Here is a 57,671-nt window from a genome sequence, read left to right on the forward strand (position 1 = left end):
TTTTTACTCCTATATAATCCCACCCACTTTTCTAACATTAGTAATTAACTTCAAAATAATAAACGTTTTCCTCTAACGCCCATTCATTTTTTACTATACTAAAATTTATATAGCAAGATTAATGCCAACTTTCTGGTCTCTATATAAATAAACTTTCACATAGATAAATCAAAGCTTTTTCAGTTCAATATTTTATTATTTCGTGTTCATTATGTTTCCTTTTATAAACAATGTTTGATTTTTCGAAATAAATGTTTTAAAATACATATATATCTATAGAAATCGGAGTGGTATATTCATGGCAAAAATATTATTCATTGTTCCAACACAAAAAATCAAAGCTATTATTTATAATTACATAGAAGAATATTCAAATTACTATACTTCAATGTTTAATGAGAAACAACTTTCAGAAATAGAAATAATTGTATCCCCATCTTTAGAAAAAATCGATCTTCTTATTTATAATGCTGACATTTTTGTTGCTCGTGGAGCTACAGCTATACAAATAAAAAAGCTTTATCCTAATACTCCTGTTGTAGAAATACCTGTTACAACTATGGATGTTGTATCATCTGTTATATCGCTACAAAAAGAAAACACTAACAATTCCCCAATTGCATTGGTAGGCTTTGGTAATATTTCATATCAATCACATTTTGCAAGTCAACTTTGCAATACACCTGTAGTTCCTTTTCATTTTCCATACCATGACATTAGCACTAACAATATTTCAAAATTATTAGACAAAATAGATTCTGATGGATTTAGATATATTATAGGCGGCATAAGAATAATAAATATAGCTCAACAAAAAAATATAATTTCAACTTGTCTGCACTGGGAAAGAGAAGCCATTTGGATTGCAATAAGAGAAGCACAGCATACAGCGGGTATACGTCACCAGGAACGTAAACGTGCTGTGTATTTCGAAAATATTCTAAATCATTCTCACGAGGGCATAATTTCAACAGATGCAAGCAATAAAATTATACATATAAATTCATCTGCCGGGAAAATCTTAGATATTAATCCGCCTTCATGTACTGGCGAAAATTTGGAGGCTATTATTCCAGATTCTAAACTCAAATCAATACTTAATAATAATGAAGATTACTCAGATGAGTTAATAAAAACAAGAAATATTAATATTATATTAAACAAAGTAAACACTTCCCTAGGAAATGAAATGCTTGGTAATGTTATAACCTTTCAAAATATTAACAATATATATAATACAGAATTAAAAATACGAAAAAAACTCTATAACAAAGGTCTTGTAGCTAAATACAATTTTGACAATATCATTGGTGACAGTGCCTCATTACAAGAAGCAATAAAAAAAGCTAAAGTATTTGCAAAAACACCTTCAAATATATTAATCACAGGAAGCTCTGGAACTGGTAAAGAACTTTTTTCACAAAGTATACACAATTATAGTACAAGAAAAAGCGGATCATTTGTAGCAGTAAACTGTGCTGCAATTCCAGAGAATCTTATGGAAAGCGAATTTTTTGGTTATTCAGGAGGTGCATTTACTGGCGCTTCTAAAGACGGAAAAATGGGATACTTTGAACTTGCTCAAGAGGGAACTATTTTTTTAGATGAAATTTCTGAAATTCCATTAAACTTACAAGGTAAATTACTTAGAGTAATTCAAGAAAATGAAATTATGCGTATTGGCGATGACAAAGTAGTTCCTATAAATATCAGAATTATTTGTGCAACAAATAAAGATTTGAAAGTGCTTGTAAATCAAGGAAAATTCAGAGAAGATTTATATTACAGACTATGTGTCTTACAATTACGCCTCCCTCCTCTTCGTGAACGTGGAGAAGATATTTTAAAAATTGCTAATCATTATATATACCAATATGCTTATACAATTGCACAAAAACCTCCTCTTTTATCTTCAGAAGCTGGCAAGCTATTTTTAAAATACTCTTGGGATGGTAACATTAGAGAACTTCGCAATATTTGCGAACAATTAGTAGTTTTAAATGAAACAGGAATAATATCTGATAAAGAAGTATCAGCTATACTTCCAATTGATACAAGTAAAGATATTGAAGAACCACTCATATTTAAAACACCTATATCAGATGATCTTTCGGCTAATAGAAAAAATTTTGAAAAAGATCTGATTATAAAAACTCTTGAGGAATGTAATTCAAACAAAACTAAAGCAGCTTCAATTCTTGGCATAAGCCGATCTACTTTATGGAAAAAATTAAAGTATTACAATATAAAATCTAACACAACTTTTAATAAATAGCTTGATTCTCACAAATAAAATCAACTTAAACTCCTTTATTTTAAGTAAATGAAACTAGCAGACTTTTACTTTAACATAGAAATATTTTATCATAAATCTCAAATTCATAAAATTTGAGATTTATTTTTTGGCTCAAAACTAAAAACTATGCTTGACAGAAAATAATTTTAAAATTTAATAAAAAATGCATTCAAATTCCTGTATTCTATAAGTTACTAAACTAAAAGAATTTAAGGAGTTTGAATGCAATTACAATTGCAGATATACAAATGCAGCCGTGGAAGGTAGAAACGGTAAACTTAAAGCGATTCAACGCAGACACTATTTTGCACGAAATAAATACTACTACAAATGAAGAATTTTATTAGACTGCAATAACCATTTCTTGACAGCTTAAGCTGTCAAGAACACATTTTGGTGTTGAGCGTGAATTATAGTTTGAAATTTCTAGTATATTTCCTTAATTCATCTGCCATTAAACTTAATTTTTGAATTTCATTTGCAGTATTCTCACTATAACTTGATTGCTCCTCTGTAGAAGCAGTTACTTCCTCTGTACTTGCAGCAGTTTCTTCAGATACAGCCAAAATTTTTTCCATATCTTGTTGTATACTTTCTCCTGCACCTTCTACTTCTTCTGAAAATTTTGAAATATCTTTAACTTCACCATTAATTAGGTTTACAATTTCCAAAATATCATTAAATATTTTAGAGGTATCCTTTACAGATTCATTGTTTTCACTTATAGCACTTGTTGCATGTTTTGCACTTTCTACAGCTAAGTTTGTAGTATCTTTAATATCTTTTATAATCGTATGAATTTTTTCAGTTGAACTTTGAGATTCTTCAGCAAGCTTTCTAACTTCATCAGCAACAATAGCAAAGCCTCGGCCTTGTTCTCCAGCCCTCGCTGCCTCAATAGCTGCATTCAGTGCTAATAAATTAGTCTGTTCTGCTATTTCTCCAATTACATTTATAATTTGTCCAATTTGGATTGTTTTATCATTTAGTTCAAAAATAACTTCAGATACATGTTCAACTGCATTAGTGCTTTCTTCCATTTTCATATTTTGAGTATTTACAATTTCCACTCCACTTTTAACTAACTTTCCAGCCTTTGAGGAAGATTCATAGGAATGATTACTGCGGTCTGCAATTTCAGAGATGGACTTAACAATTTTATTAACCGATTCAAATGTTCTTTCAACACTTTTAGTTTGTTCATCACTTCCCAAAGCTAATTGATTGGTTGCTTCAGCAATTTGCCCCGCTACAATTTTAGCCTGCTCAGATGAGTTTAATACTTCCTTTGAGGATACCGTCACATCGTCTGCTGCCACAGAAATTTGTTTAACCAAATTCCTGAAATTATCTCTCATCTCACTAAATGATTCTAATACTTCTCCTATTTCTCCGCCCGCATCAATTTTAAAATCATAATTCAAATTGCCTTGAGCTAATTGCTTTGCTGCCTCTCTTAAGATCATTAGTGGTTTCACCATGCTTTTAGCTAGAATAATTCCTATTAAAGCCGCAACAAATAAGATACATACAGCTATTGTCACCATTTCTATTATAGTTTTACTAACTGAAGCAAACGCTTCAGTATAAGTCTGCCTAACTACAATCGCCCAACCTACATCAGGAACACTTGTATAACTACTAATTGCTCTGTCACCATTATAATCATATTCTGTAGTCCCCACATCTCCTGATAATGCTTTTTTCACAGGTGCTATATCTGATATATTTCTTCTTTCTTCAACCATACTTTTATCCGGATGAGCCAAAACTTGTCCTTGAATATCCGTTACAAATGCATACCCAGTCTCTCCAATAGCAATTTGTTTTCTCATTTCCTCCAGTCCATTCAAACTCACTTTCCCACCTAAAATCCCTTGGAATTCATGATTTAAGTTAAAAATAGGAACAGCTATAATCACGCTAGGCTTCCCGTTAGTTTTTGAAATTACTACGTCACTAATCACTGTCTTTTTCTTAGAAGCTGCATCCTTAAAATAATCACGATCTGAATTACTAACTAGTTCTGCATCATCAGATTTTGATACCTGCTGGCCTGTAGCATCTGTTATAAAAATAGCTTCAAAATCTGGATACTTCTTATTAATTTCTTGTAAAAGAGTCTTTTGATTTTGAATATTATATAATTTTATATCATTAGTAGATGCTATACTTTCTAATATTGAAACGTTTTGATATAAATATGCATGAATTTTTAGACTCAAACTTTCAGCTAATTCTTTTGTAGTATATGTTAGATTATCATTAATAGTCGTAACTTGAGAATCTGTGGATATTACTCCTATTACTAGCACCGATATTGTAATCAATGCGATAATCAAAGAAATTATTTTAGTACCTAATCTTAACTTCTTAATCATCTGTTACTCCTTCCATTACTTTTAAAATTCATAAATAAATGAGCAAAAATTAGCGAATGGCTAATGATTAATGACTTAGATTAAAACTGCTATGCAATTTCCTTAGTAAAATTATCCCTAATATTTAAAAAGAGGGCACAACTTAATGTACCTTCTTTTAAACAAGTCATATATTAATTAGTAAAACCCTTCATTAATTAATAGAATCATTAATTATATGATTAACTTCACTTATTAACTCCTCCATTGAATGTCCTCTGCTTCTTGCACATGCTTTCGCGCTATTACTGCAAAGTAAGCATCTTCTGGCATGCAGTCCAATCCCAGCTCTACTAGTCAGTTCTCCATTTTCATTAAATACATCAATATCAAATAATCTTCCCAATCTATGATTTTCTTCAATAGATGTAGTTATCCTTTTTGTGCACCATGAACCTGCATCAACAACTAGGAATGCTTCATCACCACCTGCGGCAACTCTAACTGTTTTATGAAGCACCTTTATGTTTTTCTTTTCTAATTCTTCTTCTAATAATTTAATGCCCTTTTCATGAACTTTAGTAAAAGTCGAATTACACTTTTCTGTTCCTGGAATATTTAATGTAAAAGAAATCAAAGTATTTTTATAAGTTTCAATTAAATTCCGCTGCATTTCTGCTCGTTTTTCTCTTGCGTTAAGTATTTCTATAAGTACTTGGTTTTCTTCTTTCATATTAATTCCTCATTTTAATTTATTTTACTTGCTTTATAACGTCGATGATTGTTCCATCTCTGTATTCTACTAAACCAACTATCTTATCAGCAAATTCAATAGCCTTAGGCTTTCCAACAACACTTTCTGCCTTTTCTTTTAATTCTTCTATAGTGCATAAAGGTAATTTAGCTTTTGTGAATTTTTCTATTAAATCTGTTCTTAATGGATTTACTGCTATTCCTCTGTCAGTTACTACTACATCAATAGTTTCTCCTGGAGTTATTACAGTAGTTACCTTTTCAACAATAGTAGGTATTCTTCCTCTGATTAATGGGCAAACTATCATTGCAAGTTTTGCTCCTGCTGCAGTATCACAGTGTCCACCTGAAGCACCTCTAATCACTCCATCAGAACCAGTAATTACATTAACATTGAAATCTGTATCTACTTCTAAGGCACTTAAGATAACTATGTCTAATTTATTAACAACACATCCTCTATTATGTGGATTAGCATATAAAGATGCACTGATTTCATAGTGATCTGGATTTTCCCCAATTGATTTTGCCGCTGTTAAATCAAAACCTTGAACATCACAAATCTTAGAAATCAATCCTTCTTGCTGCATTTCTACGAATTGTCCTGTTATTCCACCTAGTGCAAAGCTAGCCTTAATATCTTTTTCAATCATTGTCTTCTTTAAGAATCTTGCTACTGCAAGTGATGCTCCACCAGTACCACTTTGAATAGAAAATCCTGGTTTGAAATATCCCGAAGCTTCAATAGCTGATGCTGCGTTTTTAGCAATCAAAAGTTCTCTTGGATTCTTTGTATATCTTGTTGCTCCAGATACTATTCCATTTGGATCTCCAATTGCATCTACTGTTACTACATAATCTACATTAGTTTGTTCAATACTTGCAGGTACGTTTGGATATGGTACTAAGTTATCTGTAATAAGTACTACCTTATCTGCATATTCTGCATCTTGCTTAGCATATCCTAAAGAACCACAGAAAGATTTTCCGCTGTATCCATTAGCATTTCCGTATTCATCAGTACTAGGTGCACCTAAGAATGCTACGTCTATTTTTAATTCTCCTGATTCTATTGCTCTTGCTCTACCACCATGAGAACGGATTATAATTGGTGTATCTAAAATCCCACCTGATATAGCTTCTGCTAAAGCTCCTCTAACACCACTAGTTGTAATTTTGCTTATTACTCCGTTTTTAATATGCTCTACTACTGGTGCATGTACTCCACTTAAAGAACTCGGAGCTAATGTTAAGTTCTTGATTCCAAGTTTAGCTATAACATCTAGTACCATATTTAAAATATAGTCCCCTTCTCTTAGGTGGTGATGGAATGATATTGTCATGCCATCCTTAAGTCCAGTTGCAATTACAGCCTTTTCAATACTATCTAATAATTTACTATCTCCTGGTTTTGTTTGTGCTATTTGTCTTCCAAATTTACGAGTTTCAGGTTCATAGCTAAATGGTCCATTATAAGGTTTTAACTCCCCAATTCCTTCTACAACTTCTGGTACTTCTCTTAAAGCTTTATTCTTAAGCATTTTCGTCCCCTCCTTCATTTACATATACGCCTGCAGCTTCTGCTAACATCAGTGCTCTTTGAGCTCTTTCTATTATTGGCTTATCTACCATTTTTCCGTCTAGAGACACAACCCCAGATCCTCTTTTCTTAGCTTCTTCAGCTGCTTTTATTACTCTTATTGATTTATTTATTTCTTTTTCTGATGGTGTATATATTTCATGAACTGGTCCAATTTGTCTTGGATTGATTACTGATTTTCCATCAAAACCTAATTGCTTAATTAATCTAACTTCATTTTCGAAGCCTTCTTCATTGTTTACATCTGAGTAAACTGTGTCAAAAGCATATATTCCTGCCGCTCTTGCTGCAAGTATTATTTGGCTTCTTCCAAATAATAATTCTATTCCTTCTGGTGAACGTGTTGTCTTTAAATCAGTTACATAATCTTCTGCTCCAATTGCTATACCCATAAGTCTTTTGCTAGCTGTTGCTATTTCTCTTGCATTCATTACTCCTAATGCACCTTCAACTGCTGCCATCATCTTTGTCTTTCCTACTGGGATTCCAGCTTCTTTCTCTATTCTTGCTATTTCATTTTCTACATCTATAATATCTTGTGCACTTTCTGTCTTTGGAAGTCTTATAACATCTGGCTGTGCTCTAACTATAGCTTCTAAATCTTCCATTCCACATGTGTCTAATCCATTTATTCTTACTACTGTTTCAACACCTTCATAATCTATAGTCTTTAATGCATTATATACTAAAAATCTAGCAGCATCTTTTTCATTTATTGATACAGAATCTTCTAAGTCAAACATTATTGAATCTGCTCCATAAATGTGTCCATCCTTTATCATTCCTGGGTTATTTCCTGGTATATACATCATTGTTCTTCTTAACTTGTACATTATTTTTCTCCTCCCCAGTTAAAGTTAGTTTCTTCTGCTGCTCTTAAAACTGCTGTTTGTACTCTTGCTTTTATAACGCAATCTAAAGCACCTTTGTCATCTGCTTTAACAGTAGCACTTTCAACATTCAGCTCTTTCAAAGTATCTGAAATGACCTTCTTTATTTGGTCACCATATTGCTTTTCTACAGAACTCTTTAATTGTATCATTATGTTTTTTTCTTGATTTGGCTCTATTACTACTGCAATATCGCTAGATTCTAATGTTCCAGCCATAGCCACTTTTTTAATTTCCATAATTGACCTCCTATGTTTTATTTCTAATTATTTATATATTAATTTTAGATTTTGCTGATTATATCTTTGCCCTCTGCAGACATCAAAAATTTATATGTTGTTTCTGGAACCATTTTTTTAACACCTAAAAATTTTTCTTCCATAATAAGCTGCCTAACTTTTGATGCACTTGTTATATATCCACCATAAGCAACCCTTGGAACCTCAATAACTTCTACATTATAATAAGGCATCATTTCTTTCATAGTCTCATTATAAGTTCTGGTTACCTCACAGGTTGGTTCCTCACCTACATACCTTCTATTAATCCCCAATGCAGGCACTATGTATTTTGCGAAAATTTCAATATCTAATAATGTATGACTTTTTACTACTTCATCAGGCTTTTTTATAAAATATGATGGAAATGTCGCATTTGAAATAATATAATCTCCACATTTATGTAATACTACATTGTTTAAATGGCTTGTTCCTTCCTGAACTAATCTATATCTTACTTCTGCTGGGAAAATAGATCTGTCCTCAGAAACTACGAACACATGAACCACATCACTTTCTCTTGAAGCTTTTTCTATTAATGCTTTATGCCCCAAGGTAAAAGGATTACAATTCATGACCACACTAGATATTATATTTCCATCCACTTTCTTAGACTTTATCCCATCTACAAAATCACTTATACCAAAAGGATTGTTTTCAAGCAAAACTACTTTATTAGGCACTTCTGCTATTTTATAAAAGCCTAAATTTTTAAATATCTCTTGATTCTTTGGCTTTGTATAAACAAATAAGTGCATGTTTCCTCTTCTATATTGTTCACTTACTAAAGTAGATACTATTTTATTTGAAATTCCCATTCCTTTATAGCAACTATCAACAGCTATACACTTTAATATTTTTCCATCAAAAGAACCAGTGCCTATGACTTTATCATCGTCATATAAGGCAACTGTATACTGTATACTCTCATCAAATTTTAAATCCTGATCCTCAAGGAAATCCTTAACTTCATCTATTTCTTTAGAACCCATATCTTCAATAATTATTTCTTCTAAGTTAAGACATTCCATAAATATCACTTCCTTGTTTGTAACATAATAAATTTCTCTTATCTAATTTATGTTAGGTATAATAACAAAACTTTTTCGCTATCTTACCATTAAATATTCTCTAGTAAATCCTTGTTCGTTAGCTATATCAACAACCGCCTTTGAAACAGCTTCACAAACTTCTTTATTGAAAACACTAGGTATTATATAATCTTCTTTTAATTCATCTTTTGATACTAAATTAGCAATTCCTTTAGCTGCTGCAATTTTCATATCATCACATATTTCTTTTGCTCTGACCTTCAAAACTCCATTAAATATTCCCGGAAAAACTAGTACATTATTAATTTGATTTGGAAAATCTGATCTTCCTGTAGCTACAACCTTAGCTCCTCCAGCCTTTGCCTCCGCTGGCATTATCTCTGGAACAGGATTTGCTAATGCAAATACAATGCTATCTTTATTCATTGTTTCAACCATTTCCTTTGTTAATACATTTCCATCTGAAACTCCAACAAACACGTCTTTATCCTTTATAACATCTGATAAAGAGCCTTTTTCAAAGCCTCTATTAGTTACTTTTGCTATTTTTGCTTGAGCTTCATTTAAAGTGTCATCACCTTCAACTACTGCTCCATTTAAATCGCATAAAACTATATTTTGAACTCCAGCTGACATTAAAAGTTTCGCTACAGCAATTCCAGATGCTCCAGCACCATTTATGACAACTTTAATATCTTTTATATCCTTCTTAACTAATTTTAAAGCATTATATAAACCTGCTAACACTGCAATCGCAGTTCCATGCTGATCATCATGATAGACTGGTATATCTAATAACTCTTTTAATTTATCTTCAATATAAAAACATTCTGGTGCTTTTATATCTTCTAAATGAATTCCTCCAAAGCCAGGCGAAATGTTTTTTATAGTATTTACTATATCGTCAGGATCAATTGAATCTAAGCTTATCGGAATAGCATCAACATTACCAAACCTCTTTAATAACAGTGCCTTACCTTCTACTACAGGAAGTCCTGCTTCTGGCCCAATGTTTCCAAGTCCAAGAACCGCTGTCCCATTTGTTATTACTGCCACAGTTTTTCCTTTAATTGTGTACTGATAAGCATTATCTTTGTTTTTAGCTATCTCTAAACAAGGTTCTGCTACACCTGGAGTATAAGCTAGTGCTAAATCTTCGCCATTCGTTATTGGCATTGTACCTATAATTTCTAATTTACCTCTTTTTTCTCTATGCAATCTTAAAGATTCTTCCCTTACATTCATAGCTTTCTGCCTCCACTTTCCTTCCTTATTATAATAATATACTATCAGTTTTTTTGTTTTTTGTCAAAACATTTGTTATATTTTTAAACATATGTTTAAAGCACTCATTAGATTTTAACTTATTCATCGCAATATAGCTATTAATTATCGCATTAATATAAAAGCAGTCCATAAACATATGTTATTAAATTTTACATATGTTTATGGACTGCTTTGTTTTCATTTATGTATTTCAACAAATCCTACTATTATAAATTCTTTATTAACAAAAAATTTTATAAAGTTCTTACTTAATCATCTTAAGTAAAGCTATAGCTAATGTTACAGTTACTGCTCCTCCAATTCTTGTAGCAAGTTGACCAAAAGGCATAAGTTCTAATCTGTCACCAGATGTAAGTATAGATACAACTCCTGTTCCTCCTTGACCACTATTACATGCTGTAACCATAGCTGCTTCAACAGGATTCATTCCAACTAACTTACCAACAAACCATCCAACAACAACAATAGTAATAACTGTACATGTTATCACTATTAAATATCTAGGATTAGTAAAAACAACTACAAGGTTTTTCCATGGCGTCATAGCTACACCAACTCCAAACAACAAAGGTGTTGTTACACCTGTTACAATAAACCTAAAAAGTGAATATCCACCTTTTTCAATACTACTTGGAATAACTCCCACTACTTTAGCCATAACAACAGCAATAAGCATAACAATTGGTGCAGGCAATCCAACTAAAGAATTCACATATACACCAGCCATATAAAGGGCAAAAGATAAAATACCAGCAACTGTTAGTTGTGCCAAATCATGATGTGTATTAGCTTTATCTTTTTCGCCTTGTTGTGCAAGTTCTAGTATTTCATCATCTCCTCCAACTTTCAGTAATGTACCATTACCTGAATATTGAGGATATTTTTCTCCGATTCGCTTCAATAAACCCGCAAGAAGTATAGCCACCAAGCTTCCCAACATTACACACGGAAGAACCTGAGCAAACAAACCATCTTGGCTCTGTTGTAATACTGCTGAATATCCCATAGATAAAGGCAATGCTCCTTCACCTACTCCACCCGCCATAACTGGTGCAATTATGAAAAAGTACGCTTCATAAGGACTAATCCCACACACAAAAGCTACAGCTATACCAACAAAAGATCCAATTACTAAAGACGAAACCATAGGTATGAATATTTTTACAAAAGCCTTCATTAAAACCTTTCTATTCATACTAAGAATGCTTCCAACTATTATACATGCAATAAAAACATATAAAAAATTAGTCTGTTTCATAAATGTTGTTACTGAATCCGAAGCCATTTTAGGTATAAGATTAGCATACACCATATAAGATGGCAAAAATGTCGCCATAATAACCTTACCACCAATATGTTTGATTATAGGTATTCTTTTGCCTATTTCTTCACAAGTGAAACCATACAATATCATAATACATGCTGCCCCCAACATATCATTGGGTAATATATTCCTCGACAGCAACGCAATTACAACCACCAAAAGTGACAAATACACTCCAAGTGGCATAACTCCAATTTTCACACTAAAGATTCTTTTAAAAATCCTATGTTTTTCTACATTTCCTTCACTAACAAAACTAGCCATATCAAAGCCTCCAAACTCATTATTAATTAACTGATAAGTTATAATATTTAGTTTTAAAATCAATGTTAACATTAAATTTATTTATACCTTCATACTGTAAATCTTCAATACCATTATATATGATATCAATTTTTTTCAGATAAGTCAAAACATTTGTTAAATTATAATACAAATGTTAAAGGCATTTCTAGAATCAATTTACACTTTAAAGCCTTTTCAAAGGAAATGTCAGCTATTTTTCATAATAATCATAATTTCTTCATTCAAATGTCTTTTCAAACACTTAACAAATGTATATATATTAAACATTTGTTGATAACTCTGGTTCTACTTACTCTAAATAAACAATAACTGTTATAATTCTATAGCTTCATCATTGACTTTATTTTTTTACTTTTGATCAATTATTTTTTATATATTATTAATTTTTTTGAATTTTGCATAAAAACCTTTATTATTTTTTTCATTTTTCAGAATATTGCAATGTAATGCATTTTATTATACATTGCAAACAATCCTGCTCTTTAAGCAGTCTTACCCGAATTTAATCCTTTTTATTTCATCATAAAAAAATACATATATATAAGAAAAAGATTTTACGCCAATCTCTGATCATCATTTTATTGAAATACAACTTGAAAATACAATAATTTTACTCTATAATTAATATTATTTTACATTTGAAGAACTATTCACACAATATTTGGAGGTACACTATGTACGAATACGAAAAAATGAATGAGACAGAAAAATTAAACTTTCTAGCACAACTCTCCAATCTGTACTACGAATTAAACATGACACAGTCAGAAATAGCAAATAAATTTTCAACTTCACGTTTCAAGATTTCAAAACTCTTGCAAGAAGCTCGTGATAGAAATGTAGTTGAAATAACTATAAACAATCCACACACTAGAGTAAACGAATTAGAGAATCTATTAAAAAGCAACTTTAATCTAAAGCACGTTATTGTCTTAGACAACAAGTCCCTTCCTTTAGAAGAAACTTTATCTTCTCTTGCCAAGTTGGGAGCAGAATATCTAGATTCAATAATTACTGAAAACTCAATAGTAGGAGTTTTATGGGGAAAAACAATTTCTAATGTAGTAAAACGGCTAAAACCCAAGAAAAAGTTACCTATAACTGTTGTTCAGGTTATGGGTGCAGCAGCTAAAGACGACCCATTAATTGATGCTCCAGAACTTATTCGTAAATTTGCAAATTCTTATGGAGGCAAGTATAAATACCTTTATGCCCCTTTATATATAGATAATGATTATGCAAGAAAAGCAATACTGCAGGAACCTGTTATTAATGATACTCTTTTTTTTGCTAACAAAGCAGACATAATACTAACCGGAATAGGAACTGTAGATGCTGTATTCGCTTCTACTTTGTGGTCAAAATATGTACTAGCAAATCAGCACAGTAGCAATTTAGCTTCATCAAAAGCTGTTGGTTGTGCCTTCGCACGTCTATACGACAACTCCGGTCAGGAGGCTGTTATTGATGTGAATTCAAAGATAGTAGGTATAGATTTAGAAGCAATTCATGCTGCAAATTATGTAATAGGTGTTGCAGCAGGAAAATTTAAAGCTGAAGCTATTTTAGGTGCACTTAGAGGCAAGTACATAAATGTACTTATCACAGATGATGACACAGCATTAAAAGTACTTTCCTTGGCTCAAATTGAAGTTAAATAAGTTTCCACACAAATATCTTTTTGCAGCTGCTTCACTCCAAGTCAAAGCAGCTGCGTTATACCTTTCAGACTCACCTTTCAATTAATAAAATTCTATCAACCTTCCTCAGTCCCCCTTTTTCCAACATAGTAGATTTCCTCAAACCATCAATTTACTAAAAACAATGCCTTTTTGTACAAAAAGAAGATCTAACAAAGTCCTATTTCTAACTTCATTAAATCTTCTCTATTTTTTATAATATCTATTCTTCTTTTAGCTTGCCAATCTAGTACAACCGCTACTTTGTTTATACTAGAATCTTATTCAATCCTGCTTCTAAGATATTTTCTGGCACATTATTGAATTTGCTAAAGTTTTCTTCAAATTTATCTGCCAACTCAAATGCTTTTCTATCATAAGCATCTTTATCTTCCCATAATTCTCTAGGATTTAATACTTCATTTGGAACACCAGGACACTGCTTTGGCATTAATAAATTGAATACTGGATGCTCATAATATTCAACTTTACCAAGTTCACCAGAAATTATGCCTGTAACCATAGCTCTAGTATATGACAAGTTAATTCTCTTTCCTATGCCATATACTCCACCTATCCAACCTGTATTTACAAGGTATACTTCAGTGTCATGTTTATCTATTTTTTCCCCTAACAATTTAGCATAAACTGCTGGATTCAAAAGCATGAAAGGTTCTCCAAAGCAAGCTGAAAATGTAGTCATAGGTTCTGTTATTCCTCTTTCTGTTCCAGCTACTTTACTTGTATATCCAGACATAAAGTGATACATTGCTGCTTCTTTAGTCAACTTACTTACAGGAGGCATTATTCCAAATGCATCTGCAGTTAAGAAAATAATTTTACTTGGGTTATTTCCAGTACCACTAACTTTAATATTATCTATAAATTCTATAGGATAAGCAGTTCTAGTATTTTCAGTCAGACTTCCATCTTTGTAATCTGGGACACCATTTTCATCCACTACAACATTTTCAAGGACAGCTCCAAATTTAATAGCATTATATATTTCTTTTTCTTTTTCTTTATCCAATCCTATAGTCTTAGCATAACAGCCACCTTCAAAGTTAAACACTCCATCATCACACCAACCGTGCTCATCATCACCTATAAGTTTTCTTTCAGGATCTGTAGATAAAGTTGTTTTTCCCGTTCCAGACAACCCAAAGAATACAACCGTCTGTCCATCATCACCTATATTAGCTGAACAATGCATTGGTAATACTCCTTTTTGCGGAAGTAAGAAATTCATTACCGAAAATATAGACTTCTTAATTTCACCCGAGTATGCAGTTCCACCTATAAGTATTATTTTCTTAGAAAAATTCATTAATACAAACGCTTCAGAATTCACTCCATCCTCTACGCCATCAGCTTTAAAACCTGGTGCAGAAATAACATTAAATTCCGGTATATGTTTTGCAAGTTGTTCCTCAGTAGGTCTTCTAAACATTTGTGTCGAAAACATAGCTTGATAAGCACATTCACACACAACTCGTATAGGCATTGAATATTCTTCCATAGCTCCTACATAACCATCAAATACAAACAATTCTTTTTCTTCAATATATTTTACAACTTTATTATAAAGTTTACCAAATACATCTTCTCCTATAGGAAGACATACTTCTCCCCAATTAACTGTATTTTCTGTAGTCTCATCTCTTACAATAAATCTATCTTTAGGAGATCTTCCTGTATACTTCCCTGTATTAACCACTAGAGCCCCCTTATCAGAAAGAGAAGCTTCTCCTCTAGCTAAAGCAAATTTCACTAATTCAGGTATTCCAGCATTTCTATATAATCCATTATGCTTCTTAATATTCAAGTAATCTAAACTTATATTCATAACGTATTTTTTCCTCCTCAGTCACATTTCTTATTTTTAATCGCACTTATACAATTGTTAGTATAAGAATATCAAATAGCGTCTAATTTGTCAAACATTTGTTGTTTTTTTTAACATTTGTGTGAGATGTTTTTCTTTTAAGCAGAAAGCACTTCCCTTATATACAAATCAGTTTAATTATGACTTATAGATTATTAGAAATTTACATCTAGCATGTTTTTAATTACATTTGTCTTTTATTTTAACATATGCTGATAAAAATTCGCTTTCCATAAAAGAACACAATCTATTTCATTGTATTTTGTGAAAGTCCTTCTTCATTGCGATTATTATACACACAGAAAAACAAATCCTAAAAGTTTGCTTAATACTTTTAGAATTTGTTATAACTTTAGCTTAACAATTGTTTAATATATCATCGTATCTGATGGTCATTATTAGTTTAACATTCTCAACAACGAAATAGCTAAAGTAACTGTAGCTGCTCCTCCAAGTCTTGTAGCAACTTGAGCAAACGGAAGAAGTTCTAATCTATTTCCTGATGTAAGTATAGCTATATCTCCTGTCCCACCTTGTCCACTGTTACAAGATGTTACCATAGCAGCTTCAACCGGATACATTTTCATCGCTTTACCAACAAACCATCCTGTTACTACTACTGTTGTAACTGTACATACAATTACTATTAAATATTTTGGATTAGTAATAACCGCAACAAGATTTTCCCATGGCGTATTAGCAATACCAACTCCAAGTAATAATGGTACTGTAACAGCTGTTGTTATAAATTTAAATAATGCATATCCACCTTGTTCTATATTGCTTGGAATAACTCCTGCTGCTTTAGCTATTACAACTGATAATAACATAACTATAGGTGCTGGTAATCCAATTAGAGAATTTACGTATACTCCCAGTAAATAAAGCGCAAAAGCTAGTACACCTGTTGCTGCCATTTTAGCTATATCAATTTTTATTTCTTCTTTAGCTTTATTTCCTGCTTTCGCCGCTTCTAATACATCATCATCTCCAGATTTCAATAAAGCTCCATTACCTGAATACTCAGGATATTTTTCACCTATACGTTTTAACACACCAGCATAAATTATAGCAGTTAGGCTTCCTAACATTACACATGGAAGAACTGATGCAAACAAAGCATCTTGCTCTTGTCCCAAAACAGCCGCATATCCCATTGATAAAGGAAGTGCACCTTCTCCAACACCACCTGCCATAATTGGTGCTACAATAAAGAAATATGTTTTATATGCTCCAATTCCAAGTAACATTCCTACTCCAACACCCACTACAGAAGCTGCAACCGCACTTATAATAAGCGGTACAAACATTTTAAAGAAAGCTTTAATAAGAACCTGTCTGTTCATACTGCAAATACTTCCTACTATTATACATGCAATAAAAACATATAAGAAATTAGTGCTCTTCATAAAAGTAACAACTGCATCACTTGCTTGCTTTGGTATAAGATGCGCATATAGCAAGTATGAAGGCAAAAATGTCGCCATGATAACCTTACCACCAATATTCTTAAAAATAGGTATTCTTTGTCCTATTTCTGCACAGCCATAACCATAAAGTACCATGATAGCCGCTGCTCCAATCATATCCTTAGGAAATATTTGTTTTTGAAGCAATCCTGTAACAATAAGTAATAAAATTCCATACACTCCTAAAGGCATAAATGCAATTTTGTACCCTAATACCTTTTTTAACATAGACGTTTGACTTGTGTTTTTTTCAACGTTTGAAATATCCATTTTGGATCCTCCCCTTGTTATTTTTAAATTTTATCTTCTTTTCGCAATGTTTAATATCATCATTTAATCTAAACGTTTTCCCTATATTTGTTATAAGCTGTAAATATTAAAGCACCATATTTACTATTTATGAAAATATTTATAATTCCAAATTTAAGCAATAGTGTTAATGTTTACATGAGGTGTATAAAAGCTTTACATCATTTATATTAAATCAACGATAATTTCATCACTACTCCTTTAATATATTTTGTAATATCATGTTATCATCTTTTTTTCACTTTGTCAAACAAATGTTAAAATAAATAACAATTGTTTTGTTTGTTGTTATATTTTTTTACTCTCATTAAGCTAAAACAACATATTAATTATCTATCATGTTACTTTCTATAATATATCTCTTTACATATGTTGTTTCTCCAAACATTTGATTAATTTCCTTGATATTTATTCTACTAATTATTATTATTTGATTAATCTATTCCTTACCCTATCTTTATTTAATAGATATACTGTATCTTCTTTCGACTTCTAAAATTTAAATATTTAAAACATGTATTTTCCATAACTTTCACTTAACTTTAACCTTCTAAAAAAACAATAAAGTGAATAATACTTTTTATAAAAAAAAAAAAAATGAAGCGCTTTATTTCTAAAGCACTTCATTTTTTAAAACTATATATTAAACATTAAATAACATATCACTATAAGTTGGTAATGGCCAGAAATCTTCATCAACTATAGTTTCAAGCTTATCAGCATCTTCTCTTAAAACATTCATTTGTTCAAATACTTCGTATCTGTACATCATTCCTAAGTCGAATATATCGCCTTTGAAGTTATCTGCTTTTTCAACTAATTCTTCAAGAAGTTTTACATTTTTACTTAATGAAGCTGTTAACTTAGAAACTTCAGTTAATAATTCAGTTTGAACAGATACATCAGCGCCTACGCCAGTAGCTTTAATAGTATTTATTGATTCAGCAAGACTTGTAGTAAATTGAATTACTGCAGGTATAATTTGACGTTTTGCCATTTCAAGTGTTGTTAAAGCTTCTATATTTATAATCTTGTTATAGTTTTCTAGAGTTATTTCATAACGAGATTCTGCTTCAACTTTTGTTAATACTCCATGTTTCTCAAGAACTGCTTGGTTCTTTTCAGAAATCATAGCTTTAGCAGCTTCTACAGTAGACTTAATGTTTGGAAGTCCTCTCTTTTCTGCTTCAACAACCCATTCATCAGAATATCCATTACCATTAAAGATAATTCTCTTATGTTTTTTAACGATATCTGTTAAGATTGCTTGAATTTCAGCATCTAAATTAGTAGCTTTTTCTAATTTTTCTGCAATTTCAGATAAAGTTTCAGCAACGATTGTATTTAATACAAAGTTACATCCAGCAATTGAAGCTGATGATGGAACCATTCTGAATTCAAATTTATTTCCAGTGAATGCAAATGGAGATGTTCTGTTTCTATCAGTTGCATCTTTTGGAAGCGCTGGTAAAGTATTAACACCAATTGTTAATTCACTTGCAGATTTAGAGCTTGTAGCTGGTCCCTTTTCAATTTGTTCTAATACGTCTTCTAATTGATCTCCTAAGAATATTGATATTATAGCTGGAGGAGCTTCATTCGCACCTAATCTATGATCATTTCCAGCATTAGCAGCCGATACTCTTAATAAATCTGGATATTCATCAACAGCTTTTATTACAGCACATAAGAATAAAAGGAATTGTTGATTATCGTGTGGGTTCTTACCTGGTTCAAGAAGGTTCATTCCATCATCTGTACCCATTGACCAGTTATTGTGCTTACCAGATCCATTTACGCCAGCGAATGGTTTTTCATGAAGTAAACAATACAAGTCATGCTTTGCAGCAATTTTCTTCATTAATTCCATTGTAAGTTGATTGTGATCTGTAGATATATTTGTTGTACTGAATATAGGAGCTAATTCATGTTGAGCAGGGGCAACTTCGTTATGCTTAGTTTTAGCTAAAATACCAAGCTTCCAAAGTTCTTCATCTAACTCTTTCATGAAATCAGAAATTCTTTGCTTTATTGTTCCGAAATAATGATCTTCAAGTTCTTGACCTTTTGAAGGTTTTGCACCAAATAAAGTTCTTCCTGTTAAGATAAGATCTTTACGAGTATCATACATTTTCTTATCAATTAAGAAATATTCTTGTTCAGGACCTACTGTTGTAATAACTCTTTTAGTAGTTGTATTACCTAACGCTCTTAAAACACGTAAAGCTTGAGTATTTAAAGCTTCCATTGAACGTAATAATGGAGTTTTCTTATCTAAAGCTTCACCATTATAAGAACAGAAAGCTGTTGGTATGCATAAAGAACCATCTTTAATAAATGCTGGCGAAGTACAATCCCATGCAGTATATCCTCTAGCTTCAAAAGTTGCTCTAAGTCCTCCTGAAGGGAATGAAGATGCATCAGGTTCACCTTTAATTAATTCTTTACCTGAAAATTCTAATATAACTTTTCCATCTGAAGTTGGACTGATAAAAGAATCATGCTTTTCTGCAGTAATTCCAGTCATTGGTTGGAACCAGTGAGTAAAGTGAGTTGCACCTTTTTCAACAGCCCAATCTTTCATTGCTGAAGCAACTACATCAGCAACATCTGCTTCAAGAGCAGTTCCTTTTTCAATTGTCTTTTTTAAAGCTTTATAAGTAGCCTTTGGAAGACGTTCTTTCATTACAGCATCACTAAATACATTTGAAGCGAAAACTTCGTTGATTTTGTTCATTAATAAAATCTCCTTTCAGATACACAACATTATTTGAATTGATATTAACTACTTGAAATAATTAATAATTTTATAAAAATTTTAGAATATAAATATTAAATTGTCAACAATAAAAACATAAAATAATAGTAAAATCCCTACTTATAAATACATATTTGCCACAAAATGTATTTATAAAAAAATATGGAATCAAAGAAACAAATAATATTCTTTAACTCCATTGTTAAAATCATAATTAAATTATAATATACTTTTTATTACTACTATATACCATAAAAACTGCCATAGTCTTATCTTTGGTACTGCTTAATTATACTATATTTTTACCAATTATTCAACACTGAATTAATTTTTACAAATAAAATTTTATAATTGATTATTTTTTACTATCTACATCTTCATATTCAACATCGATAACTTCACCATTAGTATAATCATCACTTTGAATGTCATAATCATATTTTTCATCTTGGGGATTGCTAATCTTGTCTGAATTTCTCGCTTCATTTTTCCCTTTGATAAATCGAACAACTTTTGTAATAATATAAATAATCCCACCTGCTAATAAGAGCCATGGAAAAATTTTTACAAATATTTTAAATACAAAAAATAATAATAAGACTGTCCCTATAATATAAATGTACTTTTTTAATTCTCCGTTCATTTCACTCAACCTCTACTCACTAAGTTTTTAATATATTCATCCAAATTTTTAATATGTTACGATTCTTAAATAACTATTTTCCAATCAAATTAGAAGCCTTTAAATCACTTATGAACTAATTCATTCAGTTCAAATTATACATCAAGAATATAATATTTACAATGTACTGATAGCAACTAAAATCTTGCATCTATAGGTAGAAATTTATATATTAAGAAAATAGTTATTAATAATAAAAGTGTAACTATAATTCCACCTTCTGGTCCAAAACTCCCACCATTAATTATACTAGGTACTAATGTCTTTACAGAATATATTGAATCAGTAATATTTCCACTTACTAAAAATCCAAAGACATCTCCTTGAAAGTAATTCCAAGTTATGTGATAACCTATGCATATCCAAATACTTTTGGTTTTCATAAAAATATACCCCATTGTAATTCCAAACAAAAATAAATTAATATATGCTACTACACTTATTCCACTATTCATAGAATGCATTAATGAAAAAATTACCGAAGATACTAATATCGGAATCCACGTTATTTTAGTTTGCTTTAATACAGTCATACAATATCCTCTGCAGAAAAGCTCTTCATTTATTCCAACAAAAATAAAAATTATTAATTGAATGATTAAAGACTTTGAAAAATGTGGATTAATAAAACCATTTATAAGAACCACAGATTTACTTAAAATCAATATTAAAGCAACTATTGTAAACGAAACAGCCCCTATGAGCAATCCAAAACATAATTGTTTCCAACTCTTTCTTAAATTTGTCAGCCCAATATCTTCAAGTTTACCATTGTCACCCTTCTTCCAAAATAGAACTACAAGAATAATTAAAGTTATACACTGAATTAAATATAAACATATGCCCGGAAAATAGTTCATACTAGAAAATTGTTTATCTATTAAACCAACATCAAGATATGCTTGAGGATTTTTACTAAATAATAGTATAGAATATATCAAACAAAAAATTCCTGATATTATGATTGTTGAAATAAAATATATTAGATAGAGAGATGCTATTTTCCATCCAGATCTAACTACATTATCACTGTTTTTAATTATTTTCATTCTTTTATTTTAACCCTTCCTTAATAATATTTAAAGTAGTTATCAAAACCATTTAGCTTTACTAATTATTATAACTTTTTACTTAATAAAATTATATTAAAATAACCTTAATTTTATCCTAATGAAATGAAAATCTTTTATAAAAAAATACCTCCAGAAAGTTTCCGGAGGTATTCTTTATATTATTCTGTTCTTAAAAATCTGTCAACTGCTATAGCAGATTGCATTCCTTCACTTATTGCAGTAACAACTAGTGATTGACCACGTCTAGCATCACCTGTTGAAAACACTTTAGGTACATTTGTCTTGAAGTCTATATCATTTGCTTTAACATTGGTTCTTGCATCTGATTCAACTCCAAAAGCTTCTTTAATATAACTTTGTGAGCCTGTGAAGCCCATTGCTAACAATACAAGTTCAGCCTTCCAATTCTTTTCTGAACCTTTAACTGGTATTGGTCCAAATCTTCCATTTTCATCTTTTTTCCATTCAACCTTTACCGTATCAACACTTTCAAGATTTCCATCCTTATCAGCATGAACAGCTGTAACTGTTGTTAAATATTCTCTTGGATCTTTACCATATAAAGCCATAAATTCTTCTTGGCCATAATCAACCTTAAGAACCTTTGGCCATTCTGGCCATGGATTATTTTCAGCTCTTTCTTTGACTGGTTCACCCATTATTTCAAATTGAACTAACGACTTACATCCATGTCTAAGGGAAGTTCCAACACAGTCTGTCCCTGTATCTCCACCACCAATAACTATTACATTTTTACCTTCTGCTGAAATATATTCCTTATCCTCATGTTTAGAATCCAAAAGACTCTTAGTGTTAGCCTTTAAGAAATCAACTGCAAAATGAATGCCTTTAATCTCATTTCTTCCTTCTACATTAATATCTCTAGGTTCAGACGCTCCTGTAGCAAGGACTACTGCATCAAATTCATCTAAAATTTGTTTTGCATCATAGTTGTCTCCAACATTTGCATTAGTAACAAACTTTACACCTTCTTCAGCCATTATGCTAACTCTTCTCAAGATAACTTCTTTATCAAGCTTCATATTCGGAATTCCATACATTAATAATCCGCCTGGTCTATCGCTTCTTTCAAAAACAGTAACTTTATGTCCACATTTATTTAAGGTATCAGCAGCAGCAAGCCCTGCTGGCCCCGACCCAATTACAGCAACGGTTTTACCAGTTCTTTTTGCAGGAGGGTTTGCTTTAACATAACCATTTTGAAAAGCAACATCAATTATGCTTCTTTCATTTTCTTTTATAGTAACTGCTGGGCCATTTAATCCAGCAGTACATGCAGATTCACATGGAGCTGGACATACCCTGCCTGTAAACTCTGGGAATGGATTAGTCTTATTTAATCTTTCATAAGCCAAGTCCCATTTATCTCTGTACACTAAATCGTTCCATTCAGGAATTAAATTATGAAGCGGACATCCTGACACCATACCTGAAAATAATACTCCAGATTGACAAAATGGAATTCCACAATCCATACATCTAGCACCTTGGATACATTGCTTTTCCAAAGGAAGTCTTGAATGAAATTCATTATAATCTTTTAATCTTTCTTTAGGTTCTCTATTTGTTCCTACTTCTCTATCATACTCTAAAAATCCAGTTGGTTTACCCATTTGCCTAACCCTCCTATATTCCTTTGATTTCTTGGAAAGTTTTTATTAATGCATCGTCCTCATTACATCCAAGATTTTTATACTTTTCAACAGTTTCTAATACCTTCTTATAATCTTTAGGTATTATTTTGTGGAATTTAACTTTTTCTGTTTCAAAGTTGTATAATATTTTATTTCCTTTAGGAGAGCCTGTAACTTTTACATGTTCTTCAATTAAGTTCTTTAATTCTTCTTCATCTTCTAAGCTTAACTCTTCTAATAAAATCATTTCTTCATTTAAATTTATTCTGAAGTTCGGATCTTCTTCGTAAAGATAAGCAATTCCTCCACTCATACCAGCCGCAAAGTTTATACCTACTTTTCCTAAAACAACTACTTTACCACCAGTCATGTACTCCAATCCATGCGCTCCTACTCCTTCAACAACAGCAGTTGCACCAGAGTTTCTAACGCAGAATCTTTCACCAGCAATACCATTAATAAATACTTTTCCCGAAGTGGCACCATATAAAGCAACATTACCTATTAAGATATTCTCTTCTGCGACAAAGGTTGATTTCTTTGGAGGATATACTACAAGCTTACCACCTGATAATCCTTTTCCAAAATAATCATTTGCATCTCCTTCTATTTCAAAAGTTAAGCCTTTTGGAATAAAAGAACCAAAACTTTGCCCGGCTGCTCCATTACATTTAATTGTAATTGTATCTTCTGGTAATCCTTCTCCTCCATGCACTTTTGTCACTTCTGAACCTAAGATAGTACCAAGAGTTCTATCAGTATTAGTGATATCAACCTCTAGACTTACCTTTTCACCATTAGTTATAGCATTTTTGCATTTATCTAAGAATATTTTCTCATCCATTACTTTATGTAACTTAAAGTCATATTTCTTAGTAGCATCGAATTTAACTACTTTACCTCTGTATTTATCTGGAGTATGAAGTATTGAACTTAAGTCAATGCTCTTTGCCTTCCAGCCATGAGCATTTTCTCTTTGTTTAAGTCTATCTACTCTACCAATCATCTCATCAAGTTTTCTATAGCCAAGCTTAGCCATGATTTCTCTAAGTTCTTCTGCTATGAAGTACATAAAGTTAACAACATATTCTGGCTTTCCTTTAAATCTCTTTCTAAGTTCTTCATTTTGAGTTGCAACTCCTACTGGACAAGTATCTAAGTTACAAACTCTCATCATAACACATCCTAATGCTACAAGCGGTGCAGTTGCAAATCCAAATTCTTCTGCTCCAAGTAATGCTGCAATAGCAACATCACGTCCACTCATAAGCTTACCATCAACTTCTACTCTAACTCTTTCTCTTAAATCATTAAGCAATAAAGTTTGATGAGCTTCAGCTAATCCAAGCTCCCATGGAAGTCCTGCATTTTTAATAGAGTTCTTTGGTGATGCACCAGTTCCTCCATCATATCCTGAAATTAATATTACTTCTGCTCCGCCTTTTGCAACACCAGCAGCAACAGTACCAACTCCACATTCAGAAACTAATTTTACTGATACTCTAGATCCTGTATTAGCATTCTTTAAGTCATAAATTAATTGAGCTAAATCTTCTATTGAATAAATATCATGATGCGGCGGTGGTGATATAAGACCAACACCTGTAGTTGAATGTCTAGTCTTTGCAACCCATGGATAAACCTTAGTTCCTGGAAGTTGTCCTCCTTCACCAGGCTTTGCTCCTTGCGCTAGTTTTATTTGAAGTTCATCTGCATTAACTAAATATTCAGAAGTTACTCCAAATCTACCAGATGCAATTTGCTTGATTGAAGACCTCTTTGAATCTCCATTTTCATCTACAGTCCATCTTTCACTGTCTTCTCCACCTTCACCAGTGTTAGATCTTCCACCAATTCTATTCATTGCAATTGCAAGTGCTTCATGAGCTTCCTTAGAAATCGATCCATAAGACATAGCACCTGTCTTAAATCTCTTAACTATTTCAGCAACTGGCTCAACTTCATCTAAAGGAATTTCTTTAGAGTTATAATTAAAATCTAATAAGCCTCTTAATGTTATTTCTGCTTTTTCATCATCAATTAATGAAGTACATTCTTTAAATAACTCATAATTACCAGTTCTTGTTGCTTCTTGAAGTTTATGAATAGTTAATGGATTATATAAGTGCTTTTCTTGACCATCTTCACCAGATCTTAATTTTTCATATCCTGGTGAATCTAATGCAAAGTCAGCAGCATAAGTTTTGTCTTTAAAGCCTTTTTCATGATTTATTTCAGCTTCTTTTTGAATTTCCTTTAAGCTTATTCCTTCAATTCTACTGATAGTATTAGTAAAGTACTTGTCTATAACTTCTTTTCCAATACCTATAGCTTCAAATATCTGAGCTCCTTGATAAGATTGTATTGTTGAAATACCCATCTTAGAAAGAATCTTTATGATTCCTTTAAGTACCGCTTTATTATAGTTATAAACTGCTTTATGATATTCTAGACTTAATAATCCTTCTTCAATTAAGCCCTTTAATGATTCATAAGCCATATATGGATTTATAGCTGATGCACCAAAACCAATCAGGGTAGCAAAATGATGGATTTCTCTTGGTTCTCCACTTTCTAATACTATTCCAACTGATGTTCTAGTTCCTTTTTTAACCATATATTGATGAAGGGCTGATACTGCAAGTAATGATGGAATTGGAATTTTTGCTTCAGATACATTTCTATCAGATAAGATTAATATTGTATAACCTTTTTCATATGCATCTTGTGCTTTTTCAAAAATATCATTTAATGCAGTTTCTAAAGAACTACCTTTGTCAAATACTATATCAATAACTTTTGATTTTAAATTTGCATCATTAAGTGCTTTAATTTTAGCAAATTCTTCATCATTGATTATTGGCGAATCAAGTTTAAGTAATTCACAATTAGAAGGCTTGTCTTCTAATATATTTCCTTCTGGCCCTATGTAAACATTAGAAGCTGTAATTATCTCTTCTCTAATAGCATCTATAGGCGGATTAGTTACTTGAGCAAATAATTGCTTAAAGTAATTAAATAATGGTTGTGCTTCTTTAGATAATACAGCAAGCGGAACATCTACACCCATTGCTGCAAGAGGTTCTGCCCCTGTTTCAGCCATTGGAAGCATAGTTGTTTTTACTTCTTCATATGTATATCCAAAAGTTTTTTGTAATCTTCTTCTTGTTGCTCCATCATATTCAATTTTGAATTTTTTACTTTCTTTTAGCTTGTCTAATGTAACTAAATTTTCGCTTAACCATTCTTCATATGGATTTTCAGTTGCATAAGCTTCTTTTAATTCTTCATCATCTATTACTTCTTTTTTAACTGTATCAACAAGTAACATTCTACCCGGTCTTAATCTATCTTTCTTTTCAACAATTTCAGCTGGAATATCCAACGCACCAACTTCTGATGAAAGAATTAATCTTCTATCTTTAGTTATATAATATCTTGATGGTCTTAGACCATTTCTATCTAGAACTGCACCAACTTTTTCACCATCAGTAAATACGATAGCAGCTGGACCATCCCATGGTTCCATTAATGTGGCATTATATTCATAAAATGCCCTTTTTTCTTTACTCATAGTTTTACTCTTATACCATGGTTCTGGAATTGCCATCATAACCGCTCTAGTTAAGTCCATACCATTCATATATAAGAATTCTAAATTATTATCAAAGATTGCAGAATCTGAACCTTCTTTATTTATAATAGGTAATACTCTATTTAAATCTTTTCCTAATGCTCTAGATTTAACATTTGTCTCTCTAGAGTAAACTCTATTTACATTTCCACGAAGTGTATTAATTTCACCATTGTGAATCATAAATCTATTTGGATGAGCTCTTTCCCAGCTTGGGAAAGTGTTTGTACTATATCTTGAGTGAACTAACGCTAATGATGTTTCTACTCTTTCATCTTCTAAATCTTTATAGAATTCTCTTAATTGTGTAGATAAAAGCATTCCTTTATATACGATTGTCTTTGAAGAGAAAGATGCTATGTAGAAAGTTTCATTCAAGAATTTACTTATCCATCCAGCTCTTTTTTCTATATTTCTTCTAACTATATATAATTTTCTTTCGAAATCTTTTCCTCTTTTTATCCCATTAGGTTTCTTAACAAAAGCCTGAGCAATAAAAGGCATTGCTTCTAAAGCAGCTTTTCCAAGAATTGAAGAATTTGTTTGAACTTCTCTCCACCCAATCAGTTCAAGTTCTTCTTCTTTAGATATATCATCAAAAAGGCTCATAGCTTCTTTTCTTGCCTTTTCTTCCTGTGGTAAAAATACCATAGCAACAGCATAATCACCTTCATTACCAAGAGTCATCCCCTTAGCTTTCAATTCTTCTTCAAAGAATTTATGAGGTATATTAAATAATATTCCTGCTCCATCTCCTGTATGTTCGTCAGCACCAGTTCCACCTCTATGCTCTAACTTTTCAAGTATAGTCAAACAGTCTGATAATATTTCATGAGATTTCTCGCCATCAATGTTTACTATAGTCCCAATTCCACAAGCATCATGTTCAAAACATGGATTATATAGCCCTTGCGCATTCGGATTATTGTTTTCCATGAAAATTCCCCCTTGAGATAATAATATATTTCTTCTTACTTTTTACTTATTACATAAATCTATAAATTAAATCTTAATAATCTTAAGATATAATTATCGCATTAACTAGTGTCAAAATACGAGTAAGAATATCCTTTAAGAGATATAATTACTCGCATATTTTACTTTAATTTTGAAAACTATTGTGTTTCACTTAGTATTAAACTAGCAATATCTCTCATTCTTCTCCCAGAATCCATGCTTATCTTTTGCATATATCTGAACGCTTCATTTTCTGTCAGTCCAGAAGTAGCCATGAGTTGACCTTTAGCCTTTTCAATTAGCTTTCTATCTTCAATAGTATGTTCCAACTTTTCAACTTTTTCTCTAAGCTTCTTAATTCTCTTTTTACTTTGAAATATCAAATCAATAGCATTAGTTAAAAGCACATTAGAAATTTTAGTACCAATACAATATATATCCGTATCTTCTTCAATAAAGGACTTATACGGTTCATTTACGATAGCTAAAAAGCTAGTTACATCTACTAAAGTTTCGTAGACATCTAGTAAACTCATATCTTTAAACTTATATCCAACCAAGACAAGGTCTGGGGAATATTGCATAACTAATCTAATCAATTCATTTCCTGAAGTACATAGGGCTATTATTTCGTAACCTTCTTGTATCAGTAAACTCTTTAATTTTTGTGCTGTCTCAATATTGCTTAAAGCTATTATAAGTTTTCCACCTTGAGCCATTGCAATCCCCACCTTAATTATTAGCAATTAGTATTACTAGATTAATATCTACTAAGATAGTGTTCTAATTCCCAATCGTGTACTTTCGTTCTGTAATCATCCCACTCAGCAGCTTTTCCTGCAAGGTAGTTTTCATATACATGGTCTCCTAAAGCTTTTTTTGCTAACTCACTTTCTTTCATAAAGTTAACAGCTTCATATAAATTATTTGGTAAATTATCTATTCCATTGTCTTTTCTTTCTTGTTCAGTCATTGCAAAAATATTTGCTTCAACTTCATCAGGTGCTGTTAAATTATTCTTAATTCCATCTAACCCTGCTTGTAAAAGTACTGCTAATACCAAATATGGATTAGAACTTGGGTCTGGACATCTTAATTCAACTCTAGTACCTGCTCCTCTTGCTGCTGGTACTCTTATTAATGCGGTTCTGTTTTTACAAGACCAAGCCAAGTAAACTGGTGCTTCATATCCTGGAACTAATCTCTTATAAGAGTTAACCAATGGATTTGTTACTGCTGCAACACCTTTTACATTCTTTAATAATCCTGCTATAAATTGATATGCAACTTTACTTAATCCGTTCTTGTCATTTTCATCAACAAAAGCATTTTTTCCATCCTTAAATAATGACATATTTACGTGCATTCCTGATCCATTGATTCCAAAGATTGGCTTTGGCATAAAAGATGCATGTAATCCATGTCTTTGAGCAATTGATTTAACAACTAGTTTAAAAGTCATAATATTGTCAGCTGTTGTTAATGCATCACCATACTTAAAATCAATTTCATTTTGGCCTTCAGCAACTTCATGATGAGATGCTTCAATTTCAAAGCCCATCTCCTCTAGAGCCAAAGTCATATCTCTTCTAGCATTTTCGCCTAAATCTGTAGGTGCTAAATCAAAATATCCACCTTTGTCTTGAGTGTTAGTTGTTGGATTTCCGTTTTCATCAGTTTCAAATAAGAAAAATTCACATTCTGGTCCAACATTCATTGTATATCCAAGTTCAGCTGCTTCTGCAATAGCTTTCTTTAATACGTACCTTGGATCTCCTTCAAAAGGTGTTCCGTCAGGTCTATAAACGTCACAAATTAATCTTGCAACCTTACCTTGTTGCGGTCTCCATGGAAAAATTACAAAACTGTCTAAATTAGGTCTTAGATTCATATCTGATTCTTCAATTCTTACGAACCCATCAATTGATGATCCATCGAACATGCACTCATTGTTTAGTGCCTTTTCTAATTGTTTGTCTGTGATTGCTACATTTTTTAAAGTTCCAAAGATATCTGTAAATTGAAGTCTAATAAATTTAACTCCATTTTCCTTTACTAAGTTAATGATATCTTCTTTTGTATACTTTGCCATTTTGTACTCCCCCCTTTTTTTGTTTAAAAAAAGGCGAACAATAGTAACATATGCTATCTATTGAACGCCTTTGCTCAATCCACTTAATGATAAAATTATATATCACTAATCACAATAAATCAATAGATTTTTTTAATATAATAAATATTTTCGTGGTAAAAACTTTAAATTTTAAAGTTTTTGTTTTATTTTTCTTTATTATGTTAACCAAACATCTTTAACTACATTTTTTATTGTTAATAAAATAAGCTCTGCAGAAAACTACTTTATATAAAACAAAAAACGAACTCATAAAGAATAATTCATCTCATGACTCCGTTGCCAAAATGTATTTGATTTATGCTTTCATTATACAAATGAAACCTTGTTATGTCAACGGAAACCCATGTTTAATTGTCAATCGTTACTGAACAACATTCAATTACCACTAAGAGATATTAATTAATAATCGAAAATTGAAAACTTACAATTTCGAAAAAATTTCTTCCTTTATTTATACTATTCCCTTTTAAATTATAAATTATTCTCTTGAACATTTTTAGATAAATTGCTACAATCTTAGTTGTAAATTTATTAAAATAGATTATAATATGGGGGCTATTATTATGAACACAATTGTAACAAAATTTGGTGGAAGCTCATTAGCAGATGCTAATCAATTTAAAAAAGTTAAAGAAATTATATCATCTAATCCTGAAAGACAATACGTTATTCCTTCAGCACCTGGTAAAAGAAATTCTAAAGATTCCAAAATAACTGATTTATTATATCTTTGCCATGCTCACGTATCAACAGGAATAGCTTTTGATGATGTCTTCAACCTTATAAAGGACAGATATTGTAATATCATTAAAGATTTGGAGTTAAATTATGATATCACTGAACATTTGAATACTATAAAGAAAGATCTTGAAGAAGGGGCTTCAAGTGATTATGCTGCTAGTAGAGGAGAGTATTTAAATGGATTAATCCTTGCAAATTATTTAGGATTTCAATTTGTTGATGCTAAAGATGTTATTATTTTTAATATCGATGGTTCACTAGATTCTGAAGCAACAAATTATGCACTTAATTCAAAATTATCTAAAATTAAAAATGCAGTAATTCCTGGATTTTATGGAGCAGATAAGGAAGGAAATATAATCACCTTCTCAAGAGGTGGTTCTGATGTAACTGGAGCTTTAGTTGCAGCTAGCATCAATGCTACACTTTATGAAAACTGGACAGATGTATCAGGTTTCTTGATGGCTGATCCAAGAATAGTTCAAAATCCGAAGCCAATAAGTAAAATAACTTACTCTGAGCTTAGGGAACTTTCTTATATGGGTGCATCAGTACTTCATGAAGATGCAATTTTCCCAGTGAGAGAAATTGGAATTCCTATAAACATTAAAAATACAAACAAACCACAAGATGAAGGTACTTTTATAGTAAAGGACACAGATGGTTCTATGAAACCAACAACTGTGACTGGTATAGCTGGAAAAAAAGATTTTACTGTAATTTCAATTGCAAAAGCATCAATGAATTCAGAACTTGGTTTCTGTAGAAAACTATTATCAATTCTTGAGCAGCATAATATTTCATTTGAAAATATGCCTTCTGGAATAGATACAGTATGTCTTGTAATTTCAGATTCTCAATTAAAGCATAAGAAAAATGTAATAATAGAAGAAATCAAAAGAGCTTGTAACCCAGATACAATAGAAGTTCACCCAAATTTAGCTATGATTGCAACTGTTGGTCGTGGAATGGCTAAACAAAGAGGTACAGCAGCTAAAATTTTCACAGCTCTTTCAAATGCTGAAATTAATATTAGAATGATTGACCAAGGTTCAAGTGAAATGAATATTTTAGTAGGTATTGAAAGTGATGATTTTGAAAAAGGTATATCAGCAATTTATAATGCTTTTAATTAATATAATTGTGATTAAACTATTCGATCTGTTAATAAATTAAATTGATAGAATTAAAAATTTGAATTTATAAAGTTAAAGTAGGGTTTGATATACAAACCCTACTTTAATTTAAGTCACAGTACTGTTCTTTACAATATTTTATTTTTAAAACTCTATTTTTTCAAAAATGTTAAATATAACATTTGCATTTTTATCAATGTTCTCATCATTAAGCATATCTTCATGTCTTCCAACACCTTTGTACGTAATCACATCTTTTGAAATTTGCTTCCATCCAGCATGTATTTCTTCATTATTAAGATCCCCCTCTTCTCTACATTCGTCTGGTATTAAAATCAAATGTAATTTTGAAGTAACGTCTTTTACATTACTAGGTGAATTATAATATTCTAAATACTTTGTCATTTTCTCTTCTGCCTCATTATCATTCTCTATAAATTCCAAATATTTAGGCATATCTTGCGAAACACGTTCCAATACTTCTGCCATATTTTCAGCTGCAAATTGTGCTTCTCTTTCTTTTGATATTTTATGACTATTGTTATCATCTGCTGATGCCTTATTAAAATTTAAAGGCATAGTATCTAATAATACTACATCTGTAACATCATAACCCATCTTATTCATTTTATCTGCAATTTCAACTGCTAACTTACCTCCGGCAGACCATCCAAAAAACACAAATTTTTTTGCATCACTTAATCTTAAAATTCTATTAATATAATCTTCAATCAAATTCTCACTGTAAATAAAATTATAACTATACATTTTATAATCTTTAACTCTTTCGGCAATTCCATTATAGAAGAAACCATATGCCATATATGGTGGAAAACAAATAACTGTCTTTTTAGCCTGCTCATTAAAGACAATATAATCTTCACAAGCATATTCACCCTTATCAATACACTCACTTAATTCCCTAATAGTAAGTTTAGCAAACAGCACATTAAGTGGTATTTCTATATTTAAGTTTTCTTTTATCTTACTCTTTAATAATGCACCTTTTAACGAATGACCACCAAGTTCATAGAAATTATCATCAATTCCCACCTTTTTTACATTTAGTAAGTCTTCCCAAATAGCTACTAATTGTTCTTCTATTTCATTTCTAGGTGGCTCATATTCCCTTTCAGACATTTGAGTAACAGCTAATTCTTCAAGAGCTTTTCTATTTACTTTTCCATTTTGTGTTATTGGTAATTTATCCATTTGTATTATATTATTTGGTATCATATAAACTGGCAATTCTTTTAAAAGTTGATCTTTTATCGAGGTAACTTCCAATTCTTTCTCTACAGCTACATATGCCAAAAGCTGCTTATCTAAATTATCATTTCCATTAGCTATTACAACAGCCCCATTTATTCCTTCAATCTTTAAAAGCTGATTTTCTATTTCTCCTATTTCAATTCTAAAACCTCTTATTTTAACTTGATTGTCTATTCTTCCTAAATATTCTATATTTCCATTTGGAAGCCATCTAGCTAAATCGCCTGTCCTATACATCTTTGTACCTTCCTCAAAGGGATTATCTACAAATTTTTCTCTTGTTAGCTCAACTCTATTTAAATATGCTCTTGCTAATCCATCTCCTGAGACACATAATTCCCCTGTAGCACCTATAGGCATTAAACTATTATTTCTTCCTAATATATATATTTTCGAATTGCTTATAGGCTTTCCTATTGGTATATTCTTATAGTTTTTATCCACTTTAAAGCTTGTTGTAACTACAGCATTTTCTGTTGGACCATAATTATTAATTAATTCATAAGTTTGTTCTTTATAGTAATTTAGTTTATCAGCTCCAGTTAATAATTTTCTTAAGTATTTATTCTTTAAATTAATAAATTCTTCACACATTTGAGTAGGTAAAAAACCTATAGTTATTTGATTTTTTTCATAATATTTATTTAATTCATCTTTATCCAGCATTATAGCTTTCTCTACTATATATAATGCTGCTCCTGATATAATGTAAGGGAATATTTCCCACACTGATGCATCAAAACCAAAGCCAGCATATTTTGCTGCTCTATCTATTTCTGTTACTTGATAATATTCATTATGCCATAAACATAAATTCACAAGCGCTTTTTGCTCTACCATTACCCCTTTAGGTTTTCCTGTTGTCCCTGATGTATATATAACATATGCCAAATCATTAACTTTTCTTACAATTCTTATATTACTTTTTTCTTTTTCATATAAGTTAGAAGCTTCTAAATCTATTGTTTCTCCTTCATAATTTATATTTTTTAATAATTTATTTTGTGTTAAAAGAATTCTTGCTTTACTATCTTCTAACATATATTTTATTCTATCTTCAGGATATTCAGAATCTATTGGCAAATATGCTCCTCCAGCTTTTAATACTCCCATTATTCCAATAAGCATTTCTAAAGATCTATCTACCATTATTCCAACTATTGTTTCTGCCTTAACACCTTTTTTTATTAATATACTTGCTAAAGAATTAGATTTTTCATTAAGTTCTCTATATGTTAACTTCTTTTCCTTATATACTGCAACTATATTATTAGGAGTTTTCTCCACTTGCTTTTCAAATAAATCTATTATTGTGGCATCGTTAGGAATATCCATTCTTGTGTTATTATAGTCTTTTAATAATTTATTTTTTTCATCCAAACTTAATATATCTATGTCTCTTAACTTAATATTAGGATTTCCAATCACACAATTTAATTCAGTATATAAATTATTAATTATCTGTTTTATAGTTTCTTTACTATAAACATTTCCATTATATTTTATTTTAAAAGTAAGATTATCACCAGGTATTACAAGTAATGCAAAGTCATAATTTATTTGTTCGAACATTTCTACATCATTAATTATTTTAATTCCTGATTCATCAGATATATAAGAATTCAACATATCTCTATCAATAGGATAATTCTCAAATGCAACAATATTATTAATAAGATTAGTTTTCATGCTTGTTAAAGCTTGTATTTCTGCCAAGGAACAATAACTATGTGAATTAACTTCAATAAAATCTTCATTCACTTTCTTTGCAATGTCAATAAACTCGGCGTTATCTTCTGCTTTTACTCTAACAGGAACAGTATTTATAAATAGTCCAACTATATTTTCTATACTATTAATTTCACTTGGCCTTCCAGAAACAACAGAACCAAATACTACATCATTTGCATCATTATATTTCTGTAATAATATTCCCCAAGCTGTTTGTATAACAGAATTTAAAGTTATTGAATTCATTTCTGCCATTTTCTTTAATTTACAGGTTAAATCTTCACTAATTATAATTTCTTCCTCTTCATTAATAAAGTTCTTAACTTCAGTATTGAATTTAGGAATACTAACTTCTTGCTCATATTCTGAAAGGTAATTGCTCCAATAGTTTAACTGGTATTCTTTATCTTGTTTATCTAACCATTCTAAATAACCACTATACTCTTCTGTTTCATCAAACATTACTTCTTTATTTTTAGATATTAACCGATACATATCTATTACATCTTTTATTATTATTCCTAGACACCAACCATCCATAATTATATGATGAAAACTATAAATAATTTTAAAAATATCTTTACCCGTCTTTATTACAGATACCCTAATTAAGCAATCATTTTTTAAGTCAAACCCTCTGTCTTTATCCTTATTTTTAAATTCTTCTAAATACTCTTCCTTATCAACTGCAAAATCACTTATGTCATCATAATATATCTTTAATTCTCTCTTACTTAAAACCACTTGCTTAGGTTCACTTATATTTTCATTTAAAAAGGTTGTCCTTAATATTTCGTATTTTTCAATAAGCTTATTAAAAGCTTTGTTTAATATTTCTATATCAAGTTGTCCTGTCACTGTAAATACACTTTGTTCAAAATATGCGTGAGAGTCACTATCAATTGTTGAATTATATAATATACCTTCCTGCATTGGTGTTAGAGAGTGTATTTTGGTTATTTCCTTTTTGTAGGATATTATTTTATCCAAATCCTCTATCTTTAATTCTTTATCTCCGTAATCCCAAGGTGTTCTTTCTACTTCTTTTATAAGTTCACAATGTTCTATAATTTCAAGCAATTTTTTTCTATACAATTCAGTTAATTTTTCTATAGTCTCTTGTTTATATTCTTCTATACTATAGTTAATTATGAATTTTAGTTCACCATCTATTACAAATCCATTTATCTCAATACTATTTATTTTTTCATTTTGTTCTGAAATAGCTTTTCCACTTGATAAATCTGAAAATTTAAATAAAGTCTCATCACTATTTTTACCAAATTCCCCTAAATAATTAAAACCTATTTCAGGATTTAACTTCAAGGAAATATCCTTCTTATTCTCAAAATTAGTTAGATATTTCAATATTCCATATCCTACACCTTTATTTGGTATATGTCTTAAGGTTTCTTTTGTATATTTTATCGAATACCCAATATCGTCACTGTTTTTCATATCCAATATAACTGGACAAGTAGATGTAAACCATCCTATCGTCCTATTTATTGAAACCTCCTCTATTATTTCTTCCCTTCCATGACCTTCGAGTCCTATAAGAATTTCATCATTTTTACTCCACTGCTTAACAGCTAATCCTAAGGAACATAGAAGTATATCATTTATATCTGTATTATAAGCTTTATTGGTCTTCCTAAGTAATCTTTCAGTTTCACCTCTCGATAGACTTATAGTGATATTCTTACTATTACCTACAATACTTTTAGACTTATTAAAATCCTTTGGAAGTTCTTTAATGTCTATACTTTCTAAATTACTCCAATATTCCTTTTCTCTAAGAAGTTCTTTACTATTAGAATATTCATAAATGTTTTTCACCCAAGCTTTATATGAAGTGGTCTTTTGAGGAAGTACTACTTGTTTCCCACATTTAATACTCTTATAAGCCTTTTCCAAATCTTCAAGTAATATTCTCCATGAAACACCATCAATAATCATATGATGTATTGCTATAAGCAAATGGTCGCCTTTATTTGTTTTGAACACCCCAAGTTTTACCAAAATACCTTTTTCTAAAGAAAGACCTTCCTGTATTTTATTTGATAAAGCTTCTACTTCTTTTTCACAATTTTCCTCATTTTCAATATTATATATATTTAACGTGAACATATTTTGTATATCTTCTATATTTCTATTTATTTGATTTATTTTATTATCTTTCTTTACATAGCTCATTCTCAAAGCATCATGATGCTTCATTATTTCTATAAAAGCTTGCTTTAATATTTGTTCATCAATACCATTTTTTATATCAAAAATAAAGGCCTGATTGAAATGATTTTGGTTAGCAAAGTTATTATCTAAAAACCACTTTTGTATTGGTGAAAAGTATACTTCTCCTTCTATTATACCTTGTTCTACTTTAACCTTATTATACTTAACCCTCTTACTTAATTCCTCTATTGTTTGATACTTCATTAAATCTTTTATTTCTAATTTAATACCACTGTTATGTAACGCTGATACTATCTGTATTGATTTTATTGAATCTCCACCCAATTCGTAGTAATTATCATTAATTCCTATTTTATCTATTCCTAAAACTTCTTTCCATGCTTCTACTAAAGCATTTTCTATTTCGTTTCTAGGTGACTTATATTCTGTATTTACTATTTCAGATATATCAATTTCCGGAAGAGCCTTCTTATCAACTTTTCCATTCGGTGTCAATGGAAGCCGATCTATCTTTATTATATATTTTGGCAACATATAATCTGGAAGTTCTTTGGCCAATTCCTCTTTCAGCTTTGCTACCTCTAATTCCTTTTCCATTGATACATACGCACACAAATATGTATTTTCGTTTTTATCTTTTTTGCCTATTACTACAACTTCATTTATTCCTTCTATTTTCAAAAACTGATTTTCAATTTCTCCAATTTCAATTCTAAAGCCTCTTATTTTTATCTGATTATCTATTCTTCCTAAATATTCGATATTTCCATCTGGAAGCCATCTCGCTAAATCTCCTGTTCTATACATCTTTAATCCTTTTTCAAATGGATTATCTACAAATTTTTCTTTTGTTAAATCATCTCTATTTATATATCCTCTTGCTATACCATCTCCTGAAACACACAATTCTCCCACTACTCCAATTGGCATTAAACCATTATCGATTCCTAATATATAAATTTTGCTATTATTTATCGGTTTCCCAATTGGTATGTTATTATAGTTTTTATTTACCTTAAAACTTGTTGTAACTACTGCATTTTCTGTTGGACCATAGTTGTTAACTAATTCATACGTTTGTTTCTTAAAAACTTTTAATTTATCTGCTCCAGTTAGCAGTTTTCTAAGGTATTTATTTTCTAAATTCATAAATTCTTCACACATCTGAGTAGGTAAAAAACTTATTGTTATTTGGTTTTGCTCATAATATTTATTTAGTGAAAATTTGTCAAGCATTATAGTTTTATCTATTATATATAAAGCTGCCCCAGCTATTATGTAAGGGAATATTTCCCACACTGATGCATCAAATCCAAACCCTGCATATTTTGTTGCTCTATCTTTTTCTGTTACTTCATAATATTCATTATGCCATATGCATAAATTCACAAGTGACTTTTGCTCCACCATTACGCCTTTAGGCTTTCCAGTTGTACCCGAAGTGTATATAACATATGCTAAATCATTTGATTTTCCTTTAATATTAACATTACTATTTTCCATTTCATATACACTACTGTCATCCAAGCTTATTACTTCTCCAAAGTAATTTATTGTTTTTAATAATTTATCTTGTGTTAAAAGAATTTTAGTTTTGCTGTCTTTTAAAATATACTTAATTCTATCATCTGGATATTCAGGATCTATTGGCAAATATGCTCCTCCTGCCTTTAATATTCCTATTATTCCTATAAGCATTTCTAAAGATCTATCTACCATTACTCCAACTACAGTTTCCGCTTTAACACCTTTTCTAATTAAAAACCTTGCTAAAGAATTTGCTCTTTCATTAAGCTCTTTATATGTTAACTTTTTATTCTTATATACTACAGCTATATTATTAGGGGTTTTCTCAACTTGTTCCTCAAATAGTTCCTTTATAGTTGTAGCTTTATTATACGGAAAATCAGTAACATTAAAATCTTTTAGTAAAACTTTCTCTTCTGTCCTATCTACCAGCTTAAGGTCTTTAACACATATATAGATATTATCAACTAATTGTTCCAACATATTATTAATGCACTTGCACATAATTTTGATTTCATTTTCACTAAATTCACTGATTCTATATTGAAACTCTAACTCTAAATTTGACTCACTAAAATCTTTTAGAATTAAATTTAAAGGAACGCCTACTTGTTTAGACGTTATTTCTTCTACCTGTATTTCACTATTATTCATAGGATATCTAAAAGAATCATTATAATAATTAAAAACAATTTTAAATAATCCATCATACCCTTTTGCAGGTAACTTCAAATCATTAACTAATACATTATATGGATAACTTTGATGCTTGTAACAGCTTCTTAATTTACCATTTAACTCTTTAATAAAATCTTTAAAATTAAGTTCATTATTAATTTTAAAATTTACTGGCACTGTACTTACAAACATACCTATAGCTTCTCTCATTCGTTTACTAATCCTATTGTAAACAGGCATTCCAATTACTATATCTTTTTCTCCTGTCTGCTTATAAATATATAAATATAGTAAAGACATAAAAAATGTGCTTCTTGATATATTATTTTCACTTAATAACTTATGTAATTTATCAATTAGTTCTTTTGAAATTTTATATTTATAGCTATTTCCTCTGGAATCATAAGTTTCTTTAAATAAAAATTCTTCATTTAGATTAGAAAACTCTTCATTCCAAAATTCCTTATCCCTTAAAAATTTTTCAGATTGCAAATAGTCCCTCTCTGATTTAATATATTCAGAATAAGGGACTGTAATTATTTCTGATTCTCTTATGTTTAATAAATTGTCATAAATTTTTCCTACTTGTTTTCCTATTGTTGCTAGTGAATATCCATCTGAAATTATATGGTGGCATTTAGCTAAATATCCTTTTCTTTTATCATCTAGCTTAAATAAAGCAAACTTATATAAAAATTTGTCTGACACACTCATAGACTCATCAAAAAACTGCCTACTCCACTTATTAAATTTACTTTTATCATTATTAAAATCAATAAATTTAATTTCATTTTGTTTAATTTCATTCTGTTCTTGATACACCTGTCCATTATCTTTTTTAAACTCAAACTGGAAAATTTCATTTTTCTTTACAACTCCAGCAATTGCTTTACCTAATGTCTTAAAATCAACATCTCCTGGAACATAACATATGCCTCCAATATTTGATATTGATGAATTTTGATATAAACTATCAGCATTTAAGATCCTTCTTTGTGCATGTGTTAATTCATATTTCATATTGTAAGCCCCTTTCATTTACAATCTTTTGAATAATTATTTATACTAATTTTTTGATTTTTAATATTTACATTGGGATATGTTAAATACATTATATCTATCGAATTTTATCATTTTATGCTTTACATTTTTGGAATTAAAAGTCGAATTCAGGGAATAGAAAGAATATTTTCTGTGTAAAAAGTGATTACAACCTTACCCAACATATATATGCTTGATGTAGTTTCTGTCCATCAGACCAGAAATTTGCCTCCAGCTTACTTAAGATTCCTCGTCGCCGAGGAAACCCTTTCTCTTAGCTATGTGTTTGGCACTATCAACCAACACTCAGGACTTTCACCCGTTAGATTGCTCCATGCTGGGCGCACAATAAAAAAAGCCGCTGAATTCAGCGGCTTTCTATCTAATCCCTATTTTTAAGAGCTTCACTTAATGATATGGAGCTAATATGTCTTCTCAATAATATCATACATATAAAATACGAAAACATTATTACAAATATTATAAAACAATAATCTTTTAACTCAAGTATGACTGAAACATAAACTTGAACATTTGCTATTGCACGTGGATAAATTATTCTTGTAATTTTTAGAGCCAAAGGAATTGAAATCATTGCAGATACAAATACTGTATACAAGGAACTTCCCAAATACAACTTATTTATTTCTTTTTTATTAAATCCAAAAATCTTAATTAAAGAAATACTCGATAGACTTTTATCAATCATTAATTTCAACAATAAATACATGCTTAAAATAAAAAGAACACATGAAAATACTATCAAAATTAAAACTATTGGTAATATACCTGAAGTCATACTTTTAGCTGCTTTAATAGTATCAGCTGCTGTGGTTTTTGAATATACATAATCATCATTAATATTCAGTTCTTTATTAGATAAATACCCATTAAAATAAGCTTTATCTTCCTTTAATAATTTATTTAATTGAACTCTATTCATGAATATATTGAGTGATGACTTATAATCTACAATTCCATTTATCTTCAAAGTAATTATTTTATTTTCACTTTTATCCTTTAAATTAATTGTATCTCCAATATTTAAATGAAATTTATTCTTTACGCTATCTGAAATGTATATACCTGGATCATCTTCTGCTATGCTAAAGGAATAAAAATTTGATTTTTCATTAATTCCTTCTAAAGTTATATCCATATCTCTATTAATGTCTCTAAAGTTAAAAGACAAATTTTTAATAGTACATTTTTCAAGATTATTATTCTCTACAATTTCAATTGGAAGCTTTAAAGTATACATATAACTATATTGGGTTTCTTTCTGTACTTCTTTTATGTACTCATTTATTGCTGAATTTATAGAAACACCAAAAATAAGCAAAAAAGTTGAAATAAAAATTCCACCAAATAAAATAATATTTCCTCTGATTTCTCTAAGAAATTCCCTTAATCTAAACTTAGTAACAAAACTAAAAAAATTTATTTTTATTGTATTTAATTTACTTGCCTTCTTTTCTCTTTTTAATAATTGAAGTGGGGTACTGTTAAGTTTTCTAGAAATAATAAAATAGTTAATTAAAAACACTATTATTATTGGAACTACTACTCCTACAACAATCAAATACAGAGGAAATATTCCTTCAATATTGGGAAGAACATAGTTTTTTATAGTAGCTTCTCCTATTGATTTTTCTATAAAAAATCCTAAACCTGTTCCAATGATAGAACCTATACTCACAATTATTGTAGGCAAAATCATAAAATGTCTCAATATTTCTTTTTTTACATACCCTAAGGAATATAATGCGCCTATTATTGGACTTTCTTCTTCTATTGAACTTATACTAGACATTGAAATCATAAAACCACTCATTATATTTAACACTATACCAATTATTATTGATATATTTTTATTAGATCTGCTATCATCCAAATACCCTATAGCTCTTGAATTATCAGAAGTTTTAATAAATTCTGTAACACTAGAATTATTGAAAACTATATTCTTAACCTTATCGACTGAAACTCCATTCAATTTATATGAGTAAGAATACGATATATTCTTTAGACTTTTGAACTCCTCCTCTCTAATAAAACCAATACCAAAACTTTTTGGATTAGGGAGTATATCACTTGACTTTTGAAGAATTTTCGTACGGTCTGGAGCAGATCCATATCCAACAATTTTATAATTTTTATTTTGAATAGTTAATCCACTTAAAATCTTATAGTTATTACTTTTTCCAAAATGTGAATCTATAACAATTTGATTCTCATAACTCAAATCACTGCCTTGAGTTATTGAAATTTTATTTATATTTTTTCTTTCCTTGTATATTCTAATTGTTTGATTATCGTAAATTTTATAATCTACATAAAAATTTTCTTCTATCGTGACTCCCAAAGCTCTTATCTTTTCAAGGGCTATACTATTTAATTCATCATTGACATAAAATTCCCCATCTTCAAGATTATTTTCTAATGCAGCTTTTTCTCCTGTAAATATAATAGAATCTGCCGAATCTGCAAATCCAACTATTAACATAGAACTTATTAAAACTAATAGTATTAATCCTAAATATCTTGCTATATTTTCTTTAAATTCTCGGAAAATTCTCTTATTTAATATCATTTATTCATCCCTTTCAACTTATAGCTCAGTCAAAAAATAATATAACAATTGTTCATATAATTTTTTCATATTTATGATTTTACTATTATATCTACCATGTAATATCCTTGGCTTTCATTATAGTATCATTTTTATATTCTTCTTCAATTCGTCCGTCTCTAACTTTTACAACTTTATGAGACATATACTTAATGGCATCATTATGAGTTACTATAATCATAGTCGTACCATACCTTTCATTAACTGATTCTAAAAGTTCAAGTATTTCCTTTGACGTCTTATAATCTAAAGCACCAGTTGGTTCATCACAAAGTAACAGTTTAGGGTTTTTAATAAGTGCTCTTGCTATAGCTGTTCTTTGCTGCTGCCCCCCTGATAAATGCCTTGGAAATTTATCCTGATGTTCTAATAAGCCCAAACTTGCTAATAATTCTTCTTTATTTAAAGGATCATCTGTAAGATATTCACACACTTCAATATTTTCTTTAACTGTAAGATTAGGTATTAGATTATAAAATTGAAATATAAATCCTAATTTTTCTCTTCTATAAGCCGCTAATTCCTCAGAATTAAGACTAGAAACCAAAATGTTATCTATATTCACTTCACCTACATCTATCCCCTCTAATCCTCCAATAACATTTAATAAAGTTGATTTACCTGAGCCAGATGGACCTAGAATAGTGCATATTTCACTTTCTTCTAAAGTAAAAGTTGCCCCTTTTAGTACTTGAACCTTACTTTCACCTTCTCCATATGCTTTTTGAGCATCCATAACTTTCAAAAACATTTCAATACTCCTTTATTTTTCGTTAATTTTTATTACACTGCCAAGCTCATAATCTCCTGGTGAATTTAACATGATTACTCCATCTTTAATATTATCACCATAGATTTCTGTCTTAGAATCTGTTTCAGTTCCTCTTGTAATTTGAAGTTCTTTAACAACGTAATCTTTTTCTTGTTTTTCAGCTATGTATATACAATAATTATTGTCTTTATTTTTTATCATACTTTCAGTAGGCACTGTATAAACATTATCCTTTTCATCAACAATAATATCGGCTTGTGCTTTCATTCCAATTTTAAGCTTAGAATCTGTATCCTTAGCTCTAATCTTAACTTCAAAGGTAGCTTCCTTATCATTAGAGTCATTATTAAGATTTAATGAACTATTATTTTCAGCCTTTGCAATTGAATTAATACTAACAACCTCACCAGCTATACTCTTATCATACGAAGAATCAGCTTTGATTTGAGCTCTTTGTCCTTCTTTAATTTTTTCAATATCAACATCTTTAACATCAACAGTAATAGTTACATTATTTTCATCTTTTATTTCAAATAATTCGCCACTAACCGGATTACCTACAGAAGCATTTTTTAAACTTATAACTCCATCAACTGGTGAAGTTATTGTAGCATTCTGTAAATCTTTTTTATAATTTTCAAGTGTAATTTTCTTACTATTATCGCTAACTTTAGCTTTAGCTTGATCATAATTATTTTTAGCAACTGTTAGATCTAACTTTACCTTAGCCTTTACATTGTTTAAACTTACAGTGACTTTATCATAAGTGTCTTTTGCATTTTCATAAGAAATTTCATATTGCTTAAATTCTTGATCTGTAATTGCACCGCTATCATGTAAAATTTTATTCTTTTCATATAAATCTTTTTTATTATCATAATCTAACTTTGCTGCATTTACGGCAGTAGCTGCATTTTTAATATTTTCATTATTTTTATCACTACTTAAGGCTAATGCATTATCATAGGTTGCTTTTGCACTTTTTAATTCGGATGCATTAGCAGCATCTGTTGTTGCAATAGTTGTTTCTAATACTTTTATATCACTCTCTAATTTATTAGTATCTAAAGTTGCCAACGTATCTCCAACTTTAACTTTATCACCAATTTCTACCTTAACTTCCTTAATTATTGGATTTGCATCAGAATAAGTACTTGCGTATACACCAGTTGCTTTTTCACTTTTTACTTCACCCTTAACATTAATTTTACTTATATTGACCCCTGCTTCAAGAATTGTATATTTATCTTTATCTAATCCCTGATTAAACACTCCTGATTTAGCAAGTCCGATTCCACCTGCAACTAATAATATAACTATTAATAAAAAGAATATTTTTTTATTAAATTTAATAGACCATTTATTTCTTTTATCAATATCATTAGATGTTTTCCCTATCCATTTTCTCATTAAAATTCCTCCAAATATTCTATTGAACAAACTTCTACAATTCATTAATCTACTCAATATTAATTTTTAATATCCCTTGTAATATTTTAAAAATTCATTATTTTTTATATTTAATATATTCGACATCTCTCCCTAATTTCAAGCTTTTTCCTTATATTTAAACATATCCCACGGTATATTATAACCTAAAATTCCTTTCATGTCATTATTTGGAATGTTTGCGTTTTATTTCACATAAGTTTAAATACTTTTCACACCTTCTATACTAGTTAATCCTTAGAAGTAATTTTAGATTTTTTAATATTAGAAAATCGTCGATTCAGGACGAATAAAAAAATCTCCGGCGACCGTGGAGCCGGAGATTTTTTTACGCATCTGCCTTTTCGAACGCATGTGAGAAAAATGTGCACCTTAGAAAAGGCAGCTATGCTGCATATAAAAACATTTTATGCAGGCGAATATGATTTGTTTTTTATTCTTTTCTTATGTATAACTCAGTTAAATAGTCTTTTTCATATATTCTCCATAGATTTTACTTCATTATAAATTCTAAAGAATAAAAAAACTCTACCAAACCTAAGTTTAGTAGAGTTTCTTTATCTACATTTTATATCACTTAAAACTAATAATATATGTTTTCCTATTTTTGAGTTCTACTTCTTAAAACTTCAATTACTGCTGGCATTATTGAAATAAGAACTATTGCAATAACAACTAAAGAAAAATTATTCTTTACAACAGATATGTTGCCAAAGAAATATCCACAAACAGACACTAATACAACCCAAAGAATTCCTCCAACTGCATTAAATGAAATAAACTTTTTATAATTCATTTCTCCTATTCCTGCTACGAATGGAGCTAAGGTTCTTACTATAGGTACAAATCTAGCAAAAATAATTGTCTTTCCACCGTATTTTTCATAAAACTTATGAGTCTTATCAAGATGCTCTTTCTTTATAAACTTACCACTTTTAATCAGCTTATTTCCTAATAGTCTTCCAATCTCATAATTTGATGTATCTCCAAGAATTGCTGCAACCATTAGTACTGTTACCAACACATATATATTAAGCATTCCCATTGCTGCAAAAGCTGCTGCTGCAAATATTAAAGAATCCCCTGGCAAAAATGGTGTCACTACTAAACCTGTTTCCAAAAAAATTATAATAAATAATATTATATATGTTTCAACTCCATAATTATTTATTACAGTTCCTAAATATTTATCAAGATGTAAAAATACATCAATAAAATAAGTAAGTGTATCCATGTGTTTCCTCCCATATGTTAAATCATTAATTTATCGCATATGGTTATTATACATTATTAACTGACTAAGTAAAATTAATATTTCATTAAAATTTCTCTTATCTAAATAAATCTTAATATTATATTTTTCTATTATTCTTATCCATATACATTCTTTTATCAGCAACTTCCAAAAGATCTTTTAAGTTATTTCCTTCTCTTTCACCAAATGAATATCCTATGCTAATTTGAGTTCCTTCCATATTTTTAATATTTGCTACACGTTTTTTTATTAATGTCTTAATTTCATTAATTCCTTCTTCACCTATATTCTTAACGAAGGCTACAAATTCATCTCCACCAGTTCTTCCTACAAAACCATTTATACCTATTTCTTCATTTATTATATTTGCAGCATTAATAATATACTCATCTCCCTTAGAATGTCCCAAAGTATCATTTATCCTCTTAGTCTTATCTAAATCAAAGACCATAATATAAAAAGAATTGTCTTCCATACTCTTCTCTCTAAAAATCAATTCAAATCCAACTCTATTATAAACTCCTGTCATAGAATCATTATGGGCTTTTTTATGAAGTTTAGTAATAATATTTATAATATACCTACTCCATAAAATAATATATGTACCAAATATTATTGCTCCTGCTGTAAAACAAATTGAAATTATATCATTCAATCTAATATCTATTAAAAATGCAATCACATCAAAAAAGGTTCCTGCTGATATCAATCCCAGACCTAAAATTAGTAATGCAGACAATCTTTTTTTATGACCATATTTAGTTAATAAACTAAAATTTATTTTTATCATATAAATAAATATTAACGTTACTACTAAAAAAACAATAATTTTTCTAAGTTCACTCACAATAAAAACTCTCCCACTAAATATTCATACTAACTTAATGATTAATACATTTAAAATTCACTTTTTTGAAGCAACTCCATTAAAGTTAAATTTAGCGGAGTTGCTTTACCTTCAACTAATGTTTCTAAAACAAATCTGGTAGTCCCTTATCTGATATGTTTAATGTAAAATCAGCTTCTGTTCCGTTTATAGTTGCCATATTTTTAAAAGGTCCTGTTGCATTATTTTCTGGAATTTTACATTGATAAATTATAACCAATTTGGTTTCACTATTAATTCCTGCTGGCAAATTAATGCTGTAATTATCATAATCACCACTTTTTCCTTGCAATGTATAGCTAGCACCACTAATTTCTACTAATTGTCCATTTACAATTTTATAAACCTTTATAGGATTACTATCACTTATGGCATCAATCTTACTATTTATCTGTAATTTTATATCCACATTACTTGATGCTATATCACAGCCTACAGCTAACTTAGCTGTTGCTCCTCTAGCTAATTCAGCTTGACCTGAAACAACTGACAATTCACCATCATCAACATTTTGATACAAGCCATGCTTAACATCTTGGTTTATCCCAATACTAAGTGGCGATATTCTATTAAATATTTGTTGCTCTGAGAAATTTTCATAAAATACAGCTCCAGCAAATTTATTATCATATGAATTTTCTCCATCTGAATCTCCAAATTTTAAAGTTCCAGTTACACTTGCTTTTACAGAAAACTTTATATTCGGAACCTTTTCAGGAATATAATCACCATTACCATCCAAATTATAGTTCACTTGAAATACTGGAGTTTCAACATCATACCATGAATCAGATGTCTTATTTAATCCTGATATAGCACTAAATTTTCCATTAGTATGAAACTTTAATTTTGTTGGTATCGAATAAGAGGTTTCTGATTTTGCACTGCTTATTTGATTGAAAATATATTGAATATCTGGTCCAATTTCATTTATACTTTTAATTCGACTTAAATCCAAAATAATTTTATTATATTCTCCAATTGTTTCATTATTTACTGTTGAAGTAGTAAACAAGCCTGTAGTTTCCTTCCAGGAATTTGAAAGCCCTGAAGATATAATAACAACATATTTCTGACTAAAATCATTCTTAAACTCTTGAATAGCAGCATTTTCTCCAACACTTATATGATCAGCAGCATCATTTGTCGTTGCAGTAAGCTTAGTACTAATTGGATATAAACCATTGGTCAACCCATATTTTTCAAAAATTGCATTTCTAGAGTATGTTAATATCCCATAACTAGCATTATTAATTTGAGAATTTTTTAAATTAGCATCTAATGCTTTTTTAACTTCTGCTATCTTTTGTGGTTCATCTTTTGGATTGCCATTTCCTGTTGTTTTTGATATATCTAATGCAAACATAATATTCTTAGCAACAGAACTTTGATTAAACTTTTCAGGTTTAACTTCATACTCAAGAGGTATTTCATTAAGCAACTTTGCCTGACTTGGCGGATTAACTACATTTGCATTAATCATAGGCTCTGCTTGGTCAATTATATTTACAGCAGGAGTTTCTATATGCCTTTTTATTAAATTATTGCTTAATCCATTATAAGATATATAGTTTTTTAAATTTGCAACAGAATCTCCTTGGCTATCACTTGCAAATTCTAATTTTCCCATTTTTCCAGCTACAGGTTTTATGGTAAATGTAATTTCACAGGATTGTGGATCCTGCTGCCATAAATCTTTTCCACTTTCATCATCATGCTTTAAGGTATACTTAATTTCTGGAATCGTTACGGTTCTTACCTTGCCAGAACCGTCTAATCCACTTACTGCCTCAAAATTTTCTCCCAAATCAAAATTTAATTTAGCTCCAAAAATACTTAAGGTTTTTGTACTCATACCAGCTTTTAACCTATCTGCAACACTTTGCATGTCATTTTGAGTGAAATTGAAATTTCCCCCATCATTTCTGCTTTTAAAATAGTCATCATCCCTTCCTTGTAAAGCTGAATGTATGCTTTTTAAATTTGAACTAGTATTTTGATCCTTATCAGCACTCAAATCAACGCTGATTATTTTATATCCCCTGCTTTTTATCAAATCAATATCCGCTTGTTCATAATTAACATTTCCTGAATTTATTAATACAATTGCTTTATTTTTATTAGGTTGTCCTTTATTTTGTAATAAATTATCAGCTTTTTTCAATGCTAATCCAATATTTCTAGTATCAATATTTTCATTTGGATAAATCGACTCATGGGATGTGCTGTTTGGCTCTTGAAGAAAGGTTCTTAAGGCTTCTCTATCAGTCACCCTGTCAAAAAGCTTATCATAATTCCCATTTTCAATTGGATGCTTAACTGAATCATTATATCCTACTACTCCAAACTTAATATTTTGACCGCTCAAGGTGCTGCCATCAAGAAATATGTTTGTAAACCAATTTTGCATAATCTGCCACTTATTATTATTGTTTCCATCAGGATTTTTCAACATCCCTTTTGATAAATCTACAACAAATACTGCTTCATCAATTGGTCCAGCGCTCAAATTATATTCAAAAGGCTCTGTAGTAATTTGATATTTTACTTCAATAGGCTGTGATGGATAAGATACACTATTAGGTATCGGACTAATTAAACTTGCATTTATATAAGGTAATTGATTATTTACTATACTTACCCTAGTTATAGGCATTATAGCATTTGTTATATTACCATTTATATTTTTATAGGATATAGTACTTGTGTCTCCAACATTTACAACTCCTGGACTTTTTGCTTTTACCTTAAAAGATACATAAAAAGGGTCAGCTATATAAGTAGTTTTATCACTACTCAATTTATATTTTATATTATCAAGAGGTGCAACTTGATAATTTCCATCAAATTTAAATTTCACTTCATCACTTGTGAATTCTAAAAGATCTGGAAGCTTTAAATTTAAATTAACACTATCAATTGTATATTCTTGCAAGATTTCATCTGCTAAACTATTAAATATATTATCAATTGTATTACTATCCTTTGCTGAATATAACGTTCCACCCATACTGTCATTAACTTGTTTTAAGGAACTTGTTTTTCCTGATACTACTGATGATCCATAAGCAATAGTCGCTTCGTGGAAATTTGGCACTTCATTTTTTAATTTTTGTCCTACAATTTTTCCGTATACTGTTGGTATATCAGCTATTACTGAATTATTAAAATCAATATATTTTAAGTTTGTATCTTCATCAAAGTCAGTTATGCAGTTCACTTCGTAGTTTCCAAGATAACTATTGTAACGCCAAGCATCTATTGTATCTTCTTCACTATTATGGTTATATTGTAAATAATAGTTATTTCTGTTGACTACTCCATTTCTAAAAGTATACACATTAGATGCATACTCATTTAACCCATAGCTTGGTAAACTATCATTTTTAAAAGTAGTTGCAGTTGGCTCCCCATCTGTTAAAAATATTAAATATTTTTGAGCTGCTGCATTTGAATTTCCATCAGATAACATCCTGCCTGCAACTCTTAACCCATCACCTTGGTTTGTAGCCCCATCTGGTTTTATATTATCAATATATGAATTCAACTCATTTACATCATTTTGAGTTGCAACATTCATTAATTCTTTAATTTCATTATTATATCCAGCATAATAAGAATAAGGAACAATTCCTATCTTAATATTATTTTTACCAGTGCATTTAGCAATGAAAGACTTAGCAGCATTTTTTAAAGATGTTATTTTTCTATTTTTATCGCTACTAGTAGAATTTCCATTAAAATCAGCGTTCATGCTTCCTGAAGTATCTAGAACTAATACTACTTCCTTTTGAGTAGGAACATTAACATCTTTAACTGCGATATTTGATGGTGTTACTTTATAATTAAATTGAAGCTCATCATTAACATTCACAGTTACAGCATTATTATTTGCCGCAGGCTGACCATTAACTGTTACTTGATTAATTTCAACATTTAGATCTGGTGTATTTTCACTTACTGTTGCATTAACCTTTATTAACATTCCAGATATCAATCCAACAACAATGAACAAAGTTAAAATAATGCTTGTAGTACTTTTTGTTTTTCTCAAAATTACCCCTCCTTTACAATTATTATTCTTATTGCTCACATTTATATTAACTAACTTTATTTCTCAAATATATTGTAAATTTGATTTCATGATCAACATTACTAAAACCTTGTTTCCTTGTTAATACAATATTAAAGTTTATTGACTTTCCATTATCACTGACTATTGTCTGTAATGTTTTAAGATTCCTTGAAATGATTTGATCATTAGCTTCATCTGAACAGCTTGAATCTATGTCTTGATTTATTATCAAATTACCATTTTTATTTTTTCCTATTTTAAAATACCTTGGAGTCGTATCATTTCCTTTCAGATATGATTTTACTATCAATGGTTCTTCCGAAGTAATTTCTATCCCTTGCATTCCTATATCACTTAATTTCTCTTGGATATCCTGCCCTTCAATTTGTAAAGTAGATTTAACATCTGAATCAGAAAACACTTTATTGCCTGTCATAAGCATACTTCCTGCAATACTTATTATTATCACTGTAATTGCTAAGGTAATTATCATTTCCAATAAAGTAAATGCACTTTTTTTCTTTTTCATAGTTAAACCCACCTCCTTATTTAATAATTTTCCAAAGAGTATTTTCTAAAAACTTCTTGATATCATAACTAAAATTTGAATCTACTGAAAGTCCATTTGTTGCTTCAGATGTATCCGAAGCATTGTCTAACATACCTTCTCCAAATACTTCTTTAAATGTATTATAATTTTCTGCTTGAATTCTATCTATTACGTCCTTATTGTATTCTATATTTATGTTGTTTCCTGAAATATTTAGATTTCCTTTTGCAATAATGCTACCAACCAAATTAATATCATCCTCAATATTAACATTCCCATCTGTTGCAATCACTGCATTAAGCTTGTATCCATTAGAACCCTTAGAGGCTACCTTTATTTCTATGGTATTTCCAGAGTCATCAATTTCATCCTGTGACCCATTGCATTTTGTAATATTAATTGCTTTTGCTTTACCTGTAGTTGAATCTTTAGGATTAAAAATAGCATATTCACCCTTTGCAGCTTGGTTATCTATACCTTCATAATCACTTGGTATCTTAGAAAGGTCCATTATTGAACTAAAACTAATCATATTCGAATTATTATAATCTTCAATTTTAGGAGCTTGACCAAATCTATAAACCTTTCCTGCAAATTCTGCTCTTTTATTATAAATCTCGCCATTAGGAGCTTCTAATTCTGGTTTATAATTAGATCTAAGAACTTTAGTATCATTTCCATTCTTATACACAATAGCACCAATAGACCATACATTAACACTTCCATCTGACTTTGCCGGCCATATAATCCCACCAGTATCAGGTTTTTCAGTTGTCTTCTTTGCTTCTCCATTAGATTGATTAGGATCCCAGTACTTCCCAAAGTGTTCTGCTTTATTAAACACATTAGAATCATCTAATAGTTGAAGAGGTTCGTAGTAATCTAGCTTCTCTGCTTCATTTAATGGTACTGAATAAGCCATGTAATTTTTCTTAACGCCATTATTAACTGCCCCTGACTCGCCTGTTTGATATCCATCTTTATCTCCTATAGTATCAATATGTGCAGTTCCCATAATATAGGCAGACTTTGTAATATTTACACTAGTTGAATCATCTACTCCATTAACTATTATGCTGCTAGAATTTTTCACTTTACTTAAGGAATCTTCTGCTATAAAATTTCCTCCATTAGAATTTATGTTTTTATCATTTATTCCATAAAAATCGCTAATAGTTATATTAGATTCATTTTTTGCCTTAACTGCCAAGTCATTATCTATTATCACACTATTACTTACAGTTAATTTTGATTCCCTTGCAAATCCATTGTCTCCTTCAGCAATGTTTCCCATATATACATTGCCACCGTATAGGTTGTTTTTAACTATAACCTCTGCATTATCAGCCATATTAAAGGTGTTTCTAGTAATAACATCCTTACTTAAAATTACATTACTGCTATCATTTATACTTATACCGCCACGATATTTTTCATAAGTTCTATTATCTAAATTCAAAGTAGCATGAATTCCATTTTGATCAACTGCTGGATCTACTCCATTTACAAATATATTTCCGCCAACCTTAAAGTTATTTGAACCATTTACAATCATATTCCCGCCAATAGTTAATGCTCTTTCATCATTGATAGCTAAATACTCATGCAAATCCCCACTTTTTTGATTATAAAATATATCTCCATATTCAGGAACTTTCATCACATAATTAGTTTGTATTATTCTTGAATTTTCTCCAACAACACTTGAATTTTCTGTAGACGTCTTAAAATTTGATTTTACTGTTATCTTATATTTTTCATTGCTGGAATCATATACTAGTCCATCTGTAGCTTCCTTACTTCCATCTGAATTTTCAGGGTTTGCAGTTCCTGGCTTTGGAATCCACAACTCTGGATGAGTATTGTCATTTAAAAATTTAACAGCAGCTATCTCGTAATCATAATCTCCGTTATCATTTTTAGTAACTTTATTCACATATTCACGATTTCCTATGTAATCTCTAAGTGAATTTTCTAGAGGCTTTTCCTTATTAATTTCTTTTGGATCATTGTTAGGTAAAATAAAATTCTTAAATGCCCTTTTAAATTCACTATTAACCAAATCCTCGCATTTTTTGTTGTCTTCTTCTATATTCTTATTAATTTCTTTTTGTGAAACTTTAGAATCTGTATCACTTTTACCATCATTAATATGCTGCCAATGATAAATATCTTGTTTAGCTTGAATATAGGCTGCATTGTTTGGACTTGTTCCATCATCATTACTGTCTTTTGTTAAACTTTTAAGCTTTTCTACTTTTAAATTCCCATACTTCGCTGCTGCATCAAAGGTTTTTCCTATAATGTTATAAGCTACATCTAACCCTGAATCCGTTGCATAAAGATTTTCTACACGTTTGCTTTCTACAACTCTAGCCTTATAATTTCCAGCTACCATAGACAACATAGCTGCAGAAATAGCTGTTACAAACATACAAGTAATAACAACCATGATTAAACTATTTCCACGCTTTTTTCTTTTCATAACTTCACCTCCAAATATAATTTATTTGAAACCTTGTGAAAAAGCTATTTATCAAAATTTTGATTATAATCTGTTGTAAACAAATTATTTCTATCATCATGAGTCTTATTTTTCTGATCTTCTAGGTACTGTGTATATTCCATCAGCTCAACTTTAATATTATATAAAGTTCCAAGATTTGCTTCCTGCTGATTATCAGCCCTATTATCATATAAATTCATTGTTCCCTTAAAAATTCTTATATTACTTTCTACTTCTTTTGATTTTTGTACATAGACATTTAAGGTTCCACTGGTTATTTTATTATAAACATTAATATTTACTCCCTTTAAAGGTACATTGCCTCTTTTCTTATATTCACTAAAGTTAATTACAACATTAAGCTTTCCGTCATCAACCTTTGCTATTTCTACCGGTAAATCTACAGAACTACCTTTATAATCCTTAATGCTTATCTTTCCTCCATCTTCAACATACAAAGACAATAATATTTCCTTTTGGCTATCTAATTCAGGGATTACTTCTCCATTAATAGAACTTATCACTGAAGTATTTTGAAGTTCATTACTTATGTTAATTTCATAAGGATTCTTAATTTCATCATATTGATAATTTATATTTCCTTCATTATTATTAATTGATGCTTTAGTTGGAACTATAGTAAGTTTTTCAATATATTTTGCTGAATTTTCATTAGTAGCTTCAAAGCTACTATTTAAGAATCTTAAATAAACTCCATCTGTTTCCTGCTTAGTCAAGATTATATCTCCATTTATACCGAGATTAGAACTACTAGCACTAGGCATTTCTACATCTGAAGACTTTATTTCTTCAATAATTTTCTTGCCTTCCAAAGTTGCAGCCTGCTTTACTTGTCCACTCTTAGTATTTTTTATAGCTAAAATATAACCTGTATAAATACTTGCAGAAATTATAGCTATTATTGCCATACTTATTATTACTTCAACTAGTCCAAAGCCTTTACTTTTTTTAGAATTACTTTTCATAATCCTCACCTACTTTTGATTAACACTTATGTTACTTCCATCACCATCTATTTTTACTCTTGGATTTGCAGCATCATCACCAATTGTATTAACTTCAACTAGCTTATCTGTTTTATTAACTAATTGTAATTTAACACTTGCCTTATCATCACTGCCTTGTCTTGTTTCACTTAAGATATTTATAACAATATTTTTTGAGACTGGTACAAATTCCATTCCTAGCCCATCATATTTAGCTGGAAATGTCAATTTCGAAGTTTTATATTTACAGTAATATTTACCGCCTTCTTCTGTTAGAACCATTTCCACCATTTCCTCCAAATTACTCTTACCGTAAACATAGCTTGTTCTCATCGGATCATTTGCTTTCCCAAGTATAATTGAAGGTAAATCTGAGTTAGTCGGCTTTATGCTTGCTATAAAATCACTATTATCCGTATTTGTGATTCCAGTTGCTGAACTGGCACTAAAAGGTACATCTTTGCCATAAGTATTATTGTAATTCCATTCTAAGTACTTTTCTAATTCATCTGTAATTTTAGGAATTGCATAAAATTCTAAATCAATAGTTCCTTTGCAGGCTTCTAGGGTATCTTGGCTTATTTTTATAGAATTTACTACTATTTTCTTATCCCTCTCGTCAATTTTTTTCAATAATTTATCTATTCCATCATAGTTTCCTTCAAATTTAACTTCGCACTTTAAATAGTAAATAGTATTTTTCTTTTCTTTAGCATCATTTGTTTTAGAATTGTTTTGACTGGAATTATTTGTAGGAGAGTTATTATTATTATTTGTGCTGCTTGTACTAGAATTATTTTGAGCACTGTTAGCTGCATTATTATCAGCATTTTTATTTTTATCATCTGTTGAAATAACAGTTTTATATTTATTTACAATATCTTGAAAGGAGCTTTCAGCTAAAGTATTTTCATCCTTTTTTGAACTTTCCACACCATCTGAAACTATAGGTTTAAAGGTTATGCCACCTTTTAACCCACTTTCTTTTAATAATCCATCCAATTCAGCTATTATGTGTTCTTCACTGATTGTTGGATAAAAAGGACTTGATTTATCTACTATTTCGGCTTTCAACAATTTAGCATCATTTTTTTTATCTTCCAGAGAATTTATTGTTGTCATTGTAACTTCATATTCTTGTCTTTTTTCATTTTCTTTCTGAATTTTTTCTTCAAGCTGACTTGTTTGCTTTAAATATATAAAATTGTAATATCCAAAACCAACTAAAATTATTCCTAATATCCATAGCATTATCTTTTCTCTATTACTTACTTTCATATTATCCAACATCCTTTAACACGCATTTTATATCAAAGGAGTAGCTTCCTTCTACTGCCCCATTAGTATCTATTGAGTTTACATAAACATCTTTCATCACTTGCAATTCACTTAAATTATGCTTTAATTCAGCAACTGCTGTCCTATCTGCAGAGATGCCTTTTATTGCTATGGTATTATCGACTATGTCTAAATTTTTAAAAGAAACTTGACTTGGTACTGTTGAACTTATTTCCTTTAATAATTTTTCTGAAACATTATCTCTATTTTTAACAGAAACTGCTACATCTGTTAAAGACGTATCATATTTTTTCAATATCTCTATTTGCTTATTCACATCTTGAGCTTCTTTTAATTGAGTTTGAATTTCTGAAGCAGCCAATTTATTCGTATAATCAGTAATGCTTCTATCTAATAAATATATTCTCACTGTATTAGATACCAGACTAATTAAAATGATTATCCCAACTATTGCAGCTGCTCCATATATATATATTTGTGAATTAATTTTTTCTTTTTGCTTACCTAAATATGGTTTAAAAAAATTTACATCTTTCA

General features: G+C 30.0%; 32 protein-coding genes (1 of these 32 only partly in view). 3 read left to right on the forward strand and 29 right to left on the reverse strand.

Annotated features, from left to right (window positions below; translation table 11 throughout):
- Window positions 1–298 precede the first annotated feature (298 nt).
- Complete coding sequence (locus L3B98_RS09760) at window positions 299–2,275, forward strand: sigma 54-interacting transcriptional regulator (protein ID WP_238916472.1); 1,977 nt, start codon at window positions 299–301, stop codon at window positions 2,273–2,275.
- 431 nt (window positions 2,276–2,706) lie between these two features.
- Here L3B98_RS09760 and L3B98_RS09765 read toward each other — a convergent pair whose 3' ends face one another.
- The 8 genes from L3B98_RS09765 to L3B98_RS09800 form a co-directional block, all read right to left on the reverse strand.
- A complete protein-coding gene (locus tag L3B98_RS09765) occupies window positions 2,707–4,677 on the reverse strand; it encodes a methyl-accepting chemotaxis protein (RefSeq protein WP_238916473.1) in 1,971 nt (656 codons plus the stop codon).
- Window positions 4,678–4,870: 193 nt separating this feature from the next.
- Entirely contained in the window at window positions 4,871–5,389 is a 519-nt protein-coding gene (gene citX, locus L3B98_RS09770) for a citrate lyase holo-[acyl-carrier protein] synthase (RefSeq protein WP_238916474.1), read from the reverse strand.
- 19 nt (window positions 5,390–5,408) lie between these two features.
- Window positions 5,409–6,950, reverse strand: coding sequence for a citrate lyase subunit alpha (gene citF / locus L3B98_RS09775; RefSeq protein ID WP_238916475.1), 1,542 nt, complete (start codon window positions 6,948–6,950; stop codon window positions 5,409–5,411).
- Entirely contained in the window at window positions 6,943–7,842 is a 900-nt protein-coding gene (gene citE / locus L3B98_RS09780; protein ID WP_015394483.1) for a citrate (pro-3S)-lyase subunit beta, read from the reverse strand. The genes citF and citE overlap by 8 nt, the downstream gene beginning before the upstream one ends.
- Window positions 7,842–8,138 carry a citrate lyase acyl carrier protein gene (gene citD, locus L3B98_RS09785; protein ID WP_015394484.1) on the reverse strand — a complete coding sequence of 99 codons (297 nt, stop codon included), beginning with the start codon at window positions 8,136–8,138 and terminating at the stop codon, window positions 7,842–7,844. The genes citE and citD overlap by 1 nt, the downstream gene beginning before the upstream one ends.
- A gap of 44 nt (window positions 8,139–8,182) precedes the next feature.
- Window positions 8,183–9,208: a [citrate (pro-3S)-lyase] ligase gene (gene citC / locus L3B98_RS09790; protein WP_077365415.1), complete on the reverse strand. Its 1,026-nt coding sequence runs from the start codon at window positions 9,206–9,208 to the stop codon at window positions 8,183–8,185.
- 78 nt (window positions 9,209–9,286) lie between these two features.
- Window positions 9,287–10,474 (reverse strand): malic enzyme-like NAD(P)-binding protein, encoded by a 1,188-nt coding sequence (locus L3B98_RS09795; protein WP_015394486.1) that lies wholly within the window; start codon window positions 10,472–10,474, stop codon window positions 9,287–9,289.
- 286 nt (window positions 10,475–10,760) lie between these two features.
- Window positions 10,761–12,104, reverse strand: coding sequence for a 2-hydroxycarboxylate transporter family protein (locus L3B98_RS09800; protein ID WP_015394487.1), 1,344 nt, complete (start codon window positions 12,102–12,104; stop codon window positions 10,761–10,763).
- 797 nt (window positions 12,105–12,901) lie between these two features.
- Between L3B98_RS09800 and L3B98_RS09805 the strand changes: the two genes are divergently transcribed.
- Window positions 12,902–13,807, forward strand: a complete 906-nt coding sequence (locus tag L3B98_RS09805) for a sugar-binding domain-containing protein (protein ID WP_238916476.1) — start codon at window positions 12,902–12,904, stop codon at window positions 13,805–13,807.
- A gap of 286 nt (window positions 13,808–14,093) precedes the next feature.
- Here the strand turns inward: L3B98_RS09805 and pckA are convergent, their stop codons facing one another.
- From pckA to glnA, 9 genes are all read right to left on the reverse strand, one after another.
- Window positions 14,094–15,671: a phosphoenolpyruvate carboxykinase (ATP) gene (gene pckA, locus L3B98_RS09810; RefSeq protein ID WP_238916477.1), complete on the reverse strand. Its 1,578-nt coding sequence runs from the start codon at window positions 15,669–15,671 to the stop codon at window positions 14,094–14,096.
- 437 nt (window positions 15,672–16,108) lie between these two features.
- Window positions 16,109–17,449, reverse strand: a complete 1,341-nt coding sequence (locus tag L3B98_RS09815) for a 2-hydroxycarboxylate transporter family protein (protein WP_077365423.1) — start codon at window positions 17,447–17,449, stop codon at window positions 16,109–16,111.
- Between the two features lie 682 nt (window positions 17,450–18,131).
- A complete protein-coding gene (locus tag L3B98_RS09820; protein WP_238916478.1) occupies window positions 18,132–20,225 on the reverse strand; it encodes a glutamine synthetase III in 2,094 nt (697 codons plus the stop codon).
- Between the two features lie 376 nt (window positions 20,226–20,601).
- On the reverse strand, window positions 20,602–20,889 hold the full coding sequence (locus L3B98_RS09825) for a hypothetical protein (RefSeq protein ID WP_077365427.1): 288 nt from the start codon (window positions 20,887–20,889) through the stop codon (window positions 20,602–20,604).
- A 176-nt stretch (window positions 20,890–21,065) separates the two neighbouring features.
- Window positions 21,066–21,977, reverse strand: a complete 912-nt coding sequence (locus L3B98_RS09830) for a type II CAAX endopeptidase family protein (protein WP_238916479.1) — start codon at window positions 21,975–21,977, stop codon at window positions 21,066–21,068.
- A gap of 182 nt (window positions 21,978–22,159) precedes the next feature.
- On the reverse strand, window positions 22,160–23,635 hold the full coding sequence (locus tag L3B98_RS09835; protein WP_238916480.1) for a glutamate synthase subunit beta: 1,476 nt from the start codon (window positions 23,633–23,635) through the stop codon (window positions 22,160–22,162).
- A 13-nt stretch (window positions 23,636–23,648) separates the two neighbouring features.
- Window positions 23,649–28,226, reverse strand: a complete 4,578-nt coding sequence (gene gltB, locus L3B98_RS09840; RefSeq protein WP_077365433.1) for a glutamate synthase large subunit — start codon at window positions 28,224–28,226, stop codon at window positions 23,649–23,651.
- A 179-nt stretch (window positions 28,227–28,405) separates the two neighbouring features.
- Window positions 28,406–28,966: an ANTAR domain-containing protein gene (locus tag L3B98_RS09845; protein WP_015394496.1), complete on the reverse strand. Its 561-nt coding sequence runs from the start codon at window positions 28,964–28,966 to the stop codon at window positions 28,406–28,408.
- A gap of 41 nt (window positions 28,967–29,007) precedes the next feature.
- On the reverse strand, window positions 29,008–30,339 hold the full coding sequence (gene glnA, locus L3B98_RS09850) for a type I glutamate--ammonia ligase (protein WP_077365435.1): 1,332 nt from the start codon (window positions 30,337–30,339) through the stop codon (window positions 29,008–29,010).
- Window positions 30,340–30,944: 605 nt separating this feature from the next.
- Here glnA and L3B98_RS09855 point away from each other — a divergent pair.
- Window positions 30,945–32,258: an aspartate kinase gene (locus L3B98_RS09855; RefSeq protein ID WP_238916481.1), complete on the forward strand. Its 1,314-nt coding sequence runs from the start codon at window positions 30,945–30,947 to the stop codon at window positions 32,256–32,258.
- 144 nt (window positions 32,259–32,402) lie between these two features.
- Here the strand turns inward: L3B98_RS09855 and L3B98_RS09860 are convergent, their stop codons facing one another.
- The 12 genes from L3B98_RS09860 to L3B98_RS09915 form a co-directional block, all read right to left on the reverse strand.
- A complete protein-coding gene (locus tag L3B98_RS09860; RefSeq protein ID WP_238916482.1) occupies window positions 32,403–40,682 on the reverse strand; it encodes a non-ribosomal peptide synthetase in 8,280 nt (2,759 codons plus the stop codon).
- Window positions 40,683–41,085: 403 nt separating this feature from the next.
- Entirely contained in the window at window positions 41,086–43,296 is a 2,211-nt protein-coding gene (locus L3B98_RS09865) for an FtsX-like permease family protein (RefSeq protein ID WP_238916483.1), read from the reverse strand.
- Window positions 43,297–43,387: 91 nt separating this feature from the next.
- Window positions 43,388–44,086 (reverse strand): ABC transporter ATP-binding protein, encoded by a 699-nt coding sequence (locus tag L3B98_RS09870; protein ID WP_238916484.1) that lies wholly within the window; start codon window positions 44,084–44,086, stop codon window positions 43,388–43,390.
- A gap of 12 nt (window positions 44,087–44,098) precedes the next feature.
- Window positions 44,099–45,517, reverse strand: coding sequence for an HlyD family efflux transporter periplasmic adaptor subunit (locus tag L3B98_RS09875; RefSeq protein ID WP_238916485.1), 1,419 nt, complete (start codon window positions 45,515–45,517; stop codon window positions 44,099–44,101).
- A 640-nt stretch (window positions 45,518–46,157) separates the two neighbouring features.
- Window positions 46,158–46,790, reverse strand: a complete 633-nt coding sequence (locus L3B98_RS09880; RefSeq protein ID WP_015394503.1) for a DedA family protein — start codon at window positions 46,788–46,790, stop codon at window positions 46,158–46,160.
- Between the two features lie 118 nt (window positions 46,791–46,908).
- Complete coding sequence (locus tag L3B98_RS09885; protein WP_015394504.1) at window positions 46,909–47,658, reverse strand: GGDEF domain-containing protein; 750 nt, start codon at window positions 47,656–47,658, stop codon at window positions 46,909–46,911.
- Between the two features lie 124 nt (window positions 47,659–47,782).
- Window positions 47,783–51,751, reverse strand: a complete 3,969-nt coding sequence (locus tag L3B98_RS09890; RefSeq protein ID WP_238916486.1) for a vWA domain-containing protein — start codon at window positions 51,749–51,751, stop codon at window positions 47,783–47,785.
- A gap of 46 nt (window positions 51,752–51,797) precedes the next feature.
- Window positions 51,798–52,301 carry a type II secretion system protein gene (locus tag L3B98_RS09895; protein WP_015394506.1) on the reverse strand — a complete coding sequence of 168 codons (504 nt, stop codon included), beginning with the start codon at window positions 52,299–52,301 and terminating at the stop codon, window positions 51,798–51,800.
- Window positions 52,302–52,317: 16 nt separating this feature from the next.
- Window positions 52,318–54,807, reverse strand: a complete 2,490-nt coding sequence (locus tag L3B98_RS09900; protein ID WP_238916487.1) for a hypothetical protein — start codon at window positions 54,805–54,807, stop codon at window positions 52,318–52,320.
- 44 nt (window positions 54,808–54,851) lie between these two features.
- Window positions 54,852–55,814, reverse strand: a complete 963-nt coding sequence (locus tag L3B98_RS09905; RefSeq protein ID WP_238916488.1) for a prepilin-type N-terminal cleavage/methylation domain-containing protein — start codon at window positions 55,812–55,814, stop codon at window positions 54,852–54,854.
- A gap of 9 nt (window positions 55,815–55,823) precedes the next feature.
- On the reverse strand, window positions 55,824–57,113 hold the full coding sequence (locus L3B98_RS09910) for a pilus assembly protein PilO (protein ID WP_238916489.1): 1,290 nt from the start codon (window positions 57,111–57,113) through the stop codon (window positions 55,824–55,826).
- Window position 57,114: 1 nt separating this feature from the next.
- Window positions 57,115–57,671 carry the 3' portion of a PilN domain-containing protein gene (locus L3B98_RS09915; protein ID WP_238916490.1) on the reverse strand. 1 nt of this gene lie beyond the right edge of the window, so 557 of the gene's 558 nt are visible here — the last part of the coding sequence; only part of the start codon is in view: it crosses the right edge, with 2 bases visible at window positions 57,670–57,671; the stop codon is at window positions 57,115–57,117.

Origin of the sequence: Clostridium sp. YIM B02555, from assembly GCF_022320955.1 — a bacterium.
Taxonomy (GTDB): domain Bacteria; phylum Bacillota; class Clostridia; order Clostridiales; family Clostridiaceae; genus Clostridium; species Clostridium saccharoperbutylacetonicum.

Bases quoted from the DNA above. Each gene is read 5' to 3' on its own strand.
- L3B98_RS09870 (WP_238916484.1), bottom strand. From the start codon at position 44,086: ATGTTTTTGAAAGTTATGGATGCTCAAAAAGCATATGGAGAAGGTGAA.
- glnA (WP_077365435.1), bottom strand. From the start codon at position 30,339: ATGGCAAAGTATACAAAAGAAGATATCATTAACTTAGTAAAGGAAAAT.
- gltB (WP_077365433.1), bottom strand. From the start codon at position 28,226: ATGGAAAACAATAATCCGAATGCGCAAGGGCTATATAATCCATGTTTT.
- L3B98_RS09825 (WP_077365427.1), bottom strand. From the start codon at position 20,889: ATGAACGGAGAATTAAAAAAGTACATTTATATTATAGGGACAGTCTTA.
- L3B98_RS09815 (WP_077365423.1), bottom strand. From the start codon at position 17,449: ATGGATATTTCAAACGTTGAAAAAAACACAAGTCAAACGTCTATGTTA.
- L3B98_RS09760 (WP_238916472.1), top strand. From the start codon at position 299: ATGGCAAAAATATTATTCATTGTTCCAACACAAAAAATCAAAGCTATT.
- citF (WP_238916475.1), bottom strand. From the start codon at position 6,950: ATGCTTAAGAATAAAGCTTTAAGAGAAGTACCAGAAGTTGTAGAAGGA.
- L3B98_RS09905 (WP_238916488.1), bottom strand. From the start codon at position 55,814: ATGAAAAGTAATTCTAAAAAAAGTAAAGGCTTTGGACTAGTTGAAGTA.
- L3B98_RS09795 (WP_015394486.1), bottom strand. From the start codon at position 10,474: ATGAATGTAAGGGAAGAATCTTTAAGATTGCATAGAGAAAAAAGAGGT.
- L3B98_RS09895 (WP_015394506.1), bottom strand. From the start codon at position 52,301: ATGAAAAAGAAAAAAAGTGCATTTACTTTATTGGAAATGATAATTACC.
- pckA (WP_238916477.1), bottom strand. From the start codon at position 15,671: ATGAATATAAGTTTAGATTACTTGAATATTAAGAAGCATAATGGATTA.
- L3B98_RS09845 (WP_015394496.1), bottom strand. From the start codon at position 28,966: ATGGCTCAAGGTGGAAAACTTATAATAGCTTTAAGCAATATTGAGACA.
- L3B98_RS09835 (WP_238916480.1), bottom strand. From the start codon at position 23,635: ATGGGTAAACCAACTGGATTTTTAGAGTATGATAGAGAAGTAGGAACA.
- L3B98_RS09865 (WP_238916483.1), bottom strand. From the start codon at position 43,296: ATGATATTAAATAAGAGAATTTTCCGAGAATTTAAAGAAAATATAGCA.
- citD (WP_015394484.1), bottom strand. From the start codon at position 8,138: ATGGAAATTAAAAAAGTGGCTATGGCTGGAACATTAGAATCTAGCGAT.
- citC (WP_077365415.1), bottom strand. From the start codon at position 9,208: ATGGAATGTCTTAACTTAGAAGAAATAATTATTGAAGATATGGGTTCT.
- L3B98_RS09880 (WP_015394503.1), bottom strand. From the start codon at position 46,790: ATGGATACACTTACTTATTTTATTGATGTATTTTTACATCTTGATAAA.
- L3B98_RS09800 (WP_015394487.1), bottom strand. From the start codon at position 12,104: ATGGCTAGTTTTGTTAGTGAAGGAAATGTAGAAAAACATAGGATTTTT.
- L3B98_RS09900 (WP_238916487.1), bottom strand. From the start codon at position 54,807: ATGAAAAGAAAAAAGCGTGGAAATAGTTTAATCATGGTTGTTATTACT.
- L3B98_RS09820 (WP_238916478.1), bottom strand. From the start codon at position 20,225: ATGAACAAAATCAACGAAGTTTTCGCTTCAAATGTATTTAGTGATGCT.
- L3B98_RS09855 (WP_238916481.1), top strand. From the start codon at position 30,945: ATGAACACAATTGTAACAAAATTTGGTGGAAGCTCATTAGCAGATGCT.
- L3B98_RS09765 (WP_238916473.1), bottom strand. From the start codon at position 4,677: ATGATTAAGAAGTTAAGATTAGGTACTAAAATAATTTCTTTGATTATC.
- L3B98_RS09860 (WP_238916482.1), bottom strand. From the start codon at position 40,682: ATGAAATATGAATTAACACATGCACAAAGAAGGATCTTAAATGCTGAT.
- L3B98_RS09875 (WP_238916485.1), bottom strand. From the start codon at position 45,517: ATGAGAAAATGGATAGGGAAAACATCTAATGATATTGATAAAAGAAAT.
- L3B98_RS09830 (WP_238916479.1), bottom strand. From the start codon at position 21,977: ATGAAAATAATTAAAAACAGTGATAATGTAGTTAGATCTGGATGGAAA.
- L3B98_RS09805 (WP_238916476.1), top strand. From the start codon at position 12,902: ATGACACAGTCAGAAATAGCAAATAAATTTTCAACTTCACGTTTCAAG.
- citX (WP_238916474.1), bottom strand. From the start codon at position 5,389: ATGAAAGAAGAAAACCAAGTACTTATAGAAATACTTAACGCAAGAGAA.
- citE (WP_015394483.1), bottom strand. From the start codon at position 7,842: ATGTACAAGTTAAGAAGAACAATGATGTATATACCAGGAAATAACCCA.
- L3B98_RS09910 (WP_238916489.1), bottom strand. From the start codon at position 57,113: ATGAAAGTAAGTAATAGAGAAAAGATAATGCTATGGATATTAGGAATA.